General features: G+C 42.8%; 58 protein-coding genes, 1 tRNA gene, 1 other RNA gene and 2 pseudogenes (1 of these 62 running past the window's edge). 36 read left to right on the top strand and 26 right to left on the bottom strand.

Features of this window, described 5'->3' with window-relative positions:
* Together bacA and folB are read right to left on the bottom strand one after the other, a co-directional pair.
* Nucleotides 1-663 carry the 5' portion of an undecaprenyl-diphosphate phosphatase gene (gene bacA / locus ACGF49_RS10495; RefSeq protein WP_113042477.1) on the bottom strand. It extends 156 nt beyond the left edge of the window, so 663 of the gene's 819 nt are visible here — the first part of the coding sequence; it begins with the start codon at nt 661-663; its stop codon lies off the left edge, out of view.
* Nucleotides 664-839: 176 nt separating this feature from the next.
* Entirely contained in the window at nt 840-1,190 is a 351-nt protein-coding gene (gene folB / locus ACGF49_RS10490) for a bifunctional dihydroneopterin aldolase/7,8-dihydroneopterin epimerase (protein ID WP_113042414.1), read from the bottom strand.
* 106 nt (nt 1,191-1,296) lie between these two features.
* Between folB and plsY the strand changes: the two genes are divergently transcribed.
* Entirely contained in the window at nt 1,297-1,953 is a 657-nt protein-coding gene (gene plsY, locus ACGF49_RS10485) for a glycerol-3-phosphate 1-O-acyltransferase PlsY (protein WP_113042415.1), read from the top strand.
* A gap of 70 nt (nt 1,954-2,023) precedes the next feature.
* Here plsY and tsaD read toward each other — a convergent pair whose 3' ends face one another.
* Entirely contained in the window at nt 2,024-3,037 is a 1,014-nt protein-coding gene (tsaD, locus tag ACGF49_RS10480; protein ID WP_271866665.1) for a tRNA (adenosine(37)-N6)-threonylcarbamoyltransferase complex transferase subunit TsaD, read from the bottom strand.
* A 294-nt stretch (nt 3,038-3,331) separates the two neighbouring features.
* On the opposite strand from tsaD, the gene rpsU reads away from it, so the two are divergent.
* The 7 genes from rpsU (at nt 3,332) to ACGF49_RS10445 (ending at nt 9,712) form a co-directional block, all read left to right on the top strand.
* A complete protein-coding gene (rpsU, locus tag ACGF49_RS10475) occupies nt 3,332-3,547 on the top strand; it encodes a 30S ribosomal protein S21 (protein WP_001144069.1) in 216 nt (71 codons plus the stop codon).
* Between the two features lie 120 nt (nt 3,548-3,667).
* A complete protein-coding gene (gene dnaG, locus ACGF49_RS10470; protein ID WP_112895530.1) occupies nt 3,668-5,413 on the top strand; it encodes a DNA primase in 1,746 nt (581 codons plus the stop codon).
* A gap of 170 nt (nt 5,414-5,583) precedes the next feature.
* Nucleotides 5,584-7,428 carry an RNA polymerase sigma factor RpoD gene (gene rpoD, locus ACGF49_RS10465; RefSeq protein ID WP_113042419.1) on the top strand — a complete coding sequence of 615 codons (1,845 nt, stop codon included), beginning with the start codon at nt 5,584-5,586 and terminating at the stop codon, nt 7,426-7,428.
* Between the two features lie 450 nt (nt 7,429-7,878).
* A tRNA-Ile gene (locus ACGF49_RS10460) sits at nt 7,879-7,955 on the top strand.
* A 646-nt stretch (nt 7,956-8,601) separates the two neighbouring features.
* Nucleotides 8,602-8,925 (top strand): type II toxin-antitoxin system RelE/ParE family toxin, encoded by a 324-nt coding sequence (locus tag ACGF49_RS10455; RefSeq protein ID WP_113044381.1) that lies wholly within the window; start codon nt 8,602-8,604, stop codon nt 8,923-8,925.
* 47 nt (nt 8,926-8,972) lie between these two features.
* Nucleotides 8,973-9,269 (top strand): NadS family protein, encoded by a 297-nt coding sequence (nadS, locus tag ACGF49_RS10450; RefSeq protein ID WP_113044380.1) that lies wholly within the window; start codon nt 8,973-8,975, stop codon nt 9,267-9,269.
* Nucleotides 9,270-9,601: 332 nt separating this feature from the next.
* A complete protein-coding gene (locus tag ACGF49_RS10445) occupies nt 9,602-9,712 on the top strand; it encodes a helix-turn-helix domain-containing protein (protein WP_262978356.1) in 111 nt (36 codons plus the stop codon).
* A gap of 469 nt (nt 9,713-10,181) precedes the next feature.
* On the opposite strand, the gene dinQ is transcribed toward ACGF49_RS10445, so the two are convergent.
* The gene (gene dinQ, locus ACGF49_RS10440) at nt 10,182-10,253 is read right to left on the bottom strand and encodes a damage-inducible type I toxin DinQ (protein WP_387490891.1); all 72 of its coding nucleotides are present in this window, start codon (nt 10,251-10,253) and stop codon (nt 10,182-10,184) included.
* On the opposite strand from dinQ, the gene ACGF49_RS10435 reads away from it, so the two are divergent.
* The gene (locus ACGF49_RS10435) at nt 10,246-10,410 is read left to right on the top strand and encodes a hypothetical protein (protein WP_158536636.1); all 165 of its coding nucleotides are present in this window, start codon (nt 10,246-10,248) and stop codon (nt 10,408-10,410) included. The genes dinQ and ACGF49_RS10435 overlap by 8 nt on opposite strands.
* Before the next feature lie 304 nt (nt 10,411-10,714).
* Here ACGF49_RS10435 and ACGF49_RS10430 read toward each other — a convergent pair whose 3' ends face one another.
* The 3 genes and pseudogenes from ACGF49_RS10430 to idi all read right to left on the bottom strand — a co-directional run bounded on the left by ACGF49_RS10430 (nt 10,715) and on the right by idi (nt 11,797).
* Nucleotides 10,715-10,876 (bottom strand): hypothetical protein, encoded by a 162-nt coding sequence (locus ACGF49_RS10430; RefSeq protein WP_262978355.1) that lies wholly within the window; start codon nt 10,874-10,876, stop codon nt 10,715-10,717.
* Between the two features lie 52 nt (nt 10,877-10,928).
* Nucleotides 10,929-11,162: pseudogene (locus tag ACGF49_RS10425) on the bottom strand (zinc ribbon domain-containing protein); the annotation flags it as partial.
* Nucleotides 11,163-11,263: 101 nt separating this feature from the next.
* Nucleotides 11,264-11,797, bottom strand: a complete 534-nt coding sequence (gene idi / locus ACGF49_RS10420) for an isopentenyl-diphosphate Delta-isomerase (protein WP_113044379.1) — start codon at nt 11,795-11,797, stop codon at nt 11,264-11,266.
* Nucleotides 11,798-12,498: 701 nt separating this feature from the next.
* On the opposite strand from idi, the gene ACGF49_RS10415 reads away from it, so the two are divergent.
* Entirely contained in the window at nt 12,499-13,434 is a 936-nt protein-coding gene (locus ACGF49_RS10415) for a VirK/YbjX family protein (RefSeq protein WP_113044378.1), read from the top strand.
* Nucleotides 13,435-13,487: 53 nt separating this feature from the next.
* Here the strand turns inward: ACGF49_RS10415 and ACGF49_RS10410 are convergent, their stop codons facing one another.
* Nucleotides 13,488-14,087 (bottom strand): GNAT family N-acetyltransferase, encoded by a 600-nt coding sequence (locus ACGF49_RS10410; protein WP_113044377.1) that lies wholly within the window; start codon nt 14,085-14,087, stop codon nt 13,488-13,490.
* Nucleotides 14,088-14,387: 300 nt separating this feature from the next.
* Complete coding sequence (locus ACGF49_RS10405; RefSeq protein ID WP_162120488.1) at nt 14,388-14,543, bottom strand: hypothetical protein; 156 nt, start codon at nt 14,541-14,543, stop codon at nt 14,388-14,390.
* 82 nt (nt 14,544-14,625) lie between these two features.
* Between ACGF49_RS10405 and ACGF49_RS10400 the strand changes: the two genes are divergently transcribed.
* Entirely contained in the window at nt 14,626-16,647 is a 2,022-nt protein-coding gene (locus tag ACGF49_RS10400) for an FAD-dependent oxidoreductase (protein WP_113043965.1), read from the top strand.
* Between the two features lie 125 nt (nt 16,648-16,772).
* Here ACGF49_RS10400 and sstT read toward each other — a convergent pair whose 3' ends face one another.
* Complete coding sequence (gene sstT / locus ACGF49_RS10395) at nt 16,773-18,020, bottom strand: serine/threonine transporter SstT (RefSeq protein WP_262978283.1); 1,248 nt, start codon at nt 18,018-18,020, stop codon at nt 16,773-16,775.
* A 290-nt stretch (nt 18,021-18,310) separates the two neighbouring features.
* A complete protein-coding gene (locus ACGF49_RS10390; protein ID WP_387490832.1) occupies nt 18,311-19,273 on the bottom strand; it encodes a TerC family protein in 963 nt (320 codons plus the stop codon).
* A gap of 89 nt (nt 19,274-19,362) precedes the next feature.
* On the opposite strand from ACGF49_RS10390, the gene ACGF49_RS10385 reads away from it, so the two are divergent.
* The 8 genes from ACGF49_RS10385 (at nt 19,363) to ACGF49_RS10350 (ending at nt 24,324) form a co-directional block, all read left to right on the top strand.
* Nucleotides 19,363-19,569 carry a hypothetical protein gene (locus tag ACGF49_RS10385; protein WP_146748133.1) on the top strand — a complete coding sequence of 69 codons (207 nt, stop codon included), beginning with the start codon at nt 19,363-19,365 and terminating at the stop codon, nt 19,567-19,569.
* Between the two features lie 264 nt (nt 19,570-19,833).
* Nucleotides 19,834-20,505 carry a DedA family protein gene (locus ACGF49_RS10380; RefSeq protein ID WP_112878867.1) on the top strand — a complete coding sequence of 224 codons (672 nt, stop codon included), beginning with the start codon at nt 19,834-19,836 and terminating at the stop codon, nt 20,503-20,505.
* Nucleotides 20,506-20,699: 194 nt separating this feature from the next.
* The gene (locus ACGF49_RS10375; protein ID WP_112878868.1) at nt 20,700-21,005 is read left to right on the top strand and encodes a YqjD family protein; all 306 of its coding nucleotides are present in this window, start codon (nt 20,700-20,702) and stop codon (nt 21,003-21,005) included.
* Between the two features lies 1 nt (nt 21,006).
* Nucleotides 21,007-21,408 (top strand): phage holin family protein, encoded by a 402-nt coding sequence (locus ACGF49_RS10370; protein ID WP_228902200.1) that lies wholly within the window; start codon nt 21,007-21,009, stop codon nt 21,406-21,408.
* Entirely contained in the window at nt 21,401-21,661 is a 261-nt protein-coding gene (locus tag ACGF49_RS10365) for a YqjK-like family protein (protein WP_271859186.1), read from the top strand. The genes ACGF49_RS10370 and ACGF49_RS10365 overlap by 8 nt, the downstream gene beginning before the upstream one ends.
* A gap of 212 nt (nt 21,662-21,873) precedes the next feature.
* Entirely contained in the window at nt 21,874-22,269 is a 396-nt protein-coding gene (locus ACGF49_RS10360; protein WP_113043960.1) for a DoxX family protein, read from the top strand.
* An 847-nt stretch (nt 22,270-23,116) separates the two neighbouring features.
* Entirely contained in the window at nt 23,117-23,455 is a 339-nt protein-coding gene (locus ACGF49_RS10355) for a hypothetical protein (RefSeq protein WP_387490827.1), read from the top strand.
* 98 nt (nt 23,456-23,553) lie between these two features.
* Nucleotides 23,554-24,324: a hypothetical protein gene (locus tag ACGF49_RS10350; protein ID WP_113043958.1), complete on the top strand. Its 771-nt coding sequence runs from the start codon at nt 23,554-23,556 to the stop codon at nt 24,322-24,324.
* 339 nt (nt 24,325-24,663) lie between these two features.
* Here the strand turns inward: ACGF49_RS10350 and ACGF49_RS10345 are convergent, their stop codons facing one another.
* Complete coding sequence (locus tag ACGF49_RS10345) at nt 24,664-25,560, bottom strand: LysR family transcriptional regulator (protein ID WP_112895519.1); 897 nt, start codon at nt 25,558-25,560, stop codon at nt 24,664-24,666.
* 110 nt (nt 25,561-25,670) lie between these two features.
* Between ACGF49_RS10345 and ACGF49_RS10340 the strand changes: the two genes are divergently transcribed.
* Nucleotides 25,671-26,372 carry a pirin family protein gene (locus tag ACGF49_RS10340; RefSeq protein WP_113043957.1) on the top strand — a complete coding sequence of 234 codons (702 nt, stop codon included), beginning with the start codon at nt 25,671-25,673 and terminating at the stop codon, nt 26,370-26,372.
* A gap of 43 nt (nt 26,373-26,415) precedes the next feature.
* Here the strand turns inward: ACGF49_RS10340 and rnpB are convergent.
* An RNA gene (gene rnpB, locus ACGF49_RS10335) (RNase P RNA component class A) lies at nt 26,416-26,792 on the bottom strand.
* 75 nt (nt 26,793-26,867) lie between these two features.
* Complete coding sequence (rsmI, locus tag ACGF49_RS10330) at nt 26,868-27,734, bottom strand: 16S rRNA (cytidine(1402)-2'-O)-methyltransferase (protein ID WP_113043956.1); 867 nt, start codon at nt 27,732-27,734, stop codon at nt 26,868-26,870.
* Between the two features lie 63 nt (nt 27,735-27,797).
* On the opposite strand from rsmI, the gene ACGF49_RS10325 reads away from it, so the two are divergent.
* The 4 genes from ACGF49_RS10325 to dolP all read left to right on the top strand — a co-directional run bounded on the left by ACGF49_RS10325 (nt 27,798) and on the right by dolP (nt 31,192).
* The gene (locus ACGF49_RS10325) at nt 27,798-29,540 is read left to right on the top strand and encodes a penicillin-binding protein activator (RefSeq protein ID WP_113043968.1); all 1,743 of its coding nucleotides are present in this window, start codon (nt 27,798-27,800) and stop codon (nt 29,538-29,540) included.
* A gap of 70 nt (nt 29,541-29,610) precedes the next feature.
* The gene (locus ACGF49_RS10320; protein ID WP_113043967.1) at nt 29,611-29,991 is read left to right on the top strand and encodes a YraN family protein; all 381 of its coding nucleotides are present in this window, start codon (nt 29,611-29,613) and stop codon (nt 29,989-29,991) included.
* 24 nt (nt 29,992-30,015) lie between these two features.
* Entirely contained in the window at nt 30,016-30,606 is a 591-nt protein-coding gene (diaA, locus tag ACGF49_RS10315; protein WP_112878876.1) for a DnaA initiator-associating protein DiaA, read from the top strand.
* A 10-nt stretch (nt 30,607-30,616) separates the two neighbouring features.
* A complete protein-coding gene (gene dolP / locus ACGF49_RS10310) occupies nt 30,617-31,192 on the top strand; it encodes a division/outer membrane stress-associated lipid-binding lipoprotein (protein WP_113043955.1) in 576 nt (191 codons plus the stop codon).
* A 131-nt stretch (nt 31,193-31,323) separates the two neighbouring features.
* Here dolP and mtgA read toward each other — a convergent pair whose 3' ends face one another.
* The 3 genes from mtgA to arcB form a co-directional block, all read right to left on the bottom strand.
* The gene (gene mtgA / locus ACGF49_RS10305) at nt 31,324-32,049 is read right to left on the bottom strand and encodes a monofunctional biosynthetic peptidoglycan transglycosylase (RefSeq protein ID WP_113043954.1); all 726 of its coding nucleotides are present in this window, start codon (nt 32,047-32,049) and stop codon (nt 31,324-31,326) included.
* A 4-nt stretch (nt 32,050-32,053) separates the two neighbouring features.
* A complete protein-coding gene (elbB, locus tag ACGF49_RS10300) occupies nt 32,054-32,707 on the bottom strand; it encodes an isoprenoid biosynthesis glyoxalase ElbB (RefSeq protein WP_113043953.1) in 654 nt (217 codons plus the stop codon).
* A gap of 233 nt (nt 32,708-32,940) precedes the next feature.
* The gene (gene arcB, locus ACGF49_RS10295) at nt 32,941-35,286 is read right to left on the bottom strand and encodes an aerobic respiration two-component sensor histidine kinase ArcB (RefSeq protein ID WP_113043952.1); all 2,346 of its coding nucleotides are present in this window, start codon (nt 35,284-35,286) and stop codon (nt 32,941-32,943) included.
* A gap of 750 nt (nt 35,287-36,036) precedes the next feature.
* Between arcB and gltB the strand changes: the two genes are divergently transcribed.
* From gltB to ACGF49_RS10280, 3 genes are all read left to right on the top strand, one after another.
* On the top strand, nt 36,037-40,494 hold the full coding sequence (gene gltB / locus ACGF49_RS10290; RefSeq protein WP_113043951.1) for a glutamate synthase large subunit: 4,458 nt from the start codon (nt 36,037-36,039) through the stop codon (nt 40,492-40,494).
* Between the two features lie 9 nt (nt 40,495-40,503).
* Nucleotides 40,504-41,922, top strand: a complete 1,419-nt coding sequence (locus tag ACGF49_RS10285) for a glutamate synthase small subunit (protein ID WP_113043950.1) — start codon at nt 40,504-40,506, stop codon at nt 41,920-41,922.
* Nucleotides 41,923-42,160: 238 nt separating this feature from the next.
* Complete coding sequence (locus tag ACGF49_RS10280; protein ID WP_113043949.1) at nt 42,161-42,667, top strand: hypothetical protein; 507 nt, start codon at nt 42,161-42,163, stop codon at nt 42,665-42,667.
* 52 nt (nt 42,668-42,719) lie between these two features.
* On the opposite strand, the gene sspB is transcribed toward ACGF49_RS10280, so the two are convergent.
* From sspB to tnpA, 6 genes are all read right to left on the bottom strand, one after another.
* Entirely contained in the window at nt 42,720-43,235 is a 516-nt protein-coding gene (sspB, locus tag ACGF49_RS10275; RefSeq protein ID WP_113043948.1) for a ClpXP protease specificity-enhancing factor, read from the bottom strand.
* 3 nt (nt 43,236-43,238) lie between these two features.
* Nucleotides 43,239-43,880: a stringent starvation protein SspA gene (sspA, locus tag ACGF49_RS10270; RefSeq protein ID WP_058589205.1), complete on the bottom strand. Its 642-nt coding sequence runs from the start codon at nt 43,878-43,880 to the stop codon at nt 43,239-43,241.
* 330 nt (nt 43,881-44,210) lie between these two features.
* Nucleotides 44,211-44,603, bottom strand: coding sequence for a 30S ribosomal protein S9 (gene rpsI / locus ACGF49_RS10265; protein ID WP_011148146.1), 393 nt, complete (start codon nt 44,601-44,603; stop codon nt 44,211-44,213).
* A 15-nt stretch (nt 44,604-44,618) separates the two neighbouring features.
* Nucleotides 44,619-45,047 carry a 50S ribosomal protein L13 gene (gene rplM, locus ACGF49_RS10260; protein ID WP_112878885.1) on the bottom strand — a complete coding sequence of 143 codons (429 nt, stop codon included), beginning with the start codon at nt 45,045-45,047 and terminating at the stop codon, nt 44,619-44,621.
* Between the two features lie 253 nt (nt 45,048-45,300).
* Nucleotides 45,301-46,434, bottom strand: a complete 1,134-nt coding sequence (gene zapE, locus ACGF49_RS10255; protein ID WP_113043947.1) for a cell division protein ZapE — start codon at nt 46,432-46,434, stop codon at nt 45,301-45,303.
* A gap of 105 nt (nt 46,435-46,539) precedes the next feature.
* Nucleotides 46,540-46,956: an IS200/IS605 family transposase gene (gene tnpA, locus ACGF49_RS10250; RefSeq protein ID WP_113043946.1), complete on the bottom strand. Its 417-nt coding sequence runs from the start codon at nt 46,954-46,956 to the stop codon at nt 46,540-46,542.
* A 22-nt stretch (nt 46,957-46,978) separates the two neighbouring features.
* Between tnpA and ACGF49_RS10245 the strand changes: the two genes are divergently transcribed.
* From ACGF49_RS10245 to ACGF49_RS10210, 8 genes and pseudogenes are all read left to right on the top strand, one after another.
* The gene (locus tag ACGF49_RS10245; RefSeq protein ID WP_113043945.1) at nt 46,979-48,175 is read left to right on the top strand and encodes an RNA-guided endonuclease TnpB family protein; all 1,197 of its coding nucleotides are present in this window, start codon (nt 46,979-46,981) and stop codon (nt 48,173-48,175) included.
* A gap of 47 nt (nt 48,176-48,222) precedes the next feature.
* Nucleotides 48,223-48,435: a hypothetical protein gene (locus tag ACGF49_RS10240; protein WP_146748132.1), complete on the top strand. Its 213-nt coding sequence runs from the start codon at nt 48,223-48,225 to the stop codon at nt 48,433-48,435.
* 91 nt (nt 48,436-48,526) lie between these two features.
* A complete protein-coding gene (gene zapG / locus ACGF49_RS10235; protein WP_113043966.1) occupies nt 48,527-48,931 on the top strand; it encodes a Z-ring associated protein ZapG in 405 nt (134 codons plus the stop codon).
* Between the two features lie 236 nt (nt 48,932-49,167).
* A complete protein-coding gene (gene degQ / locus ACGF49_RS10230; RefSeq protein ID WP_113043944.1) occupies nt 49,168-50,544 on the top strand; it encodes a serine endoprotease DegQ in 1,377 nt (458 codons plus the stop codon).
* Nucleotides 50,545-50,612: 68 nt separating this feature from the next.
* Nucleotides 50,613-50,792, top strand: a pseudogene (locus ACGF49_RS10225) (AbrB family transcriptional regulator).
* 1,444 nt (nt 50,793-52,236) lie between these two features.
* A complete protein-coding gene (gene degS / locus ACGF49_RS10220; protein WP_262978287.1) occupies nt 52,237-53,298 on the top strand; it encodes an outer membrane-stress sensor serine endopeptidase DegS in 1,062 nt (353 codons plus the stop codon).
* Between the two features lie 592 nt (nt 53,299-53,890).
* Nucleotides 53,891-55,960 (top strand): HNH/endonuclease VII fold putative polymorphic toxin, encoded by a 2,070-nt coding sequence (locus tag ACGF49_RS10215; RefSeq protein ID WP_387490813.1) that lies wholly within the window; start codon nt 53,891-53,893, stop codon nt 55,958-55,960.
* Between the two features lie 9 nt (nt 55,961-55,969).
* The gene (locus ACGF49_RS10210; protein ID WP_387490811.1) at nt 55,970-56,362 is read left to right on the top strand and encodes an immunity 50 family protein; all 393 of its coding nucleotides are present in this window, start codon (nt 55,970-55,972) and stop codon (nt 56,360-56,362) included.
* A 48-nt stretch (nt 56,363-56,410) separates the two neighbouring features.
* Here the strand turns inward: ACGF49_RS10210 and ACGF49_RS10205 are convergent, their stop codons facing one another.
* From ACGF49_RS10205 to ACGF49_RS10195, 3 genes are all read right to left on the bottom strand, one after another.
* Nucleotides 56,411-56,608 carry a hypothetical protein gene (locus ACGF49_RS10205; protein WP_387490808.1) on the bottom strand — a complete coding sequence of 66 codons (198 nt, stop codon included), beginning with the start codon at nt 56,606-56,608 and terminating at the stop codon, nt 56,411-56,413.
* A gap of 14 nt (nt 56,609-56,622) precedes the next feature.
* A complete protein-coding gene (locus tag ACGF49_RS10200; RefSeq protein WP_387490805.1) occupies nt 56,623-56,943 on the bottom strand; it encodes a SymE family type I addiction module toxin in 321 nt (106 codons plus the stop codon).
* A gap of 73 nt (nt 56,944-57,016) precedes the next feature.
* A complete protein-coding gene (locus ACGF49_RS10195) occupies nt 57,017-57,421 on the bottom strand; it encodes a helix-turn-helix domain-containing protein (RefSeq protein WP_046973910.1) in 405 nt (134 codons plus the stop codon).
* Between the two features lie 121 nt (nt 57,422-57,542).
* Here ACGF49_RS10195 and ACGF49_RS10190 point away from each other — a divergent pair.
* The coding region (locus tag ACGF49_RS10190; RefSeq protein WP_387490887.1) for a CHC2 zinc finger domain-containing protein at nt 57,543-57,671 on the top strand (129 nt) is incomplete at its 3' end.

Here is a 57,671-nt window from a genome sequence, read left to right as displayed (position 1 = left end):
AGAAGCACTCAAAAAGTGCAGGCTCTTATATAAATCTAATCCACTTGCTCCCATCATCATCGGTACAGCCAAAATAAACGAGAATTCTGATGCAGTATAACGATTAACCCCCATCAGCATTCCACCAGAAATTGTCGCACCTGAACGGGAAAATCCCGGCCATAAAGCCAGACACTGAAAACAGCCAATCATAAAAGCCTGACGATAAGTAATATCATCCAGCCCTTCTGCTTTTGGTGTTTTAGGTTTCAAGATTTCTGCTGTGATTAGCAACCCACCACCAATAACCAAGGCGTACATCACGCTTTGTGGGTTAAACAGTGATTTGATGACATCGTGGAACACCAACCCAAGTGTCACCGCAGGTAGCATTGCCAAAATAATATGGCTCAGTTTCAGTTTGCCATTGGTTTTACCTTCATGAGGAACTTCACCAAAGTGGATGCCAATGAGTCCAAACAAGCGACGCCAAAACACGACTACCACAGCAAGGATAGATCCAAGTTGGATAATAACTTCAAATGTTTCAGCTTTATCGCCAGTAAATCCCAACAGATGGCCAACAATGATCATATGGCCGGTAGAGGAAACAGGAAGAAATTCAGTTAGCCCTTCAACAACACCAAGAACCGCTGCATGAAACAAGGTAGAAAGGTCAGTCATATAGAGAGGTCGCCCATTAATAAATACCCGAAACAAGTAGCATGGAATAACCCCAGCTACCATTATTCCCATTGTCATTAATCAATTAACATGATTATCAAGCCTGGCACTACTGCACGCCAGTCTATGTAAGAACAATGACAATAATATGGCAGCTGAATTCACTACTGATCAGATTATTTTTTTCTTTCAATAATAACACCCACTTGACAAGCCTGTGCGACAGCACCCGGTTTACTCACTTTTATCCGTACCCACGGCGAATTAAAGCGTTTTAACAGTAGATCCGCTACCTCTTCAGCCACTCTTTCAACCAGAGCAAAATTCTGATTTTCTACATGACTGATAATCGCTTCGCTAACTTTGGCATAATCCAGACAATATTCGACATTATCACTGGAAGATGCGCGTTTATTATCCCATCCCATTTCGATATCGAACACTAACTTCTGTTTAATGGTCTGTTCCCAATCGTAAACACCAATTGTGGTAACAACAACTAACTCCTCAATAAACACGATATCCATCACTTCATTTTCCTGTTTTTCAACTTGTCGGATACCACTTCCGACTAAATATGCGTATTATCCATGACTAGGCTAAGAAAACGACCACTATTATTGGGGAGACATTATGAGTGCTATCGCGCTTGGCATGATCATCTTCGCGTATCTTTGCGGTTCAATTTCCAGCGCAATACTTATTTGTCGTCTGGCTGGGCTACCTGATCCTCGTCAACATGGCTCAGGCAACCCAGGCGCGACAAATGTATTGCGAATTGGTGGCCGCAGTACTGCGGCAATAGTACTAATTTGTGATGTTCTAAAAGGGATGATCCCCGTCTGGTTGGCTTATCAATTCTATGTTCCCCCTTTCTATTTAGGAATTACAGCAATCGCTGCTTGTCTCGGCCATATTTACCCGATCTTTTTCCAATTTAAAGGCGGTAAGGGTGTCGCAACTGCTTTTGGTGCTATTGCGGCAATTGGTTGGGATCTGACAGGTTTGATGATGGGTACTTGGCTACTGACCATATTATTGAGCGGCTATTCTTCTTTAGGGGCCATTGTCAGTGCCTTGATAGCACCATTCTATGTCTGGTGGTTTAAACCCGAATTTACTTTCCCCGTAGCCATGCTCTGCTGTCTGGTGTTACTACGTCACCATGATAATATCCAGCGTCTGTGGCGCGGCCAAGAAAATCGTCTCTGGAACAAGCTAAAAAAGAAAAAAGAGATGGCCGAAAAAGAAAAAAACCGAACAGAAAAAGAACAAAGAAAAGAAGATTAACAACAAGACTGGATAAAAACCAGCAACTCATTGAGTTACTGGTCTTTTATTTTCATTATATCAAGAAGATTTATAATGGAGGTAATTCCGACAATGGCCAGCGGGCTTTGACTGTCACGCCAAGTGAGTCATTCACCTCTCCTTTTAGGCGGACCATGCCGGCAAGCGCAATCATGGCGCCGTTATCTGTACAGAATTCAGGACGCGCATAAAATACTTCGCCACCCAATTTTGCCATGACTTCTTCCATTTTAATACGCAATGCTCTGTTGGCGCTGACACCACCAGCCATCACTAGTCGCTTGAACCCGGTCTGCTCAAGCGCTCTTTTACATTTAATCGCTAATGTATCAACTACCGCGTCTTCAAAAGCGCGGGCAATATCCGCTCTAGTTTGCTCATCATCGCTGTTGCTATGAATAGTATTAAACGCAAAAGTTTTTAATCCTGAAAAACTGAAATCCAACCCAGGACGATCTGTCATTGGGCGAGGAAATACAAAACGCCCAGCTTCTCCTTTCTGAGCCATTCTGGAGAGTATCGGCCCTCCTGGATAATCCAATCCCAGTAACTTAGCTGTTTTATCAAATGCTTCACCAGCGGCATCATCTATTGATTCACCAAGTAGCTCATATTTACCGATACCCGTCACACTAATAAGCTGTGTATGACCACCAGACACCAGCAAAGCCACAAACGGGAATTCAGGGCTGTTATCTTCCAGCATTGGAGCTAGTAAATGCCCTTCCATATGATGAACAGGAATCGCAGGAACATCCCAAGCAAACGCCAGAGAACGGCCAATCGTCGCACCCACCAATAACGCACCGACCAGACCAGGACCTGCTGTATAAGCCACCGCATCAATATCTTTACACGTTAATCCTGCCTCTTTCAAAGCAGCTTGAATTAAGGGCACTGTTTTGCGGATATGGTCACGTGAAGCCAATTCAGGCACGACACCACCGTAATCGGCATGCAGTTTAATCTGACTGTATAATTGATTTGCCAATAAACCGGCTTTGTCGTCATAAATTGCGATTCCGGTTTCATCGCAGGACGTTTCTATACCTAAAACTCGCATTACACTACCTATATTCCACAGAAGAGAACCAGTTTATCATTAATAAGCTAATTTGCGCGGCTTACATGCTGACTATTTTTTCTGCTTAGTCTATAATCACTCCTCTACATAAAATCCCTGTGTGGTTATCATCAATATTACGGAACTGATTTGCAGATCACCGTCGTAGTGTTGTTGTTTCAATTTGCTGTGGCGCTTTACAAAGCCGTGTTCATTGAAGTAAAATTCCGCACCATTTTAAGATGGCTGGCATCCCACGCCAGCAAGACCGATTTCTATTGAGGTGAGAGGCACATGCCGGTAATTAAAGTACGTGAAAACGAGCCATTCGACGTAGCATTGCGTCGCTTTAAGCGTTCCTGCGAAAAAGCAGGTGTATTAGCAGAAGTTCGCCGTCGTGAATTCTATGAAAAACCAACGACTGAGCGTAAACGCGCTAAAGCTTCTGCTGTAAAACGTCACGCTAAAAAGCTGGCTCGTGAAAACGCACGCCGCACTCGTCTGTACTAATCCTTGCGGTTGATCCGCATAGTGATTGAATTTGCAGACAACAGTAGTTGCAGATAAAGGCCGTGCTTTCCGAAAGGGGGCGCGGCTTATTGTCGTTCATCAACAGGCGTAAAAGGGCTTATGGCTGGACGAATTCCGCGCGCATTTATCAATGATTTATTAGCTCGTACCGATATCATCGATCTGATCGATGTTCGTGTGCCACTTAAAAAACAGGGTAAAAATCACCACGCGTGCTGTCCATTTCATAACGAAAAGACACCCTCGTTTACTGTTAATGGCGATAAACAGTTTTATCATTGCTTTGGTTGCGGAGCTCACGGCAACGCCATCGATTTTCTGATGAATTACGATAGACTTGAGTTTGTCGAATCCATCGAAGAATTAGCTGCTATGCATGGTCTGGAAGTCCCTTATGAAGCAGGTTCCAGTAGCAGTCAGATAGAACGTCACCAAAGACAAAACCTTTATCAACTGATGGATAAGCTTAACAGCTTCTATCAAAATGTATTAAACACTCCTGCTGCACAACAAGCCCGGCAATATCTGGCTCAGCGTGGGCTTAGTGAAGAAATTATCCACCGCTTCTCAATTGGTTTCGCTCCCGCTGGTTGGGACAACACCTTGAAGCGGTTTGCTCATAACGCGGAAGATCGTCGACAGTTAAATGACGCTGGAATGCTGGTCGCAAATGATAATGGCCGTACCTATGATCGCTTCCGCGAACGAATAATGTTTCCAATCCGTGACCGTAGAGGGCGCGTAATTGCATTTGGTGGACGTGTTCTGGGAGATGCGCTCCCAAAATATCTCAACTCACCAGAGACTGAAATTTTCCATAAAGGCCGCCAGCTATATGGCCTCTATGAAGCACAACAAAATCACAGTGACCTTTCACGATTATTAGTAGTTGAAGGTTATATGGATGTGGTAGCACTGGCGCAGTTTGGTATCGATTATGCAGTTGCCTCACTAGGTACTTCGACTACATCGGAACATATTCAATTACTTTTCCGCGCTACTGATAACGTCATCTGTTGTTACGATGGTGACAGAGCCGGGCGTGATGCAGCATGGCGGGCATTGGAAACAGCGCTCCCTTATCTGAATGATGGTAGGCAGTTACGTTTTATGTTTTTGCCTGATGGTGAAGATCCTGATTCACTAATCCGTAAGGAAGGCCGGAAAGCATTTGAACAAAGAATGGAACAATCTCATACATTGTCTGAATTTCTGTTCGAATCATTACTGCCACAAGTTGATTTGAGTAATCCTGAAGGGAAAACAAAACTCAGTTCACTTTCCGTACCATTGATCAACCAGATTCCGGGGGAGGTTCTGCGTCTCTATATGAGACAAGAACTTGGCAATATGATGGGTATCCCTGATGCAGTGCAGTTGGAACGTTTATTGCCGCAGCACCTGGAAAGTGGGAATAATTATCAGATGCCGCAGCTAAAACCGACAACTATGCGTATACTTATAGGACTGTTGGTACAAAACCCACACTTAGCCGCTTTAGTTCCTCCCCTACAGGGAATTATGCAGGCCAAAATTGCAGGCTTACCATTATTCATGGAGCTTGTGGAGGTTTGTCTTACTCAGCCAGGGCTGACAACTGGACAACTGCTAGAGCAATATCGTGATAATAAATTTAGTAAACAACTTGAAAAATTAGCTACATGGAACGATATACAAGTAGAAGAAATAGCAGAAAATACATTTCGTGACGCGCTGGATCATCTTGTTGACTCAGCGTTAGAAGAACGTTTAGACATTCTTATCGCCAGAGCAAGAACTGAAGGCCTGACACCGGAAGAGCGCGAAGAAGTTCGCTTGATTAATGAATCCCGTGCCAGAAAGTAAACACTGAATTCACGGCTTAAATGCCGCATTAGGTAGGGAAATAACCCTACATTTTGCCGCTATAAGTGGGCAGCGGCAATATAACGAAAACGCCCTTAAAAGTTATTGTTGGCAGATTAGTTTCGCCGACCGACACCAACCCAAATACTCTGAAGTGTGGATACCGTCTTATGGAGCAAAACCCGCAGTCACAGCTAAAGCTACTTGTCACCCGTGGTAAGGAGCAAGGCTATCTGACCTATGCTGAGGTCAATGACCATCTGCCGGAAGATATCGTCGATTCCGATCAGATCGAAGATATCATCCAGATGATCAATGACATGGGCATTCAGGTAATGGAAGAAGCACCTGATGCCGATGATCTGATGCTAGCAGAAACCGCTAACGACACAGATGAAGACGCTGTGGAAGCTGCTGCGCAAGTACTGTCTAGTGTTGAATCTGAAATCGGTCGCACCACCGACCCGGTACGTATGTACATGCGTGAAATGGGTACCGTTGAGTTATTGACCCGGGAAGGTGAAATTGACATTGCTAAACGCATTGAAGATGGCATCAATCAGGTACAGTGTTCCGTTGCTGAATACCCTGAAGCAATCACCTACTTACTGGAGCAATATGACCGTGTGGAAGCAGGTGAGGCTCGCCTGTCAGATCTCATCACTGGTTTCGTTGACCCGAACGCAGAAGAAGAAGTTGCACCTACTGCCACCCACGTTGGTTCTGAACTTCCACAGGAAGAGCTCGATGATGATGAAGACGACGATAATGAAGACAGTGATGACGATGGTGATGATGACAACAGCATCGATCCAGAATTAGCGCGCCAGAAATTTCAAGAACTGCGACAACAGTATGACATCACCCGTCAGGAAATTAAGGAAAACGGCCGCAATCATCCAAATACTGCGGCCGAAATCTTAAAACTTTCAGAAGTTTTCAAACAGTTCCGTCTGGTGCCAAAGCAGTTTGACTATCTGGTCAACAACATGCGTTCTATGATGGATCGCGTTCGCCTTCAAGAACGCCAGATCATGAGAATGTGTGTTGAACAGTGCAAAATGCCGAAGAAGAACTTCATCACTTTGTTCTCCGGTAATGAAACCAGCAACATTTGGTTTACTGCTGCAAAAGCAATGAATAAACCGTGGTCTGAAAAACTCCTTGAGGTGGAAGAAGAAGTACAGCGTAGCTTGCAAAAACTTCGTCAAATTGAGGAAGAAACCGGTTTAACCATTGAACAGGTGAAAGACATCAACCGTCGTATGTCCATCGGTGAAGCAAAAGCCCGCCGAGCGAAAAAAGAGATGGTTGAAGCCAACTTACGTTTGGTTATTTCAATTGCCAAAAAATATACCAACCGTGGCCTGCAATTCTTGGATCTGATCCAAGAAGGCAACATTGGCTTGATGAAAGCGGTTGATAAATTTGAATATCGTCGTGGTTACAAGTTCTCAACTTACGCCACATGGTGGATCCGTCAGGCAATTACACGCTCAATTGCCGACCAAGCTCGTACCATTCGTATACCCGTTCATATGATTGAGACAATCAACAAACTCAATCGTATTTCCCGCCAAATGTTGCAGGAAATGGGGCGTGAACCAACGCCGGAAGAGCTGGCAGAACGTATGTTGATGCCGGAAGACAAGATCCGTAAGGTACTAAAAATTGCCAAAGAACCTATTTCAATGGAAACACCAATTGGTGATGATGAAGATTCACATTTAGGTGATTTCATTGAAGATACAACGCTGGAACTGCCGCTGGATTCTGCAACCTCAGAAAGCCTGCGCTCAGCAACCCACGATGTCTTGGCTGGTCTGACCGCTCGTGAAGCAAAAGTACTGCGTATGCGTTTCGGTATTGATATGAATACTGACCATACATTGGAAGAAGTCGGTAAACAGTTTGACGTTACCCGTGAACGTATTCGCCAGATCGAGGCGAAAGCACTACGTAAACTACGTCATCCAAGCCGTTCTGAGGTTCTACGTAGCTTCCTTGATGAATAATCAATTTTATTCATTCTGACTAAAAAGCGTCTGCTCCGGCAGACGCTTTTGTCTTTTATATCGGCAATACTCTAAATCCTCTGACAGCAGAAATATCATCACAGATTCCTCTGATATAACTTAATCAACATTCTCTCTAGCCGATAGATAAAAAAGTCGTTTTCCATCTAGTGATTAAGGAAGAATGAAAGGGATATGATTATCATTAAAATAATAACGTGTAAAATATATTTTTATCGGAATAATATATGACCAGATGGTACAAAATCGCTTCTGAGAAATTAATCCAGTAACGGATAAAAACGTTAAATAGACCATAAAAACAACTAATATATATCACTCCCCGTTTTCACTACTTACTAAAAACGCAATTTTGCACATAAAATGATCATACGAATTTACAAAGCTAGACCGCGAGCAAAACTGTACGTATAATCCTTCCCATTCAACGGCCCCTTAGCTCAGTTGGTCAGAGCAGGCGACTCATAATCGCTTGGTCACTGGTTCAAGTCCAGTAGGGGCCACCAGATTTTAGCTGTTAAATCAGTACATTAGGCCATTCAAACAAGAGTGGCTTTTTTGTTTCTGGTAGTCAGTGGCGACAAAATGGCGACAGAGATTTTTTCATAAAGCCATTGCCTGGATGAAAACACACTAGCCAGCTTCAATTTCTGGGCAAGAGTTAGTCTATTTATCAACCTTTTAACATTATCACCTTTTCTACCCTTATCCCTGATTCTCCTTGAAGATAATGCGAGAAACATAGATCAACTTTAAAAGCTTGTTTTGGACACCGAATAGAATCACAAATTGCTAAGACTTCAATTCTGTGTCTATGCAATTTTTCTGCACTTAGAACATTGGCTGGTTTCTGACAATAAGGGAAAATAATGAGCTGACTTAGTGAAATACTCTTCTCCCTGCCTATATAGCTACCGGTCTTTCTAATCGAAGGTAAAACTTCACTAGTACTACAGCCGTACTTACTTTTTTCAACAGAAAAGACACCCATAGAAAAGCTTAATTCATGCGGTTTCTCAGAGTTGTGAGCATCAAGGAAAATACAACTTTCTGGTATCTACGGCTGTAGTACTAGTCTCCAGTACGATTTGATCTTGACTGTCGTACCATGTACGAATATCATATTTCCATATATAGGCAAGGATGTTTTTTATGGAATATCTGGTTTTTATCGAAACTCCCGTATTTAGTAGAGAACGAGCAGAACTGTTAACCGATGATGAATTTAGGCTATTACAGGAGCACTTACTAAAGAATCACGATCAGGGTAATACCATCAGCGCTACTGGAGGATGTAAAAAGATTCGTTGGCAGCGAGAAAGGATAGGAAAACGTGGCGGAGTAAGAATTATCTACTATGCCATAACCAAAACTGGGAGGCTCTATCTCCTTTTGATTTACCCTAAAGATAAAAAAGATGACTTAACTCCAAAAGAAAAAGAGGTACTTAAAGCCATCAGTAACAAATTACAGTAATTAACACCGCGCAGATACGCGGCAATGTTCATACAACAGGAGAGACTATGGACAAAAAACTTTTTAACGATCTGGTTGAAAGCATGAATCAGATGGTAGCAATTGAAAAAGGCGAACTTTCTGTTTCTGATGAAAATATCCATTACCATCGCCTGCCTGATGTAAAAAACTTACGTGAAACCTTTGGCTTAAAACAAAGTGAATTTGCCGAAGCTGTTGGCGTTTCTGCATCTCTAATTCAAAGCTGGGAACAGCACCGCCGCATTCCTTCTGGTTCATCACTGAAACTACTTAAGATGCTTGAACGTAATCCTGCGCTTATTAATGAATTAAGCACACTTTAATACTTTCACTTTCTCCTTGTCGTAATGCAAAAGGATAAAATAATTTCAGTTCTGTATATCCTGTAAAGCCGCGCTCTATCTGATTTCTATGATAAAGCACGGCTTCCTTTCGTGATCTTCTTTTTCACGTAAAATAGAATTTTTCCTTTAATATCATTGCATTGTAATTATCTTCGTGATCCTCTTTTGATCCAAAGCGTGCAGGCGGGTGCGGTGTAGTGCCGTTTTCGCCATAAGCCCATTTATTTCGTCATTGACAAAATCCAGTGACCAAGGTTTTGCAGCCTTGCGTTCATGGACGCTGGTAAGCTGGTAAGAAGTTTGCTCAGGAAATTGGTGTCACACCTGCCGAGATATGGCCCAGTCGGTATTTTGACGAAAATAAGCAGCCTATCAAACGAACCGTCCGAAATGATTTACCAAACAATCCTGATATCACATAAGTTATTTCTATATCCGAAAAAGTAACGACAATTTTTAAACCGTCAAACTAATATAACACGCTAAATTTTCAGTTTTTTATTACACTCATTGCCCATTTTTTAATATCAGAATTGTATTCAAGCTCTATGAAAGTATAAAAAAGCCCACATGTTGCGGGCGAGATAATTGTATTTCAGATCATCAGAACACGAACCCGTAGCGTTGATTGATACCGCATTTAAAAAGGCGTCCCAATGTTATTATGTGTATGACTCGCGGTAAACTACACTAATCTGTTGGCTATCCTCCCATACTACCGGAGCAATAACCGCTTGAACACGGGTTCAAGTCCAGTCGGGATGACCAAATTTAAGCTTTTAGATCAGTATATTGAGCTACTTAAACAAGAGTGGCTTGCTTGATCAAAGGCGGTAAATGTTAAAGGCCACCGGGAGGTTACCCCGATGGCCTTAGCTACGTTTCCGTTATCTATTTCAGAAATGCACGGATCAGCTCTAAAAGCACGATTAACGCTTTGAGAACGATGATAGCAATGTCAATAAATGCTTTCACCCGTTTGCTCCAGTTAGGAGCACGACTTAACCAGCCATTGCCTTTACGCTGCCTGTCCGACTGGCCCTCATCTGTGTTAGCAGGAGAATATCGCGCTCTGACCGAGGCACTGAATCAGCACCACCTGTACTCAGCCAGGACTTAAAAAAACTTGCGTCAGAGATACACAGGTCAGAACGCTACCCCAAACTAACAGCCGTTGATTATAGGTTTATTTTCAAATGATTCAATCAATTAAAATGATGAGTAGATAAAAATAAAAAACCAACTGGTGAGGTTGGTTTTTTATTTTTACCCTTGGATAGAGCGGTTTGTCTTTGTGCTATACGAGATTGGTAGCCTCGGTTCCAGCGCGACATTCTCCTGCTAACACAATCAGTCTACACCTTAAAAAAGGTGTTATCAACCTATGTCATAGCGTAAAAAAGCTCATACAAATGGGATGATATTCACCCAATCACAGGCGAATATTTCTGTTTCAATCCATCGGATTTATAGGCCGTGTTCCTTATGACTCTGGCGTTCTCCAATGTACCCGTATTATGGTGTGTATGACTGGCTGTCAGTTCAGCCAACTCCTTTACTACAAACGTGTCTAACATCAATTGCATGACACTGATTCGCTGGATTCCCCCCAAACTACAGGTGTGTAAATGCTGCTGTGCCCTTGCGCTGGATGTTGATCGCCTCATTGATATCGCGGTCATGTTCGACATGACAAACCGGGCATTGCCAGATCCGCTTACGCAGCGGCATTTCCGGCACTTTGTGACCGCAGCAATGACAGGTTTTCGAGCTGGCGAATCACTGATCCAGTTTGACCAGATGGACCCCCGCCGCTACGGCTTTGTATCCCAGTTTCATGAGGAAGCTATTCCAGCCCGCATCCCCGATAGCCACCCTTAATTTGTCAGGATTTGCGGCGTATTGGAAAATTTCAATGAGATATTCATATCTAATTAATCCAATGCTATGGCTACCGATAAATTACATTGTTATCAAATCAGCCTTTGCCACCCCTCAATATCTTGATACGAAAGTCCATTAATAATTTTTTTGAACCAAACCGTATATACATCAGGAGCATTATTAATTAGCTCCCTCAATTTCAGAGGATTAACCCATTTATAATCGGACACTTCGTCAAAGTTAATTATCGGTTCTTTATCAAAGCGTCCAATAAAAACATGATCATACTCGTATTCAATCAAATCATTAGGAAGTATCGCGTGATAAATAAATGACGAAACCTTTTTCAATGGACAATCAAAACCCATCTCTTCGCCAAGACGCCGATGTGCAGCGGCCTCCAGAGCTTCACCAACCCTAGGGTGACCACAACAGCTATTGGTCCAAAGTCCGGCTGAATGATATTTGGTTGCCGCTCGCTTCTGTAAGAGTAAATTTCCTTTATTATCAAAAACAAAGATAGAAAAGGCCCGATGTAACATACCTTTCTGATGAATATCAGCTTTTCCCGCTGAACCAATGGGATTGTCATGTTTATCAACAAGAACAAGCATCTCATCCATTATTAATGGCCTTTCTGTGAATTGAATCATATATACCCGTCATCTTTCAAGTTGCCTCTTTGTTGGCTGCACTCACTCACCCCGGTCTCATAGTTATCTATGCTCCCGGGGATTCGCTCCCTTGCCGTCGCGATCCATCTTGAAATCCATTGGGTATAAAATCATAAATTTTAATTAATAATAAAAATATAATCCATATTCTGCAAGTACCAAATTAACTTTGCAAGAATAAGAAAATTTTTTCATAAAAATATAATATAAATCACAAAATAAAAATATTTCATCCATTCTGACATTAATGTAAAAATAAAACAAATTAATAGAATAATTATTAATGTTTTAATTAAATGGATTCAAAAAATAATATATCCAACATTAATCATTTATCGTCGATACTCACCTGCTAAATTTGTTACAGATCATGAGCTCGGGTATCACACCAAGTTATAGCCGTTTCTCTCATCTTTCTGGATGTGCTTTTACAACAAAAAACATCACAGAAAACTAAACAAATAATAAACAAACACGATAAAATCCCCTTAATAACTAAACATTCATTAAACAGCTGTTGATTTTTTATCTTAAAAAAACATAAATAAACATCTGTTGAAGTTTTGTTTAATATCAAAGGAGTATACTCACGGCTTACAAGTCTTCTTCCCTCCAGTTATTTTTTAGAACTAGATAAAGAAATGAAATAAATGAAATATATGTATCAACCTGCCAGTTCAGGAATTCGGCTGTTCACAGATTTAGTCGGAAAAAAAATTAGCCCTAGCCCTCATTGGTATTCTGCCCAGAATCGCACTAAATTTGCCTTACGTAGCGCTCTGATGCCAATATCGACACTAAAACTATTAAACCAGATAGTTAATACGCCGTTCTATCTGGATATTTTGAAGAAACAACCTTGTTTACCTTCTAAATTACATCGCCCTTATCTAAGTATTAACTTCAATAGAGGGCAGACGTTACGTGCAATAAATGAACATTACCAGCTATTATTTACTGGGTTAAATCAGTCTATTGTTAATAAAATATTTCGTTCCAATGCATATCCATTAGCGGTTATCAATGGTAAGAGTGGAACTTACACTATTTGTCTAGATTCTATGGACTGCTTTAATAAAGAAGGTGAGCTTACTCTATTTATTACAACAGAAGATAATAAAACCTTGGCAAGATGCGCTTTCACACTACTCACTATTGCTGGTAAAAAAACACTGTTCATCGGTGGACTACAAGGTTCCAAAGGCGATGCAACCCTTGAAATTATCCGCGATGCAACGAAAGATTGTTATGGATTATTTCCAAAACGCTTACTGATTGAATCCATTTGCCGTCTCGCAGCCCACTTTGAATGCCAGCAAATTCTGGCAGCTAGCAATGATACTCACATCTATAAGAGTCTACGCTATTGGCATAAAAAGAAAGACAAATTAGTCGCTGATTACGACTCTTTCTGGGAATCATTAGGTGGAGAAAAGGGAAAAAATAAGGATTTCCATCTCCCCTTATTCATTGAAAGAAAACCGCTTGAAGATATAGCCAGTAAGAAGCGGGCAGAATATCGCCGCCGCTATCAATTACTAGATGAACTGGATAATGGAATGCAGCATTCTCTGCCTTCAAATTAAATCAGAATCAGGCCGCAACCTTTCACAGGACGGCCTAATTTTTGAGATGATTCTTATCTCGGTTTAACCATCAGCCATTCAAGATGTATTTTAACCGCAGGCCATTCACCACTGATAATGCTGTAAACACAAGTATCCCTGATACTGCCATCTTTAGATACAGCATGACTACGCAGAATCCCATCAAGTTTTGCGCCCAGTCGCTCTATCGCCTTCCGACTCTGATGATTAAAAAAATGAGTGCGAAACTCCACTGCGATACATCCCAATTCTTCAAAAGCGTATTTCAATAAGAGATATTTTGCTTCCGTATTAATATGTGTCCGCTGAACAGAACGAGCATACCAGGTATAACCAATTTCCAACCGGCGGGCATTAGAATCAATATTCATATACGTGGTCATTCCAACCGCTTTACCTGTTCGATGATCAACAATCGCAAAAGGCAGCATAGTACCTTTTTCATGTAGCAATAAATGGCGTTCAATCTCGTTACCTAGCTCAGCTGGCGAAGGGACACTGGTGTACCACAATTTATGCAGTTCACCCTCTTCAATTGCCTGTAAAAACTCATCATGCCGTTGGTGTGTCAGAGGTTCTAAAGTCACCCCTTTTCCCGCCAAAGTTACCCATTCAATCATCTGTTTTTTCATAATAACCACCGAGTTATAAATTAAGTCAGAATAGAAGAGTTCACTCTATTCCGGAGTCAAAACCGGAATTAAGTTAATATATGGAAAATCAATTCCCTATTAAAGCAAAACCCGCACTTTTAACATCTCAGATGACTCTCACATCATTCAGAAAAAAATACTAAAACTGGGTAAATAAATCGCCTGACTGAATTAGTCTATTTTCTCTCTATGTAAGAATACAAAACCATGCTACGGACTATCTGGGAAAGTGAACGACTGAAATCGATTATGGCCCATAGTGTGATCTATTTAACCTTTCTAGAACCAATCAACAAAGAGTACATCAACAACTTTTGCATTCAGATTATTTTCACTAACTCTATGATAGAACCTGATTTCATGACCTTCATCACATTCATTTAACATTTTTTTTCCAATTAACCTTATTCCATCTAAATTTGAACCATTACTCATCCGACCACTTTGCGTTTTGTTCCGTGGTTTAAAACACAATAATAATCTGGTTATGATTGACAAACACCCGATGGAGATTGCAATGAGCCATTATCCTCACCTGTTCGCCCCTCTAGACCTGGGGTTTACCACACTAAAAAACCGCATTTTGATGGGATCAATGCACACTGGGCTAGAGGAACATCCTGATCGCGCCCAGAGGCTTGCCCGCTTTTACGCTGAACGGGCAGCCGGAGGCGTGGCATTGATTGTCACAGGCGGCATTTCGCCAAATAAACAAGGTGTTATAGGGAAAGGCACTGCATTCCTAGTAGATGAAAAAGATCTTATCCACCATAAAGTTATTACAGACGCAGTTCATCAGGCTGGTGGAAAAATTGCAATGCAAATCCTACATACCGGCCGTTATAGCTATCAACCACACCTTGTCGCCCCTACCGCTATTCAAGCACCAATTAATCCATTCATGCCTCGTGAAATGACAGAAGAAGACATTCAGCAAACCATTGCTGACTTCGCTCATTGTGCTCAACTGGCACAGCTAGCAGGTTATGATGGCGTAGAAATCATGGGTTCTGAGGGTTATCTGATTAACCAGTTTCTGACTACCCGTACCAATCGCCGCCAGGATAAATGGGGCGGAAGTTTCGAAAATCGAATGCGTTTTGCTGTGGAAGTTGTTAAAGCAGTCCGTCAAGCAACAGGGAGAGAATTTATTCTAATCTACCGGCTTTCGATGTTGGATTTAGTCGAAGATGGTTCTAATTGGCAGGAAATCGAGCAACTCGCAGTTGCTATTGAGCAAGCGGGAGCATCTATCATCAATACCGGTATCGGCTGGCATGAAGCTCGAATCCCAACGATTGCTACTATGGTTCCCCGCGCCGGATTCAGTTGGGTAACGCAAAAGCTGATGGGGAAAGTTTCTATTCCACTGATCACAACAAACAGAATTAATGATCCCAACATTGCAGAGCAAGTGCTAGCACAGGGTTGTGCCGATATGGTTTCTATGGCACGACCTTTTCTGGCTGATGCTGAATTTGTTATGAAAGCCCAGCAAGGACGAGCCGATGAGATTAACACTTGTATTGGCTGTAATCAGGCATGTCTGGATCAGATTTTTGTCGGTGAAATAGCCTCTTGTTTAGTTAATCCCCGAGCCTGCCACGAAACAGAAATGGCCGCCGAACCGGCTATCACACCGAAAAAACTGGCGGTTGTCGGTGCCGGACCTGCCGGATTGTCATTCGCAGTGACCGCTGCCAGTCGTGGTCATCATGTCACTCTGTTTGAACGTGACGGACAGATTGGCGGACAATTTAATATTGCTAAACAGATCCCCGGTAAAGAAGAATTTCATGAAACACTGCGTTATTTTCAGCGTCAGTTAGCAATCCATCATGTTGATGTACGGTTGAACCAGACTGCCACAACAGAAACACTCTCTGATTTCGATGAAGTGATTATCGCCAGCGGCATTGTACCTCGCCAACTCACGATCGATGGTATCCATCACGAAAAGGTATTGAGCTACTTAGATGTATTAAGAGATAAGAAAAATGTCGGTCAACGTGTCGCTATCATTGGCGCAGGTGGCATCGGTTTTGATACCGCAGAATATCTGAGTCAACCAGGAAAAAGTACTAGCCTTGATAGCGCCGCTTTCAGTGAAGAATGGGGTATCGACCATAATTTGACACATCGTGGTGGTTTATCCCCTCAAGGCCCCAAGCCAGAATCTTCTCCCCGGACAATTTATTTATTACAACGTAAACCGACAAAAGTTGGTGAAGGATTAGGTAAAACAACAGGTTGGGTACACAGAACCAATCTACACCTGCGTGGTGTGAAAATGCTCAACAATATGCAATATTTGAAAATAGATGATCAAGGATTACATATTAGCAGCAATGGGGAACAGCGCTGTCTTGCCGTAGATAATATCGTTATTTGTGCCGGACAAGAGCCACTGAGAGAATTATATCAGCCGTTACAGCAAGCGGGAAAAACAGTGCATCTTATTGGTGGGGCAGATGTTGCAACGGAATTGGATGCCCGACGGGCTATCGATCAAGGTACTCGGTTGGGCCTTAAAATTTGATGATAAATAATGACGGTCATAGACAGGCCGTAAAAACAGAGTAAATTCTCAAACCGCGCCTTCCTGGCGCGGATATTTTACTCTTTCTTACCTAATCTTTTTTTAAACCAGAATACTTTAATCAATTAATTACGTTGAGTTAGCTGATCCGACGCCAGACGGTCATCCTCAGCCTGACAAACAGCGGCAGTGAACAATACATCGGTAGAAGAGTTCAGGCTGGTTTCCGCGGAATCCTGTAATACACCAATAATCAAACCGACTGCCACAACCTGCATAGCCATCTCATTGGAAATCCCAAACATGCTACACGCTAAGGGGATCAACAATAACGATCCCCCGGCCACACCCGAAGCACCACAGGCACAAATTGCAGCAACCACACTCAGTAGAAATGCTGTAGGCAAATCAACCGATATACCTAGCGTATTGACCGCAGCCAGAGTCAATACCGTAATAGTCACCGCAGCGCCTTCCATATTGATAGTTGCGCCTAATGGAATAGAAACTGAATAAGTATCTTCATGCAGATTCATACGGCGGCACATCGCCATATTCACTGGAATATTTGCAGCCGAACTGCGAGTGAAAAATGCAGTTACACCGCTTTCACGCAGACAAGCAAATACCAGCGGATAAGGATTACGACGAATTTTCCAGTAAACAATCAATGGATTTACAATGAATGCCATAACCAACATACAACCCAGTAATACAACCAGCAATTGGACATATCCCAGTAAGGCACCAAATCCCGTTTCTGCAATGGTTGCAGACACCAGACCGAAAATACCAATCGGTGCAAGACGAATGACCACCCGAACAACCTGAGTAACCGCCTCAGACATGTCATGAATTAGAGACTTAGTTGAATCCGTCGCATGACGCAGGGCGATACCCAAACTAATAGCCCAGGCAAGAATACCGATATAGTTACCGTTCAGTAACGCGTTTACTGGATTAGCGACAACATTAACCAGTAACCCTTTAATCACCTCCATAATGTTTTCAGGCGGAGACATCTGAGCATCATTGACAGCTAGCACCAGTTGTAACGGGAACATAAAGCTACCGACTACGGCAACCAGAGCAGCAAAAAATGTACCCAAGATATAGAGGATAAGGATTGGACGAATATTGGTTTTTTGGCCTTTTTTATGGTTAGCAATAGAAGACATAACCAGAACCCATACCAATACCGGGGCTACTGCTTTCAAGGCGCCAACAAACAACGTCCCAAGTAAACTGACTGATTTGGCAACCGAAGGCGTCAACCACGCTAACAGTATCCCTGCAATTAAACCTACCAAAATTTGTTTAACCAGGCTCCCTTGTACAAGGTAATGCACGAAGCCACGTTTTTGTTTTTCCATAGCTGATCCATTTTATTAACAGTTCTGTTAAGCCTATATTTTTTGTGTTTATTTCCTCAGTATAGGGAAACCAAGAGTAGTGAAAAGCTACGATAGTTAAAATATACAACCTCGCCAGCACTTATTAACAATACATTCACATTTGTGTGATCAAAACGGCAATTTACACATTTACAAAACACAATTATTTGTTTTTATGTTTAACCATTTCACAGCAATTTAAGACAATAAGAAACCATATCTCCCCATTCAAGAAAGATATGGTTATCTGTTAAAAAATAGTTATCTAATTACTGTATCTCTTTAGTTTTGTATTTATTTACCCAAACATTAATAATAATTGTTATTGTCAAAATACTTGCTACAGTTCCCAGAGAAATCCCCATAGGAATATGATAAAAATCCATTATTAGCATTTTAATACCGATAAATACCAGAATGACTGATAAACCATATTTCAGCATTGTAAATTTCTCTGCCACCCCTGCCAGCAGAAAATACATCGCACGTAATCCTAAGATAGCGAAAAGATTAGAGGTCAAAACAATAAAAGGATCTGTAGTCACAGCAAAAATAGCAGGAATACTGTCTACCGCAAAAATAACGTCACTAATTTCAACTAAAATCAGAACCAGGATTAGTGGAGTCGCATATAACAACTCCTTTTCTTTCACAAAGAAACGTTCTCCGTGAAGATTATCAGTGATGCGAATATGCGCTTTTAGCCAACGAACAAAAGGTTTATCGCCTATCGGGGAATCATCCTCTTTCGCCAACGCCATCTTAACGCCGGTAACCAGCAAAAAGAGGCCAAACAGATAGAGTATCCAACTGAATTGAGAAACCAACCAGCTCCCTGCAAAGATCATCACGGTACGCAACACAATTGCGCCTAAGACACCGTAAATGAGCACCCGACGTTGCAAATTTGCCGGAATAGCAAAATAGCTAAATAACATCAGCCAAACAAACACATTATCAACAGCAAGTGCTTTCTCAAGTAAATACCCGGTAAGGAAAGCCATTGTCTGACTATTGGCAACCGCTTCCCCTGCGGTTTCTCTGCAATACCACCATAATCCTAATGCAAATAAGAGCGATAAACTTATCCAGATCACACTCCAGACAGCAGCTTGACGAAATGACATTGCCTGCTCTTTCTTACGCCCCTGTAAGGATAGATCCAGCAACAACATAATCGTAATTAAGACAGCAAAACTTCCCCATAAAAGAGGGCTACCCACAGAGTTCATTTTCTCTCTCTCACAAACAAAAACGGCTGAAGTCTCAGAAGACGCCAGCCGCTGCTATATTTCTTCCCCACATCGTGGAGATGGATGTATTGCAAGCAACCCTCGCCTTCTGGCAAGGTCTCACTTACAACACAGAAAATGCACCATCAGGTATAAGTTCAGGGTTGCCCGGCTACCGGATGCTGTTGCACCGTAATGACGATAAACCGGCAAGGAAGTTACTCCCCTTTGCTGTGGTGAAAAATAAATCAAATTCAGACAAGAATCAATCTACCACTGAAAAAATAAAAAAATGACAATAAAAACAGTGGGAACAAACGCAATTCATCCAACCTCATAGACCCATTTCTTATCCTATTTTAATGAACGTTCAATTGATCACCAAAATTTTCTGTTTAGTCACCCCTGATTTTGTTACAGTGGCGCAGGCTGCGTCATTTGCTTTTTTCAACGGTGAAAAGGCATAAAAACCAACCAAATAACGTAAAATAGGATGTAATTTAATCGGTTTAGCCTCATGCTTTCAGGATGAACGAACAAAGGCATTTTAGGAACACCTGATGGAAATAGTAAAAGAACTTATATATGCACTTTGGTACCAGGATTATGAAACTCTGGCCAACCCATCCCTATTATGGGCCATTTACATCATGCTATTCTTGATTCTCTTCCTTGAAAATGGCCTCCTTCCTGCTGCATTTTTACCAGGAGACAGCCTGCTTATACTAGTTGGCGTATTGATTGCCAAAGGTGCAATGAGTTTCCCTCTAACGATTGTAGTATTAACTGCCGGAGCAAGCTTAGGTTGTTGGATTGGTTATCTCCAAGGAAAATGGTTAGGAAATACCAAGACAGTACAAGGCTGGCTCTCTCACCTTCCAGCTTATTATCACCAAAGAGCTTACAATCTTTTTCACCGCCACGGCCTATCAGCTTTACTTCTTGGCCGCTTCCTCGCATTTGTCAGAACCCTCTTACCAACACTTGCAGGACTGACAGGTCTACAAAACAGTCGTTTCCAGTTTTTTAACTGGCTCAGTGGCTTCCTGTGGGTCATTATCCTTACCTCTTTGGGTTATGCATTTGGTAAGACCCCCATTTTCCGTCAATATGAAGACTTGGTAATGAATTTCCTGATATTACTGCCACTTGCCTTACTTATTATTGGTTTTAGCGGCAGTTTGTTAGTTGTATGGCGTAAAAAAACTTGCCAACCCCCTCAAAAAAAGTAATTAATTCCAATAAAATCCAATATCCCTCCCTGCTGTAGATGAAAGTATCGTTTGCAGCAGAATAGTGAAATAACGCTAATGTTTTTTATTCACCTTCCAAAATATAAGCTATATTTAGTGATAGTCTTTTCCGGCATTAGGAAAAGCAACTGACTAAGTCAAATACACACACCTTACATTGAGGAGTAATCTACATGTCAAAGATCAAAACTACTGAAGATCTACACGTTGAATTAAAATCACTCGCAGATACACTGGAAGAAGTGATCAAAAGCTCTGGTGATAAATCCAAAGTCGAGCTGGAAGAACTTCGCGGCAAAGTAGAGGAAGTCATCAAAGATACTCGTTTTAAACTCAGTAATGCCAGTGATATGGTTGTTAAGAAAACAAAAGATATGGCGGGTCGTGCTGATGTCTACGTTCACGATAAGCCCTGGGTAAGCATCGGTATTGGTACTGTTGTCGGTGCCATATTAGGTGTAGTGTTAGCTAAACGCTAATATGATCAACTCATCCAAATCTCAAGGCCCCGCTAAAGGGGTCCTTGACATTCTCCAACGCATTGCCGCTGTTGTTATCGAGATAGTAGAAACTCGTTTGCAATTGATCGTTCTGGAGTTGGAAAAAGAAAAAGCCACTTTAATACAGCTAATAGTCATAGCCAGTCTGACACTACTGCTTACCGCTTTCGGCCTCATGTGTCTGCTTGTTATGATTTTTTGGGCTATCGATCCTAGCTGGCGCTTTATTGTATTAGCTAGTACCACTAGCACACTACTCATTCTGGCGCTTATCGGCCTTATATGGACCATCAGGAAAGCGCGAAATTCAACATTACTTAGTGCAACACGCGAGCAATTAAAGATAGATAGAGAAATGTTGGAGGATCACAGTAATGAGTAAACAACGTCAGAAAAAAAAGCTAAAAAAACAGCAACTACTCAGAAATATCCAGCTACAGCGACTTGAACTTTCCAACAATACACAGCTCTGGAAGAGCTTTACTGAACCTTATGACAAAAGCTGGCAAAAGCTTTTGTCATTAAAACCCTATCTGCGACCCGCAATCCACGCTATCTCTTTATATAGCCTGCGTCATCCTATGAAATTTTATCGTTTGTCGCGCCACATCATTCGAATATTGAAATGGAAATAATTCTTCATAATATATCTCATTGATGATAACTTTAGTTACCTACATTCAAAAACTTTGTATAAAATTGTTAATAATCCTTGCTTACAACTAAGCTCACCTACCTTTAGGATACATTCCATCCGTTAATGATTAGCAAATCGTGCTATTTCGAGTTAGTACAAGTTAATCATCAAAAAAACTATTATTATTTCTCTGCGTTTTAGGAGTTGTTAATGAAAAAATTTGAAGATAGTGCCCTGCTACTGGCTCGCATTTTGATGCCGATTCTGTTTATCGTTGCAGGTTATGGAAAATTAGGTGATTCCTACGCGGGTACTCAACAATATATGAATGCTATGGGCGTCCCTGGCTTTCTATTACCACTGACAATCTTACTTGAATTAGGTGGTGGCCTGGCAGTTCTGTTTGGTTTGTTAACCCGTACCACCGCGTTATTTACCTTTGGTTTCTGTGTCCTGACTGCCGTGCTCTTCCACAGCAATTTTGCTGAAGGGATGAACCAGACTATGTTTCTTAAGAACCTGACTATCGGAGGAGGTTATCTGTTACTGTCTATCACAGGTCCAGGTAAATTCAGTATTGATCGTCTGATGAAGAGAAACTGGTAATATCCTGCTGTGACTGTTATGAATCTGAAAAATAATAGTTTTCAGGTAAAAGGCGAAACGATCAAAATCCCACTCTCGCTCAAGGATTTTATCAGCCAAATATCCAATATTCAGTCTAAAGGTAAATAGCAAGCTGAAAGATCTCGAAGATCTTTCGGCTCACTTTAATCAATAGGACAAACTTCTATTGAATCACAATGACTCTGGTAAAATAGTTATTTTATCAAAATAAATAACCATCTCCCTTCTCGGCAGGAAATAATTAAATTATTTCATAATAAATCATTGCTATTATAATATCGAATTATTATTTATATAGAGATTTAAATTAAAATTCACACATTTTTATTATTCAATTTCACGATTAATATATTTTCTTCACATAATTATCACTCATTATATTCCAGACAATAAAATAATAAAAAATTAACATTATCACATTAAATTAAAATCCTTTTCAATAATAGCTATACTTATTATATTACAACCACTTTTCCACAAAATAATATTAAGACAATCGGCTTTTAAAAAAACCAGTTGTTTTTTAAATTGCAGTTTGAAATTAAAAAACCCTATAACCATTAAATAAAAAAAATAAAAAGACGTGTTTAAAGAGATAAATCAAGAATATTATCAATTGACACAAAAACTGAAAAAAAACAACTTGACACATAACTATATACATTAGAAAATCATTTAAGCAATAGGAGACCCACTAAAAATATTGATAGTCACTCAGACTAATAGTTAGTATTTAAATTTAAATAATTATGTTTTAATTTCAACAAAATACCTGTACCAGATAATTCACAGAATCCTTCATACAATAAACGAATAGGGAAGACAAATGAAATATAGCTCAATTGCTTATACCATTATTTGTTTAATGCCTTTTTATGCTACCGGAGCAGGAAAATTAAAGGATGTTTGCGACGGTAAATTAATTGCTAATACATCTATAAGCAGTATAAATATTACAAGCAACCAAAATGGAAATGGACCTGCCATGAATGTATTAGTAGAAGGGGAATGGTATGACACATATCTAACCCCCGGTATTACAGAGGGTAACGGTGTTTATGGGCTCTATGATATGAGTCATAATGCTTATCTCAATGCATTAGAAGTTAACATTTGCGTAAGACTTGGCAATTTAAGAGGCATTGAATTAATTTATAGACCATAAAATTCTAAGCTAGAAAAATAGAGCTCAAATTAATCAATGTACCTATAATGCATTGTTAAATCAACATTTAATTCCCATAAAATAATAACGGAGAGTTTATGACTATCTATGGTAAAAAAATAAATGTGAGATTAAGAAAAGACACACCAGACCAACTATCCACAAGTGACTTAAAGGCACAATTAACTGCTCTTGGATTAACATGTGATCTTACGGATGAAAGTTTACTCTCAGAATATATTGAGGATGTAAGAAAACAACTAATTACAGGAAGTACACAGTCATTTGCAATTGGGGAGTATATTGCTGACAATTTCGTACATACATCCAAAGCTAACTGGTCACCAGAGGATGATGCCCTCGGATACAAAACAAAACTAATTTATATTGGTGTACCGGAACATTTTAAATGGCTAGGGGAAAATTGCAGTACATTTACGGGAAATGAGGATGATCCTCCAGCATCAATCAATAAATATGATAACGTAGAGGCAGTGAAAAATGCTTTTATCCAAATTGCCAGGGGATCTTCTGAGACTCTAGTAGAACCTCTGGACAAAACAGATATGGAATCTGCGCTAACAAATCTCCTAAGCTCAATTAACGATGACAATATCAAAGACTATGATTCCGGGTGGAGAATAAAATTCCTCTTACTAATAGATAATTTCGATAAAAAAAAATACACAAGCGATGGAATTGGGGTATTAGGAATACGTTGGAGACTACAAATAAAAGATTATAAACAAAAGAACAAAGACAGTGTTAAACATAACACAACAATTAACCTAAGTAGCTGGTCTGTCACATACGATAATACCGATGATCTTCTCAAACAATATCATATGGCAAAAAATCATTTTGGCTAAAAATAATAAATGGAGACGGATTCGGCTAATAAGTACAATTTTTCAGAAAGTCAGGCAGTTGCTATAGCAGCATCTTTCTTGCCAAAGAAAAATGCACTATGGCCTGTCCTATTTGTTGCCATCCCCCAAAATTTTGGTTCAGAAAAAATTTACACCTACTAATGATGCCAGCTCTGCTCAAAAAGATCAGCACAGCCAACCAGACAGTCTGCTGTACTAGCTGGCGCCATTTACGAATGTCACATTCGTTGTGCCACAATTTCATATTTTGTTAAACAATCATCGAATCATGTTTTTTTACATCCTAACTCCTAATTTGATTGTTCACATCGCTTCTACTTACCGACTAACAAATAATTTAGGGATTTCCCGCAAACACCAAGACTTAGCTTCCCCCATGCTGTCTCGTCGCCATGCCATAATGACATTTGTGTCATGGCTGTATTCAGAACTAATCACCCGCAAACGACCCTCTGCAATATCTTGTTCCACCATAGGATAAGGCATGGTAGCAACGCCCAGCCCAGCTAAGAGAGCACGGCGTTTATCTTCCAGAGAACTGACCGTCAAACGCTGCTGCTTATCTAACAATTGAACCGTCAATACCGGGCGCTCCCTCGCTGTATCTGCTACAGCAATACCACGGTACTTCACCCTCGTGACATCGGACAGAGGCTCCGGCTCTTGATGTATAGGATGATCAGGGCTAGCGACATAGACATTGGTAATGCTGTAAAGCTGACGTGAATTAATTTCTGCCGATGCACGAAAATGCATATCTGGTGCAATAACAATATCCGCCCGACCAGTTTCCAACCTCTCCCATGCACCCGCCAAAACCTCAGTCAATAAAGAGAGCTGAGTATTCGATTTTTGAGCAAGCTTACCTACTAACGGGAATAATGAAGAAGCCGGAACCAATGCTTCACAAACAATTGTCAGGTGAGTTTCCCAACCTCGCGCTAATGCTTCTGCATCAGCCGTTAATTTATCAGCAGCTTCAAGCAATTGACGTCCACGCTCAAGCAACATACGGCCAACATTGGTGAATTTAGTTCTGTGACCCGAACGGTCAAACAGCACTACATCCAACTCCTCTTCTAATTTTTGCATCGTATAGCTAAGTGCAGAAGGAACACGACCAAGCTCATCAGCGGCCGCAGCAAAACTTCCCCGCCGATCAATCGCATCCATGACCCGGAGAGATTCCAGTGTAAGCGCTCGTTCTTTGCTCATATTTTTCTCAATCAGGAAATTTGAATATGCTGACCAGATTAACTGGCTAACATTTCGCCGTCCAGATAATTACTATTCTTAGTGTGTGTTTTTTTAAGGTAACCACCATCATGATTATAAATAGAACAGCAAAACAATGTGGGAAAGCTGACTATGGTTGGCTACAGGCTCGTTATACATTTTCATTTGGTCACTATTTTGATCCAAAGTTTTTAGGTTATGGTGCGCTACGTGTACTCAATCAGGAAGTCATCGCCCCCAAAGCCGCTTTCCAACCTAGATCCTATCCACATGTGGATATATTGAATATTATTCTACAAGGTGAAGCAGAATACCGTGACAGCGAAGGCAACTACATCAAAGCCGGTAAAGGAGAATGTTTACTATTTTCTACCCGTCAAGGCATCAGCTACAGTGAACATAATGCCAGTATTAATAAGCCACTAACACGCTTACAGCTTTGGCTGAATGCCTTTCCTCAGCAGGAAAGCTTACCATTGCAACGAATGGAATTACCGGAACAGCCATTGGCTATGCTAGCTTCTCCAACCGCGGAAGATGGCAGTATGCAATTACGTCAGCAAGTGTGGGTAAATCATATTTTCCTTAATAAAAATCAATCTCATCATCTGCAATTAAAGGGAAAAAATGCCTATCTGCAATCCCTAAACGGAAATATAAAAATAAGAGGCAATTCTAAGGATAGCAATTTAATTAAATGCGGAGATGGCGCTTTTATTCATGAAGAAAGTCGTCTGGTTTTAAAAGCAGATACGGAATTCCAGGGGCTGTTAATTGATCTGGCTGCTTAAAAAAGTGAAAGCCCCGTCAGATTTCAATCTAACGGGGCTAAATTTGTGAAGTTGACCGATAAGCCGGGTTCTGTCGTGGACAGTCATTCATCTAGGCCAGCACTTACGCACTGGCTCAAGCAGCCTACCCGGGTTCGATACGGGCCGTACCTAATGAACCCCTATTTGGCCTTGCTCCGGGTGGAGTTTACCGTGCCACGAACTGTCACCAGCCGCGCGGTGCGCTCTTACCGCACCCTTTCACCCTTACCTGATCCTACATTAAGTAAGCCATCGGCGGTTTGCTCTCTGTTGCACTGGTCGTGGGCTTTCACCCCCCAGACGTTATCTGGCACCCTGCCCTGTGGAGCCCGGACTTTCCTCTCCTCCATCTATCATCCAAAGGATTAATGATAAAGCAGCGACTGTCTAGTCAACTCCGCGGCGGATTATAAAAGGTTTGTCCAACGATGTATAGGCATTTACCGACTATCTGCCCTAATTCAGCAATTGCTATTATTCTTCATTCTGACCCAACCCATGGCGATAAAGTGCATTTTTCTTCACACCATGAATCTCTGCTGCCAATGCCGCTGCTTTTTTCAATGGCAGCTCTTGTTGAAGAAGCGCCAGCGTTCTTAATGCCTCTGGAGGCAAAACATCGTCATCCGGTTTTTTATAGCCTTCAACGATCAATACCATTTCACCACGACGACGGGTTTCATCTTCCTTCACCCATGCCAAAAGTTCACCCACTGGCATCCCTTGAATAGATTCCCAAGTTTTTGTTAATTCCCTTGCCAAAACGATGTAACGTTCAGTTCCCCACACCTCAACCATATCTTCTAAACTTTCGATCAGACGATGAGTGGATTCATAAAAAATTAATGAGCGTGGTTCCTGTTGCAAAGCCCGTAAAGTATCTGTCCGACTTTTACGCTTTGCGGGCAGAAATCCTTCGTAACAGAAACGATCTGATGGCAGACCAGCAGCAGACAAGGCGGTTATCGCCGCACAAGGCCCTGGAAGTGGGACAACATGAATACCAGCTTCACGGCAACGGCGAACCACATGATAACCAGGATCATTAATCAGAGGCGTTCCTGCATCAGAGACTAATGCAATACTTTTCCCTTGTTGGAGTTTTGTAATTAATTGATCTGCTTTCTGCTGTTCATTATGATCATGAAGTGCGAACATGCGTGCATTAATGGCAAAATGTTGAAGCAACAAGCCAGTATGTCGCGTATCTTCGGCTGCAATCAGATCGACATGCTCAAGAACTTCAAGCGCACGCTGAGTGATATCACCCAAGTTTCCAATGGGGGTTGGTACAACATATAGCGTGGATGTCGTAACCACTGCTCGATTAGGTTGATTCATTGTTTCATCCGAATGGCCGATTTAAAATTGAGCATCTTTGAAAAAAACATCGCTGGATACAGTATGCTTTCCTCAATTTTTGTGCGTATCAAAACTGGTTTAGTCTGTTCAGCTATGCTGGCAGTCATGATCATCGCAGGATGTACCGTACCTGATCAACAGGGGCAACAACCTTTGCAAACTCAGGACAAAATCAGTGCAGAAATCGCCCGTTATCAATCCATCATTGATGCCGCCCATGGCGAACCTTCTCTTGATGTTATCCGTGCTTATATCGCTCAGGAACCACTTGTGAAAGAGAGTGCGGCTCGTCAAAAAAATATTGATGATACCTGGCAAATGCTGACCCGTCTTTCACCACAAGAGCGCCGTGGATTGGTCATCAACGCTGATGAAAATGTTCTGCAAGGCTGGCTGGACTTACTCAGTGCCTATCAGGATAACAAACAGGACTCCGACAAACTACAGGCAGCTATCCGTGACTGGAAAATTCGTTATCCACAAAACCCTGCCGCACAGTCACTCCCAGTTCAATTACAACAGACAGCCATCCAACAGCAAAATACGAATATCCGTATTGCTCTGTTCCTGCCATTAAGTGGTCAAGCAAAAGTATTCGGTGAAGCCATTCGCCAAGGTTTTCTTGATGCTCAGGCCGGTTTACCCAGTCCATCATTGCCAACAGAAAACCCGGAAAATTTATCTATAGCAGACAACGATAGCGCGTCAGATAGCGTGGTTTCTACCGATATGTCCCCTAGTGAAGGGGCGATCATAGACTCAACAATACCAACCACTCAAACAACACCTGTCATAGCCAATGCACCGGTTAACACACAACAGGTCAAAATCTATGACACAGCCAGCCAGCCATTGGAAAACTTATTCATTCAGGCTAAGCAGGATGGTGTGAATTTAGTTGTCGGGCCGTTACTTAAGCCAGATGTGGTTAAACTCGTTCAGATAAATACTGCATTAAACATGCTAGTACTAAACGAGTTAGACAATGCTCAACCACACTCTAATATCTGCTATTTTTCTTTGTCACCAGAAGATGAAGCGAAAAATGCTGCGGAACATATTTGGCAGCAACAGAAACAGAATCCTCTGATTTTGGTCCCCAGAGGGACTTTTGGTGATCGCATTGCCAAAGCCTTTGCACAGGAATGGCAAAAACAAGGGGGACATGCTGTTCTGCAACAAACTTTTAGCTCTTCCGCCGAACTGAAACAATTAATTAATAGAGGTACCGGTATTCGCTTGACCGGAACAGCCGTCAATGTCACAAGCAATCAACCTACATCAATCGCTATTGGTGATCTGGAAATCCCCCAGATAAACACCGATGTCGTTCCTACTTCTACTGGCGGCTCAGTGGATGCCGTTTATATTGTTTCTACCCTGGATGAACTGACGCTAATTAAGACAATGATTGATATGGCAATCAGCTCCCGCGATAAGCCCGCCCTTTACGCAAGTTCCCGCAGTAATCAGGCGGGCGTTGGTCCCGATTTCCGCCTGGAGATGGAGGGAATGCAATTCAGTGACATTCCCTTAATCGCCGGTGCTAACTTGTCACTGATGCAGCAAGCAGCCAGTAAATTTACACATGATTACTCTTTGATGCGCCTTTATGCTATGGGTATTGATGCCTGGTCATTAGCAAATCAATTCAGTCAAGTTCAGCTTCAAAGTGATTTCCAACTCAATGGTGCTTCCGGGGTGCTGTCTGTTCAAGAAAACTGCACCATTTTCCGACAACTCTCATGGATGCAATATCATCAAGGCCAAATCACGGCTATTTAGTTACTTGCCGCTTGCTACCAAGCGGCCTTTCAATTCAAATGACTCATTTCAGAATGAAATAAAAAGCAGGATAAAAATGAAGAAGCTGACAAGTTATCTGCTGGGACGCAACTATGAAGCGCAGGCAAAGTTGTTTTTACAAAAACAAGGATTATCTTTTATCGCCGCAAATGTGAAAGTTCACGGTGGTGAAATTGACCTGATTATGAAAGACAAGCAAACTTGGGTCTTTATTGAAGTCCGTTTTCGCAAATCAGGACAATATGGAGATGCATTGGTGACAATCACCCGTAGCAAGCGTAAAAAATTATTACACACTGCCGCAGTATGGCTGTTTCAACGAGGTGAATGTTTTGAAACCTCTTCTTGTCGCTTTGATATTTGTGCTATTACTGGTCAACAATTTGAATGGTTGCAAAATGCCTTCAATCAAAATGAGTTTACTCGTTAAAATGATACTGAGTAGGTTATAAACGTGCTGGATAGAATTAAAGTCTGTTTTACAGAAAGTATTCAAACTCAGATTGCAGCCGCAGAAGCATTACCTGATGCTATCTCGCGAGCGGCAATGATGATGGTTCAGTCATTACTGAATGGTAACAAAATCCTTTGCTGTGGTAATGGAGGCTCAGCAGCGACTGCCCAACGGTTTGCTGCCAATATGATTAACCGGTTTGAAACTGAGCGCCCAAGCCTGCCCGCATTGTCACTTAATGCAGACAATGTGGTCATCACTGCGATTTCAAGCAATAAACAGCATGATGAAATTTATGCTAAACAAGTACGGGCATTAGGTCAGCCAGGCGATGTGTTATTAGCGATTTCTACACATGGTAATAGCCGTGATATTGTCAAAGCCGTTGAAGCCGCCGTAACCCGCGATATGACAATTGTCGCCCTTACTGGCTATGATGGTGGTGAGCTTGCCGGCTTACTCGGTCCACAAGACGTAGAGATTCGTATTCCATCTCATCGCAGTACCAGAATTCAAGAAGTTCATATGCTAACAGTTAACTGCTTATGTGACTTAATCGATAATACACTCTTTCCCCATCAGGATGACTAAGGAGCCAATAATGCGATTTTTCTCCCTATTAGCTACGATTTGTGCTGCTGTAATGTTACAAGGATGTATTGGGGCAGTCGTGGTCAGTTCTGCTGCCGTAGCGACTAAAACCGCAACCGATCCCCGCACTATTGGTCAACAGGTTGACGATAGTACTCTCGAAGCCCGTGTCAGTAATGCGCTTAACAAAGATAAGCAGCTCAAAGAGCAAACCCGTATTATTACCACTGCCTATCAAGGAAAAGTTTTACTGACAGGTCAAACCCCAGACTCAAGCCTTTCAGACCGTGCTAAACAGATAGCATCGCGTGTTGATGGAGCACACACCGTTTACAATGAAATTCGTCAGGGGAAACCTGTTGAATTAGGTACTGCTTCTAAGGATACCTGGGTTACAACTAAAGTACGCTCAAAAATCCTGGCTAGTGACTCGGTTAAGTCTTCTAACATAAAAGTCGTTACGGAAAACGGCGAAGTCTTTTTACTGGGCATTCTGACCAAACAAGAGGGTAACGCCGCAGCGAAAATTGCCAGCGAAACTAACGGTGTTAAGCGGGTAACAACCGCATTTACTTATTTGAATTAAATATATTGATTGAAAGTGATGACACGATAAATCTGTCAAACATTCAGGTATCAGGCCGCGTCATTTTTTGGCGCTGGCGTTTTACCCTTTTCATCATCCCACGTCAAACTGAATAACCTCTCATTCTTCCTTCAATCATTTTTCATTAACCCATTTTTCTCAAGATAACTCACCCCACCCAACAACCGCATTTGCCGCAAAATCCATTGCTGACGCTGTAAGACATAAGCCGAAGGTGAGTTAACTTTATAGCGGTGTGGATTAGGCAATACAGCAGCAAGTAAAGCGGCTTCTGATGCCGTCAATTTACTGGCTGATTTATGAAAATAGCGTTTAGATGCCTCTTCAACACCAAAAATGCCATCGCCAAATTCTGCTACGTTAAGGTAAACAGTCAGAATTCTACTTTTTGACCATCCCAGTTCAATAGCAAAGGTCATCCCGGCTTCCAACCCTTTTCTTACCCAGCTACGTCCGTCCCACAAAAATAAATTTTTGGCCGTTTGCTGAGAAATCGTTGAAGCCCCCCTGAGCCTTCCAGAATTATTCTTATTACGCTCAAGTACACTTTCGATAGCATCAAAGTCAAATCCCCAATGCTGTGGGAATTTTTGATCTTCCGCAGCAATAACAGCCAATGCGATATTTGGCGATATTTGTCCTTGCCCTACCCAACTAGAACAAGATACATAATAAAAATTAACTGATAACCAAGCGCTAATCTGGCGCTCAACCATAACCATAGAAAACGGCACTGGCAAAAATGAAAATGCAACAACAGAAACTATCCATAAGATAATAACTGAGATTACGATTTTTTTAAGCCAGTACCATAAAAATTGAAAAGGATTTCGCATCCAGTTACTCAGTCATTTCCAATACTTTTCTGACAAGTTTATCAATTCCCTCTTCTGCCTGAGAAATAGATTCAGCAAGCATGTAGGCTGGTGTCGTCACAATTTTATTTTCTAAATCAACAACAACATCATTTACCTTGCAAATGATATGGACTCCTCCCATTGCCTCTACTTGAGCAACCGTTTCAGGATCATTGCCGACAGTTAGTTTCACCGGTTTATTAAGTAATTTTGGCAACATAACAGGCGCAATACACATAAATCCCATTGGTTTATGTTGCTTATGCATAGCCCTCACAAAACTTAATAATTCCTTATTTATTTCGCAATCAACTGTCTTAACGGCAAAGTCACATAAATTCTTTGCAACACCAAATCCCCCAGGAATTATCAGGGCATCAAATTCATCGGCATTTGCTTGTGATAAAGGCTTAATTTTTCCCCTTGAAATACGAGCAGATTCCTGTAGGACGTTACGTTCTTCGCCAGTTTCTCCACCGTTAATATGATTAATAACATGAAGTTGTCGTTCGTCAGGCGCAAAAAAGCTCGTTTTAACACCTAAACGGTCTAAAGAAAGCAGAGTTAATACTGACTCATGAATTTCGCTACCATCGAATACACCACATCCACTTAAGACAACCGCAACTGATTTCATACCTCACTCCATTTGTAGTAGATTATTGCTTAACCCTTTAGGGGGTTAAACACCAATCTTCATCACAGATTTTAATGAATCTTGTAACAAAAAATCTTATCTTTGCTATGTTGGTACTTGTATGATGTACGGAGAATTCCTCATTTACTCGCCGCAACCAAATATTAGATAGGCGTGTAAACAGTTTTCCCTGGTGTTGGCGCAGTATTCGCGCACCCCAACCTCGGTTGGGGTTATTTTTTTTCAGCGTCCGTCAACCATTCTCCCAAAATTTCCGTATCGTTTCTCCATTCTTGCTTTAACTCATCAACCCATTCCTGAACATTATCCCACCATGCAGGTAAATCAGGTGATTGAATCTGCTGGGCCAGTTGCTGTAAATGACGCAATCCAACTGATCCCGCAGCACCTTTTATCTTATGCGCTTCCTCCGTAATGCCTTTCTGGTCTTTAGCTGTCATGTTTGAGTCCAGAACAGATAAGTAACCCGGCATCATCTTTTCAAACACACTCAGACTATTGCGAATCAATTGAGGCCCAACGAGCTCGATGTATTGGTTAAGCATTTCTGTATCAAGTAAATCTTCACCTTTTTTCATCAATCCTGACTCCTCTTCTTCCGGCTGCATATGATGCACAGACTGTTCCCCCCAATATTGTTCAATAATGGCGGTTAACGCATTCACAGAAAGCGGCTTACTCAACACACCATTCATACCTGCATCCAGATACTCTTTTTTGTCTTTTAAGACATTTGCTGTCAGTGCAATCAGCGGAGGCAGATCCTTTTTGGCATATCGCTGACTTAATTCCCGGGAGATATCTAACCCGGTCATATCGGGTAGCTGAATATCAAGCAGTACCAAATCGAACTCTCCTGGCTTAAACACGTCTAGCGCATCTTTACCATTCATAGCGACTTCCACGCTGTTACCCAATTTCTCCAATACAGAGCGAGCAACAATCACATTCAGCTCAATATCTTCCACCAATAAGATATGCAACGCTGGAAGTGGATAATCATCTGTATCTTCTTTGCATAAAAGATTCTCCTCCATAGCCGGTGCAATGATAGACAGTGTAAATCGAGAACCTTGTCCCGGCTCACTTTCCACCACAATATCCCCTCCCATACTTTGAGCCAAACGTTTGGATACCGCCAATCCAATACCGGTTCCCGTTGCTGGACAACCACCATGACTGCCTCTCACTTGATAATACATCGCAAAAATCTTCTCCAGCTCATCATGTGGGATACCAATCCCCGTATCTGTGACTTCAAACAGCAAACGTTCTTCCTCTTCGTACCAGATTCGAACAGTAATCTCACCTTTTTGCGTAAATTTCACCGCATTGCCAATCAAGTTCCACAGAATTTGGCGCAAGCGAGTACCATCTGTCATGATTCTGGCAGGCAGTGGCAGTTCTGGGTTCATGACAAATTTAATATCTTTCGGTTGCACCAGCAGCCCAGAGAGGTTTTCCAGATCGGACATAAAACCGGTAAAATCAATTGGCTGATTATCAATTTGCACTTTACGCCGTTCAATTTTATCCATTTCAATAATGTCATTGAAAATATTACCCAGCGTGATGGCACTGACATGAATCGTTTTCAGATAGTCATTTTGCTCAGATGTCAACTCAGTATCGAGCAGAATACGGCTCAAACCAACAATGCCATTTAAAGGCGTACGAAGCTCATGGCTAATCGTTGAGATAAAAGTGGTCTTATCCCTACTTGCATTCTCCAAAGCGTCCTGATAACGCTTACGTTCCGTTATATCGCGCCCAAATCCCATAAGCCCATGTCTTTTTCCTACCCGATCATAAAAAGGGACTTTCCGAAGCTCAAAACAGGCTTTTCGACCATCGGGATAAACTAGCCATTGCTCATAAGTGAGTGCAACATTATGACGGAACACTTTTTCATCGGTTTTCATTACCTTGCGAGCAACCTCTTTGTCATAAACATCGTTTGGTGTCAGCCCGACAAGTTGTTTCTGGCTTTTACCCGTCAGCAATTCCATCGCCCGGTTACAACCAGAAAATTCATTATTTTCATTACGGTAATAGACCAAATCAGGAGAAGCATCGAGAAAAGATTTCAACAATACAGATTGTTGTTCCAACTCAATCTGCGTCTGCTCACGGTGTTTCATCTCTTCTTTGAGTTTATCCAACAATATCAGATGCGCCTGCTCAGCTTTTTCTCTTTCCGAGATCTCCTGATTAAGCTTAATAATGTTGTCTTTTAATTGCTGATTAAGTTCCCGATCACGCTGACGCATAACTTCCAACTTTTCAACTAATTTAGATAATCGCTGACGGGACTCTTCAAGCTGTTCAACAACAACCGAAAGAAAATAGACAGCCCAAGGTGTAATCAACAAACCAAAAAAGATTGAGCGAACTAAATCAATACTTTGCACTCCTCCCTGAAGCAGAAAAGTGACTACCATCTGTACACACATAGCAAGAACGACCAGTGCAGATGCAAGCAGTAATGAGAAGCGCACTAACCCCAATTTCATCATTAAATCAACATAATATTGGGCCAGGCCCCTGAGCAGCTTCATTTCATAAAAACTCCCGTTAAATATGACCATTCCGGATCATACCGTAAAAAACCGGCCACTTCGTTGAAGGAATAACAGAAATTGTTGACCTGGTAAAACAATAGTATTATTTAATAGTTTTAATGATGACTTCCCAAACATTATTCTGGCTTTTTACTCCTGCCGGTCTTTTCGCACAATCCAAGCATGAATAAATAATCAAATACATTGATAAAATAAGCATAAAATTCTTTTTTACTCTGTTAATACCCCAAAAAGATAAAACTTTATTCTTATAAATAAACAAAAATATAAATTAATTCCGTAAAGTTAACATTAGTCAGATTTTAAATCTAATAAATAAAAGTTTAACAGCATATACAAAACAAATATTACACGAATATTAGTGATATAAATCACATTAAAATCCTAACATGATCTATATCACACAACACTAATGTTAATTTTTCCACTTATAAATCATAGCATTAACTTTACTTGTCACCTGTCCTTATCTTATCCCGGTGATATTTGACCTGATTTATATTTCTAGTTAACTTGGAAAGTCGTCACTGGAAATCATCTGTCAGATTCTCATCTGAACCATAATTATGCAGTGACACAATATCATTTAAGTCACCACCTGTTTATCACAAATAAACAAGTGGTGGTTGATTGAGGGCGCAATTCAGACGCCAGTAAAAAATATTAATCTCACAAATGTCTGTGAGTTTCTGTGAGAGTCGGACAGAACCTCGGGAGGTTCACACTATGCTATATAACAAATCTCAAGAAAAGGATAACTGTGGCTTTGGACTGATAGCCCATATTGAAGGGGAGCCAAGCCACAAAGTAGTACGTACCGCTATCCATGCCTTGGCCAGAATGCAACATCGTGGGGCAATCCTGGCAGATGGCAAAACCGGTGACGGTTGTGGTTTATTGTTGCAAAAACCTGACCGCTTTTTTCGGATGGTCGCACAGGAGCAAGAGTGGCATTTAGCCCGCAATTACGCCGTCGGTATGCTATTTCTCAGCCAAGATCCTCAGATTGCACAAAACTGCCGGGCAATCATCGAACAAGAGCTACAAAATGAAACCCTGTCAGTCGTTGGCTGGCGTGCAGTCCCCATCAACAGTGATATTCTGGGCGAAATAGCCCTTTCAAGCCTCCCTCATATTGAACAGATTTTTGTTAATGCTCCGGCTGGCTGGCGTGCACGTGATTTAGAACGCCGCTTGTTCGTTGCTCGCCGACGAATAGAAAAACGCATCAATGACAGCGACTTTTATGTTTGCAGTTTGTCTAATCTAGTGACTATCTATAAAGGGCTGTGCATGGCGGCAGATTTGCCCCGTTTCTATCCCGATCTGGCTGATTTACGTTTGGAATCGGCAATTTGCCTATTCCATCAACGCTTTTCAACCAATACCGTCCCGCGCTGGCCATTGGCACAACCTTTCCGCTATCTTGCCCATAACGGTGAAATAAACACCATCACCGGTAACCGCCAGTGGGCACGAGCAAGATCCTATAAATTCAAGACACCGCTTATTCCCGATCTGCACACTGCCGCCCCTTTTGTCAATGAAACAGGGTCAGATTCCAGCTCGCTGGATAATATGCTGGAACTGTTTCTCAACGGCGGAATGGATTTAATCCGTGCTATGCGATTGCTGGTTCCTCCCGCATGGCAAAACAATCCTGATATGGATGAAGATCTGCGGGCTTTTTTTGATTTCAACTCTATGCACATGGAACCGTGGGATGGCCCCGCGGGTATCGTTATGTCAGATGGACGCTACGCTGCCTGTAATCTGGATCGTAATGGCTTGCGCCCAGCCCGTTATGTTATCACCAAAGATAAGTTGATCACCTGTGCTTCCGAAGTCGGTATCTGGGATTATCAACCAGATGAAGTGGTGGAAAAAGGGCGAGTTGGTCCCGGTGAACTTATCGTGATTGATACCCGCCAAGGCCGCATCCTGCATGCAGAAGAAACAGACAATGACTTGAAAAGCCGCCATCCCTATAAAGAATGGATGGATAAAAACGTCAAGCGTCTGACCCCATTCGAAGAATTACTGGAAGATCAAACTGGTCATCGGGATCTGAACGATCAATCCTTAGCGGTCTATCACAAACAATTTGCCTACAGCAACGAAGAGCTAGATCAAATCATCCGAGTCCTGGGAGAGAATGGTCAGGAAGCAACCGGTTCAATGGGAGATGATACGCCGTTTGCCGTCCTTTCCAGCCGCCCACGGATTATTTATGACTATTTCCGCCAGCAATTTGCTCAAGTCACTAATCCGCCAATCGACCCACTACGCGAAGCACATGTTATGTCTCTCACCACCTGCATCGGGCGGGAGATGAACGTATTTTGTGAAGCAGAGGGACAGGCACACCGATTAAGTTTTAAATCTCCTATTCTGCTCTACTCTGACTTTCACCAATTAATAACGCAGCAAAGTCCACACTATCGCGCAGAACAATTAGACTTAACTTTCAATCCACAAGAAACCAATCTGCAAAATGCCCTGTTTGCATTGTGTGATCAGGCTGAACAACTCGCCAGAGATGGTGCGGTATTGTTGGTATTATCTGACCGCAACATTACGTCGGAGAAGTTACCTATACCAGCGCCTATGGCCGTTGGCGCTATTCAACACCGTTTGGTAGAAAAAAGCCTACGCTGTGATACCAACTTGATAGTAGAAACAGCGAGTGCCCGTGATCCACACCATTTCACTGTACTACTGGGATTTGGTGCAACAGCGATTTATCCCTACCTGGCTTATGAATCCCTCGCCAAAATGGTCGATAATGGCACAATTAATAAACCTTATGCTGATGTCATGCTTAACTACCGCAATGGTATTAATAAAGGGTTATATAAAATCATGTCGAAAATGGGCATCTCGACTATCGCCTCCTATCGCTGCTCTAAACTATTTGAAGCTGTCGGCTTACATTCCGAATTAACTGAATTCTGCTTCAATGGCGTCGTCAGCCGAATTGGCGGTGCTAATTTCAGCGATTTCGAGCAGGATCTGCAAAACTTATCTAAACGTACATGGCTTGCTCGTCAACCACTCGATCAGGGCGGATTGCTGAAATATGTTCATAACGGCGAATATCACGCTTATAACCCAGATGTGATAAGCACTTTACAGTCTGCGGTTCATAGTGGCGAATATCACGATTACTTGAAATATTCTCGTTTGGTTAATCAGCGTCCAATTACCACAATCCGTGATTTGCTGGCGATAAAAACAAAAGGTGAACCTCTACCTATTGAAGAAGTAGAACCTGCCGAAGAGCTGTTTAAACGCTTTGATACCGCAGCGATGTCGATTGGAGCATTAAGCCCGGAAGCACACGAAGCTCTGGCTGAAGCTATGAATACGTTAGGTGGTTTTTCCAACTCCGGCGAAGGTGGAGAAGATCCCGCACGTTATGGAACAAAAAAGGTTTCCCGTATCAAACAAGTTGCTTCCGGTCGGTTTGGTGTGACACCGGCTTATCTGGTCAACGCTGATGTGATTCAGATTAAAGTCGCACAAGGCGCTAAACCCGGAGAAGGTGGGCAATTACCGGGTGATAAGGTAACACCGTACATTGCAAAACTACGTTATTCCGTCCCCGGCGTAACACTTATTTCTCCACCACCACATCACGATATTTACTCTATTGAAGATTTAGCTCAGTTGATTTTCGATCTAAAACAGATCAACCCCAATGCGCTGATCTCAGTAAAACTGGTTTCAGAACCCGGTGTTGGTACTGTTGCCACTGGCGTTGCCAAAGCTTATGCCGATTTAATTACTATCGCAGGCTATGACGGCGGTACCGGTGCCAGTCCATTGTCATCGGTGAAATATGCAGGATGCCCGTGGGAATTGGGGCTGGTGGAAACCCAACAAGCGCTAGTTGCTAACGGATTACGTCATAAGATCCGCTTACAAGTTGACGGCGGGTTGAAAACAGGCGTAGATATTATTAAAGCGGCCATTCTTGGCGCTGAAAGTTTCGGTTTCGGTACTGGGCCAATGGTTGCCCTTGGATGCAAATATCTGCGTATTTGCCATCTTAATAATTGTGCAACCGGGGTTGCCACTCAGGATGAGAAATTACGTCGCGACCACTACCACGGATTACCTGAACGGGTAATGAATTATTTCCGCTTTATCGCCCGTGAAACCAGAGAAATCATGGCTACATTGGGTGTCAAAAATCTAACTGATTTAATAGGCCGAACTGACCTGTTGGAAGTACTGGAAGGTATTTCAGCAAAACAGAGCAAACTCAATCTTGATCCGCTCTTGGCAACCGCAGAACCCCATCAGGGCAAAGCCTTATATTGCACTGAAAACAATCCACCATTCGATAATGGGGTCCTGAATAAGAATTTACTGGCTCAAGCCGCTAGCTATATTGAAAACCAACAAAGTAAAACTTTCTATTTCGATATCCGTAATACGGATCGTTCAGTGGGCGCTTCCCTTTCCGGTTTTATCGCTGCTCGATATGGTAATCAGGGGATCGCCGCAACGCCCATAAAAATTCATTTCAATGGTACTGCCGGTCAAAGTTTTGGCGTCTGGAATGCCGGCGGTCTGGAGCTGACGCTTATCGGTGATGCCAATGATTATGTCGGCAAAGGTATGGCTGGCGGCCGCATTGTCATACACCCTCCTGTAGGTTCTGCCTTCAAAAGCCATCAGGCAACCCTCATTGGCAACACATGTCTCTACGGTGCAACCGGAGGCAAGCTGTTTGCAGCCGGGCGAGCAGGAGAACGCTTCGCCGTTCGTAATTCAGGTGCTATCACGGTTGTGGAAGGTATCGGAGATAACGGCTGTGAATATATGACAGGAGGTATCGTCTGTATTCTCGGACGCACTGGAATAAATTTTGGTGCAGGAATGACCGGCGGCTTTGCTTATGTCCTGGATGAAAATGATGATTTCCGCAAACGGGTTAACCCAGAGTTGGTTGAAGTACTGGCAGTAGATGCCTTAGCTATCCACGAAGAGCACTTGAGAGGGCTTATCACTGAACACGTCCACCTGACAGGCTCCCAGCGCGGTGAAGATATTCTTGCTAACTGGCAACAGTGGCTGAGCAAATTTGCGCTTGTGAAGCCAAAATCCAGTGATGTGAAAGCCCTATTGGGACATCGCAGTCGTTCTTCCGCAGAGTTGCGAATTCAAGCGCAATAAGGAGCCAAGATGAGCCAGAATGTATATCAATTTATCGACTTACAACGCGTCGATCCGCCTAAAAAGCCGTTGAAAATCCGTAAAATAGAATTTGTGGAAATCTATGAGCCATTTTCAGCCATTCAGGCACAGACACAGGCTGATCGCTGCCTTTCTTGCGGTAACCCTTATTGCGAATGGAAATGTCCCGTTCATAACTACATTCCCAATTGGCTTAAACTTGCCAATGAAGGACGTATTATGGAAGCGGCTGATTTATCCCATCAAACAAACAGCCTGCCGGAAGTTTGTGGTCGTGTTTGTCCACAGGATCGCCTTTGTGAAGGCGCTTGCACTCTGAATGATGAGTTCGGTGCAGTAACCATTGGTAATATTGAACGCTACATCAATGATAAAGCGATTGCTATGGGCTGGAAGCCCGATATGTCACAAGTTCAGCCAACGGGCAAACAGGTTGCGATTATTGGTGCAGGCCCTGCTGGGTTAGCTTGTGCTGATGTATTGACTCGTAATGGCGTACAAGCCGTTGTTTTTGATCGTCACCCGGAAATCGGTGGATTACTCACCTTTGGCATACCGGCGTTTAAACTGGAAAAAGAGGTCATGATACGCCGCCGTGAAATTTTCTCTGAGATGGGAATTGAATTCCGGCTCAATACTGAAATAGGCAAAGATATTGCCTTATCTGAACTGACTGAGCAGTTTGATGCGGTATTTCTTGGTGTAGGAACCTATCAGTCAATGCGTGGGGGGCTGACAAATGAAGATGCTGATGGTGTTTATGATGCGCTGCCATTTCTGACTGCCAATACCCGACATTTGATGGGTTATCCCGCCCTACAATCGCAACCTTTCATCAATATGCAAGGTAAGCGGGTCGTGGTGCTTGGTGGCGGTGATACTGCAATGGATTGTGTCAGAACGGCTATTCGCCAAAAAGCAGCTTCAGTTACCTGTGCTTATCGTCGTGACGAAATCAACATGCCAGGCTCTCAGCGTGAAGTCAAAAATTCCAAGGAAGAAGGTGTGGAATTTCTGTTTAATCTGCAACCGGTCAGGATTGAAATCAACCATTCAGGTCAAGTTTGTGGCATAAAAATGGTACGGACTCAATTAGGTCAACCTGATGAAAATGGACGCCGCCAAGCTGAAATTATCGCAGGATCGGAACACCTGCTTAAGGCCGATGCAGTGATCATGGCATTCGGCTTTAAACCACATACCATGAACTGGCTAAGTGATCACCAAGTAACCTTGGATAAACAAGGACGTATTGTCGCACCAGAGTACTCAGACACTCCCTTTCAAACTAGCAATCCGCAGATATTTGCTGGTGGAGATGCTGTTCGTGGCTCAGATCTCGTTGTAACCGCAATTGCCGAGGGGCGTAAAGCCGCGCAAGGCATTCTTGATTATCTCAACATCTAATCAACCAAGGGAGCTTTTCAGCTCCCAACTCTTTCTATCATCAGTTCGATAACTTATATTAATTGGATTACCCTTACACAAAAAAGTAAGTGAATTTAATGAACATTCCACACTTATTACTGTCGTACATAATATTTTGGAATATTCATTCTCATTAGTGTGGGTCTTAAATAAAACATTCCAATTAACCGACACAAATATCACGATGCTTATTCAACTATAAATACTGGAAATATTAATGAAGCTAATAAAAACCTTAACTTTATTATCTCCAATGCTGTTTATCAGTCATACAGCACTTGCTTTATCACAGCCCTTAACATCTGAAAATATTAATAAAGAAATTATGAATAGAGGTACCAATTCTGTAGTGGCAGAATTAGGTGAAATAGGAGCCAAACAAGAAATCACTCACAACATTTCTACTGGTGATAGTAAATGGATAAAACTGGCTTTTAAATTAACGCAAAGCATACACCTAGGTTTTGCCAAAGAAGTTCACTACGCATTATCCTTAGCATTAATTAATAATCCTGCTGAAGTCCTTGCTAACGTAGATAAAGAAAACAATATATCATTGGCCGATATCTGCACAATCCCACCAGAACTGGGGACCAGAGAGAATAAAATAGAATTTGTAAATAAGGTTAAAAGGAGCTTAAGCGCTATCACAGATTTCAAAGCTAAAAATAGAGCTGAAGATTGTTTTTGGGAATTAGAAAAAGCCTACAATACAGAATTCTAATCAATGAATTTGAAAAAAAATAAGGAGGCAAACCGCCCCCTCTTTTTAACGCTTATTTTACTACCCGTAAAGCAGGGCGCCCTCTCGTCGGTTTTGGTGGCTCATCATCAGGTGAAGCTCCATTATCATCTCCAGCACCGGGCAATGCATCCGTAACTAATACCAGATTATCTGTCGCGGATGCAGAGGTATCAGCCTTATCCTGATCTGAAGCGGATTTAAAAAGATATTCATCTTTATAAGCTGCTTCAGGCTCAAACATCATTCCCGCCCCATTTTCACGGCCATAAATCGCAATAACTGCCGCCATCGGTACATTAACCCGACGGGGAACGCCACCAAAACGGGCATTGAAGCGTACTTCATCATTGGTTAACTCAAGATTACCAACAGCTCTCGGCGCTATATTCAGCACAATTTGCCCATCACGGGCATATTCCATTGGTACATTAACTCCACGTAAAGTCACGTCTATAACCAGATGCGGAGTCATATCATTATCGAGTAACCACTCGTAGTGAGCACGCAACAAATAAGGACGACGGGGAGACATTTGAGACAGCTCCATAAATCAGCTCCTGGATTGCAAGCGCATTTCACGTTCAGCTTCGGTTAATGAAGCCAAGAATGCATCACGCTCGAAGACACGCTGCATGTAAATTTGTAAATCTTTAGTACCAGAACTCGGTAATTCTATACCCAATACCGGCAAACGCCACAGTAAAGGAGCAAGATAACAATCAACCAAACTGAATTCTTCGCTCATAAAGAATGGCATCTCTTTAAATATTGGCGCCACTGCTAGCAACTCTTCTGCTAATCGTTTACGGGCAGTATTGGCCTCTTGAGAATTGCCTTCCTCAATAGTATGCATCAGGGAATACCAGTCTTTTTCGATGCGGTGCATCATCAAACGGCTGGAACCACGGGCAACTGGATACACAGGCATTAATGGTGGATGAGGAAAGCGTTCATCCAGATATTCCATAATGATGCGGGAATCATATAGCGTCAGCTCACGATCAACCAAAGTCGGAACTGTCTGATAAGGGTTCAGATCGATAAGGTCCTGTGGCAGGTTACCTGCCTCAACCTGCTCAACTTCAACACTGACACCTTTTTCCGCCAATACAATTCGCACTTGATGGCTAAAAATGTCGGCCGGGCCTGAAAACAGAGTCATTACCGAACGTTTGTTGGCAGCGACAGCCATGAAAACCTCCAAGTTTATCTAAAAAGGGAATGAATAGCCCCACACGACCACGACTATTCTTACTCATTCATTCTCATCCTTTATGTTTCTACGTCACAACGGTGAATACGGAATGCGCTACTCAACACAATGACTCTCGTTTCAACGCAGTCATTACCGTTTCAACGTAATTACTACCGTTCAAATAGTAGGCAGACAAATGGATGAGGCAAAAATTGGCACTAGTTTACCAGATTTTGTACATTTTGGGGGAAGTGTGTGGATAATTAAGTAAAAAACCCGCCACAAAGACGGGTTTGCACATTAAATAATTGCCATAAAGACAAAAAATTAACGTTTGGAGAACTGTGGACGACGACGTGCTTTACGCAGACCAACCTTCTTACGTTCAACTTCACGAGCATCGCGGGTAACGAAGCCAGCTTTACGAAGATCAGAACGCAGAGTTTCGTCATACGCCATCAGTGCGCGGGTGATACCGTGACGGATTGCACCTGCTTGACCAGAAATACCACCACCTTTAACAGTGATGTACAGATCCAGTTTACCCAACATATCAACCAACTCCAGCGGCTGACGAACAACCATGCGCGCTGTTTCACGGCCGAAGTAAACTTCAAGACTGCGTTTGTTGATGACGATATTACCGCTACCTGGCTTAATAAAGACACGTGCGGAAGAGCTTTTGCGGCGACCAGTGCCGTAGTATTGATTTTCAGCCATTGCCTATAATCCCGATTAAATGTCCAGAACTTGCGGTTGCTGTGCCGCATGGTTGTGCTCGCTACCTGCATAAACTTTCAGTTTACGGTACATTGCACGGCCCAGCGGCCCTTTTGGCAGCATGCCTTTAACCGCGATTTCAATTACACGCTCAGGGCGGCGGGCAATCATCTCTTCAAAGGTCGCTTGCTTAATACCACCGATATGACCGGTGTGGTGATAGTAGATTTTATCAGAACGCTTGTTGCCGGTGACTGCAACTTTTTCTGCATTAACGATGATGATGTAATCACCGGTATCAACATGCGGAGTGTATTCCGCTTTATGCTTGCCGCGCAGACGACTAGCCACTTCAGTTGCAAGACGGCCTAAAGTTTTGCCATCTGCGTCAACAACATACCAGTCGCGTTTTACGGTCTCTGGTTTAGCTGTAAAAGTTTTCATTAAAGCTTACCCAATAATAAGTTACACGTTGGTGAACACTCAAGGTTCAGAAACTTGCTGAGGTTCACACGACTCTTGTCCAGCAAACCTACCCCTTCGAATAGCCTATGCCGGCACTATTGCAAGTTTTTGGGAAAAAAACATTGCCGTAACGTGGGGTCGCAAGATTATAGAGAAGTCAAAAATAAAAATCGACCCCAATTTGAATATTTAAAATCAGTTTTGAGTCTGAAATATACGGGTAAACACAAAATTAAGGTAAATGAGGTAATTTCAGATACTCTTCACTTTGCATCTCTTGCAAACGGGATAAGCAACGCTGGTATTCGAAAACCAACAACACCCCTTGGTAAATTTGCTCCATCGGCACCGCCGCATTAATTATCAATTTTACCCGGCGTTCGTAAAATTCATCAACCAGCGCCAGGAAACGGCGAGCGGCATTTTCATTACCCGGCATTATCGCCGGAACCTGATATAACAAAACCGTGTGATAAAGTTTTGATAAAACAATGTAATCCATCTGACTACGCGCATCTTCACACAAAACTTTAAATCCAATTGCCAATACACCATCAGCATGACGAATCGCGGGCATCTGCCGGTGGTTAATTTCCAATACAGAGGCTTGTTCTCTACTATTATTACCGGTCAAAAGAATAAACATTTGATCCATCGCGCGTTCATTATCTTCATTCAGCGGTGTGAAATAGAGATGAGCTTGAGTCAACGTGCGCAACCGATAGTCAATACCCGAATCCACATTCATCACGTCACAATATTTTTTGATCTGCTCAATAGCAGGCAAAAAGCGAGCTCTCTGTAAACCATTACGATAGAGTTCATCAGGAGGAATATTTGACGTTGCAATCAAGGTAATCCCCCTGACAAACAGCGCTTCCAACAATGTACCAAGAATCATCGCATCAGTAATATCGGAGACAAAAAATTCATCAAAGCAAAGTACATCTGTTTCCGTTTTAAAACCATCAGCCACAATATCCAGCGGATTTTCATGCCCTTGCAATACCTTTAATTCTTCATGTACCCGCAGCATAAAACGATGGAAATGCAAGCGTAGTTTTCTTTCACCGGGTAAACTCTGGTAAAACATATCCATTAACCAAGTTTTCCCTCTACCCACGCCCCCCCACATATAAAGCCCTTGAACAGGCGCACAGCTCATTGAAGCCTGCTTTCCTAACAGTTTACTCAGACGCCTTTTCAAGCTTTGTCGCCTCACGGGATTACTGGGAGAAGCATTAATCAGAGTATTGTGAATGGTATCCAATTGCGCTACAACTTGGCGCTGAACATCATCTGGTTGGTATTTACCCTCAGAAAGGGCTTGTTGATAATATGATGAAGGGGTAGTCAATGATGGCATAACAATAACAATCCTTAAAATAATCGCCCGTTTTTTATCGTTTTTATCCGATGCGCCGTAAAACCCCGGTCCTTCAGGGCGGTGATATAAGGCGCGGTATTCAGACTAACTCGGTGTTTGCTGTTGCTCAATGTATTGGCGAATGATTGATATTGGCGCCCCGCCACAACTACCCGCAAAATAACTCGGTGTCCAAAGAACACCTTTGTAGTAATAGCGCTGTGCAATATCAGGACGATCTCGGCGAAGCAATCGACTCGATACCCCTTTGAGGCTGTTAACCAGATTAGATACTGCCAATTTAGGGGGGTAATTAATTAGCAGGTGAACATGATCTTGTTCGCCATCCATTTCAACCAGTTCAACAGCAAAATCGGCACAGACACGGGCAAAATAGCCTCGTAGCTTTTCAATCGCATCCTGATCAAATATTTTTCGCCTGTATTTTGTGACAAATACCAAGTGGACGTGCATCAGGAAAATACAGTGTCTTCCACGGCGAATATCCGTTTCATTTTTCATAGACCAAAGTATAATGGCGGGGATGAAACGATTACAAGCCTTCAAATTCCAGTTAAGACCCAATGGTCAGCAGGAGCGTGATATGCGACGCTTCGCTGGAGCTTGTCGTTTTGTTTTCAATCGGGCTTTGGCTCACCAAAATGAAAACTCTGAATCGGGAAATAAGTACATTCCCTATCCAAAAATGGCATCATGGCTCATTGCATGGAAATCTGACACCGAGACACCATGGCTTAAAGACGCCCCATCACAGCCCTTGCAGCAGTCTCTTAAAGATCTGGAGCGAGCCTACAAAAACTGCTTTCAAAAGCGAGCCGCGTTTCCCCGTTTCAAAAAGCGGGGATGTCACGATGCTTTCCGCTATCCACAGGGTGTCAAACTGGATCAGGCCAACAGCCGTATTTTTCTTCCCAGGCTGGGCTGGCTACGCTATCACAGCAGCCGTGAAGTCATCAGTGAAGTGAAGAACGTCACCGTCAGCCAGTCATGCGGCAGATGGTACGCCAGCCTCCAGACAGAGTATGAGACGACAGAGCCCCGGCATGAATCCTCATCAATGGTGGGGCTTGATGCGGGGGTAGCAAAACTGGCCACCCTTTCAGATGGCACGGTATACGAGCCTGTAAACAGTTTTAAAACCAGCCTGCATAAGCTGGCGAGACTCCAGCGTCAGTTAAGCCGAAAAGTGAAGTTCAGCGCTAACTGGCAGAAACAGAAACGAAAAATTCAGAAACTGCACGCCCATATAGCCAACATACGCAAGGACTATCTTCATAAAGTCACCACGACAATCAGCAAAAACCACGCAATGATAGTCATGGAGGACTTGAAGGTCAGAAACCTGTCAAAATCGGCGAAAGGAACGACAGAACAGCCTGGACGCAATGTACGAGCAAAATCAGGCTTAAACCGCGCGATACTGGATCAGGGCTGGTATGAAATGCGCCGTCAGCTTGAGTATAAGCAGCTCTGGCGCGGAGGTCAGGTATTAGCCATAGCGCCAGCCTATACCAGTCAACAATGTGCTTGCTGTGGTCATACCGCAAAAGAAAACCGCCAGTCACAGAATAAATTCGAGTGTCAGGCATGTGGCTATACCGCAAACGCCGATATCAACGGAACGCGCAATATTTTAGCGGCAGGGCATGCCGTGCTTGCCTGTGGAGGGAGGGTGCAGTCAGACCGCCCGTTGAAGCAGGAACCCACCGAAATGATTTAGACTTCGGTCTGAACATAGTAGGAATCCTCGTCCTTTGGGCGGGGAGGATGTCAAGATTCAGATTGACCTTATTATCGGATCAATTGTCTACAATTAAGGTCCACAATAAGATCTATACCCTATGGATTTCAAGATGCATCGCGACGGCAAGGGAGCGAATCCCCGAGAGCATAGAGAACGATGAGACCGGGGTGAGTGAGCGCAGCCAACAAAGAGGCAACTTGAAAGATGACGGGTATACAAGCAAATGTAAATCATGATCAATATTCCACTCTAACTAGATTAACGGTTATAGTGACGATAATTAAGTGAAACATTCTGCGGAACAACGATGTCGATGAAGGAGTAGCTATGACTTGGGAGTATGCACTGATTGGATTGGTGGTTGGTTTTGCTATCGGAGCGCTAGTTATGCGTTTTGGTAACACTAAGCTGCGCCAGCAGAAAGCCTTACAAACTGAATTGGAGAATAATAAATCAGAACTGGAAGAGTACCGTAAAGAATTAGTTGGTCATTTTGCCCGTAGCGCAGAATTACTCGACAATATGGCTCGCGATTATCGTCAGTTATATCAACATATGGCTAAAAGCTCTCATGAACTGATGCCAAATATGCCAGCACAAGAAAATCCATTTAATTATCGATTGACTGAGTCAGAAGCGGATAATGATCAATCTCCGGTTAAAATGCCACCAAGAGATTATTCCGATAGCGCTTCCGGCCTGTTTCGTCCGATGAATGAAAAAAACCAGTAAATACCCTGCTGTGGCACATCGTGTGCCACAGCATTAATTCAAATGTAAAAGCTATTATCTACCTACAAGTTTTGTTTTTTTGTTTTTCAATCATGTAAATACCTGTAAAGAATCATGCTAAATCTGTTTGCCCGATGAACTTTATTTAATAATTAACAGTCATAGAGTAATCATGGCAGCTTGCCAGAATTAACTCAGTTAGCCTTCGGCTTAGGTATACAAGAGAACAAAATTAGATGAAAAGAAAACACTTATTCCTTAGTGCATTAGCAATCAGTATCGGATTGTCTACAATTTCTGTCCCTACGATTAGCCAGGCTGCTTTGCCTGCTGCTATCGCCGGTCAGGCGTTGCCAAGCCTCGCACCGATGCTTGAAAAAGTCCTGCCAGCCGTTGTCAGCGTGCATGTCTCTGGTACGCAGGTACAACAGGAACAGAGTATACCTGAAGAATTCAGATTCTTCTTTGGTCCAAATCTACCCATGGGCCGTGAAAGTACCCGCCCATTCCAAGGGCTTGGTTCAGGTGTCATCATTGACGCTGCCAAAGGTTATATATTAACCAACAATCACGTTATTGAAAATGCAGATAAAATCCGTGTGCAATTGAATGATGGCCGCGAATATGAAGCCAAATTATTAGGCCGCGATCCTCAGACCGATATTGCCTTACTGCAACTGAAAGATGCTAAGAATTTAACTGCAATTACTATGGCCGATTCTGATAAGCTCCGAGTTGGTGATTTCGCTGTTGCAGTTGGTAATCCATTTGGCCTTGGTCAAACTGCAACTTCCGGCATTATCTCTGCGTTAGGGCGTAGCGGTTTGAATCTGGAAGGATTGGAAAACTTCATCCAAACAGATGCCTCTATTAACCGTGGCAACTCCGGTGGCGCACTGGTTAATTTGAATGGTGAATTAATCGGTATCAATACCGCTATTCTAGCCCCAGGTGGTGGTAACATCGGTATCGGCTTTGCTATCCCAAGTAATATGGCAAAAACCCTGAGCGAGCAGCTTATCGCGCATGGTGAAGTAAAACGCGGTATTCTCGGTATTAAAGGCACTGAAATGAATTCCGATATCGCTAAGGCATTCAATATTGACGCCCAGCGCGGAGCATTTGTCAGTGAAGTATTACCAAAATCCGCAGCAGCGAAAGCAGGTATTAAATCCGGCGATATTCTTATTTCCGTTGACGGTAAGAAGATTAGTAGCTTTGCTGAACTGAAAGCCAAAATCGGCACAACGATACCAGGTAAAGAAATTAAAATTGGTTTATTGCGTAAAGGTAAGCCAATGGAGGTTTCTGTTACGCTGGAAAACAGTGAAGGTCAAACAACCAAAGCCGGAAATCTAACTCTTGCCCTGCAAGGTGCAACCCTAAGCAATGGTGAAGTGAAAGGGACTTACGGTGTGAAAATCGATAGTGTTGCTCAAAACTCACCGGCGGCGTTATCTGGCTTACAGAAAAATGACCTGATTGTTGGGATCAATAATGAACGGGTACAGAATATTAATGAACTGCGCAAAGTTATTGATTCTAAACCACCCGTCATAGCGCTGAACATCCTTCGCGGAGAAGAGAGTATCTATCTGTTACTGAGAAATTAATACTTTTAGTAAAAATCGATCTCATTCCATTTAAGACACAGCATAAAGCTGTGTCTTAAGTCGCTGATATCCCTCGCGACCTCGATTTCGAGGGAGTAAACGAATTGGAGATTATTCGTGAAGACGATATCATTATTCTGCGGCCGGTTAAATCCTGTTGGAATTCCTTTTTGTAACAAGAAAAAGCTAACTCTGGCTTTTTAACCGAACGGCTGGATATTATGGAAGAAGGACGCGTTAAGTTATGAAAAAATATATACCCGTCATCTTTCAAGTTGCCTCTTTCTGTTAATGGTTAATAGCATTTGATTAAATGTAATTAACTGTTCTTATAAAAAATGCATCATTGAGTTAAATCCGCCTTTTACTTTCACATAAAACCTTTAATTTCTCTGCATTCTCACTTTTAAATGTTCATAGTAAAGAATAGAGCATATTTATTTACTCTGCACTTTTTAAAAAGTTGGCATTAATGGGATACCTACTTTTTAAATCCTCAGATGAGTTAATTACCGATAAAAAATGCTTGCATTCACTAATAACTGGAAATACAAGTAAAAAGAGAAAGTTAACCATGTTAAAAAAGATGGCATCTGTAAAACAATTATCATTCCTGGGGTTTTCCTATTTTTTAAAGCAAAAATGCATCCAATAGATGGTTTTGATTAAGCAGTTTTTATAAACCTAATGATTTTTCGTTTCCTGATACGTATTTAACTTTCCCACTTTCATTAAACTGATGTTTAGGTTTTCTCTTTTCCCGTATTTAACTCTTCAACTTTAAAACCAGAGCAGATATGCTAATAGTATTTAAGCTCAATATTTAATACTGCTAATCTAGTCAACCTAAAGGTTTATCGATTTTCTTTAATGATTGACTCTGTTTTTCATAAACGCCTTACAACCCATACAAAACCACTTATTTAAGCACATTAGCTTAATTTGGTTAATCCTGTTAAATAAGATTTCAAAATAGTGCTACATCTTATACCACTCATAATTCTATGTATAACAATGGGTTGAAGAAGGCTATGTGTAGCATAATTACGAAACGTTATTTAAATATTTTTATTCTTATTATTGGATTAACGCTGTCACTTTATTAATCAATTCAAGACCGGTTTTTCCTGATGTTTTCTCTTACAATGCCAGTATAACGTCGAATTTTTTACCCATTTTAAAAAAGCCTTAATCACTTATTTTCACCTTTAATGATTAAAGTTTTTACCTGTTTTTTCATAATACGCTTACTATTTTTTCCAGATTTTAAAACTACACTGATAGACCATAAACGGTTTTTTAACGACTGTTTTATCATATGCAGATAAAGCGTACCTTATCTTACCTGAATGAGTGAAAATTTCTGTCACGCCTTGCTTTCAAACGATATGAAAAACGACACCTCACATGATTTAATCTGAGTGAATCTCAACATGACGAAGTAAATAAAAAGCGCTAAAACGAAAAGTTAAAGATAGTGAAAACAGCGTTAAAACCCCTCCGGTTGTAGCAAAATGCGATAAAAAAAGTTTAATACCCTCGTAAACTGTCAGTACAAATTTTTTCGTTTTATGATTAATGAAAACTCAATAGTGATAATCGAAGCGCTAAAAGTAGATACAGCATAATGCGGTGTCTGTTAATTTCTATGTTATCCTGCCATGACTCATCAACTCACACTGAATAATACCCATGATTGCCAAGTTGCTGCGCTCTGCTTTTTTAGGATTACTTGTAGCTGTAATTTTGCTAATTACCATTCCATCGCTGCGCCCTAGCGGGCTGATATCTGCAATTACCAGCAACAGTAATGACGAAATTCCATTCAGCTTTAATAAAGGTGTCCGCAGGGCGGCGCCCGCCGTGGTTAACGTCTACAGCAGCAACATGGGGAGTTTTTCTCATCAAGGTCGGGAAAACCATACCCTTGGTTCCGGCGTCATCATGAGCGATAAGGGCTACATCCTTACCAATAAACACGTCATTAATAATGCAGGACAAATTATTGTTGCACTGCAAGACGGTCATTTTTATGAAGCTCTGGTCATAGGTTCTGATAGCTTAACGGATCTTGCTGTCCTGAAAATTAATGCCGAGAACCTGCCTGTCATAACGATTAATCCAAATAGAGTCGCGCATGTGGGAGATGTCGTTCTAGCCATTGGTAACCCTTACAACTTGGGGCAAACCATTACTCAAGGGATTATTAGCGCTACCGGTCGCGTTGGATTAAGCCCTACCCGCCGCCAAAACTTTCTCCAAACTGATGCTTCCATTAATCAAGGTAACTCCGGCGGAGCGCTGATTAACACCCTTGGTGAGCTGGTGGGTATCAATACATTATCATTCGATAAAAGTGAAAATGGTGAAACGCCAGAAGGACTGGGGTTTGCTATTCCGACTGAACTCGCCACTAAAATTATGCAAAAACTTATCCGTGACGGACGGGTTATCCGGGGTTTTATCGGCATAACGTCACAAGAGCTGCCACATATTCGCTCTTCTAACGGCAATATTAACCAGATTCAGGGATTACGAGTATTTCAGGTGACTGCAAACGGGCCAGCGCAAAAAGCCAGTATTAAAGTGGGTGATATCATTACCAGTGTCAATAACAAACCCGCTATTTCTGCGGTTGAAACAATGGATCAAGTCGCTGAAATACGCCCCGGCAGCGTTGTTCCTGTCACTTTATTGCGCAATGGGAAATTGTTATCGCTGCAAGTGACCATTGAAGAATTTGATGAATATTAATTAATCTGAGCTTCACTTAAATCGGATTTTTGATTAACGCTGCTGGTTTAGTTTAAAAAAACTTTTGCGACACACATCACATTTATTAATGTTAATCAAATGTTCATCACCCAAACAGACGGGACAACATGAATTTTTTATTATATGTTCTTGATTGGATATTAAACAAATAAAACGACTTATTAGTTATCTTAACTGTACTCTTAAGCAGCAATGGAATATCCCCGATGTTGCCTGTTCAATACAGGTTATCAATAAGACCATCAACAACAGACTGCTAGCGCCTTTATAGTTCTGACGTAACTTGCCCGAGGTTCTTTAACCCTTGGGTAGCTTATAACTATGCGCCGCATGCCGGGCAACTGTGCTGTGCGTTGTAAACCTCAAAAATGATAAGGGAAGCGTGATGTCATTCCAAAAAAACCAATGCAGGCGATTTAGCGCCGAACAAATCTCTGACCGCCTGAGTGCTCAAAGCGCTGGCGGTCTAACATGCAACAAGCCCTCAATCCAGCTAAAACAGCGGCTCACTATCATGACCTCGTTTCAGCCCCGCCGGGATGATAACCCACAATAGTGTCCGGGAGGGGTCATGAGTGTATTGATGATGGCCTGGCTGGGGGCCGGCGCCGCGCAGCGCGCAACCAGACCAGAGACGACCGCCGCGGGAAATGCTCCGCCACCGACCGAAGGCAGCGCTTCGGCCGATACGGCGCTGAATTATCTGGAAAGTGAGGATTTTCAGCGTCATTCGCTGGCGGCGGCGATAACGTATACCGTTGCGGTGGGCGGCGCTCCCGCCGCCCTCCCGCTGGTCGCCGGGGTGGCCGCCGGGAAACTGGGGGCGCAGATAGGCAATGATATCGGCGAAAGCCTCACCCATGGCGTGATGGGTTTTTTTGGCCAGAGTACCGTCGCCACCGAAGGCCAGGCCCCGGCCCGCCTGGGGGATGCGATTGCCCACCAGAATAAAAGCGCCGGATTATGGGGCGCGCTGGGCGGCGTGGTGCTCGGCGCGCTGGCGGCGGTGGCCGTCGGCGGGTTAATTGTGGCGACCGGCGGCCTGGCGATGGCCGTGGTGGCCGGGGCGGCGGCCGGGCTGGCAGGCGGTTTTGTCGGCGGACTGGTCTCGGCCGTGGGCGCGGCACTCGGGCAATATGGGGCGAATAAGGGCCAAATTGTCGAAGGCTCGCCGGACGTCTTTTTTGAAGGTCAGCCGGTGGCCCGTCAGGGGGACAAAATTATGTGCAGCGACCACCCCGGCCCGGTGGTGATTGCCGAAGGCGCGAAAACGGTGTTTGCCAATGGCAAGCCCATTGCCCGGCTGGGCCACCGCACCACCTGTGACGCCAATATCAACAGCGCTGCCGCCTCAATTGCCATCACCCCGCAAACCGGTGATGCCCTGACTATCCTGACCGCCAACAACAAAGACCTGCGCTGGCTGGTCGCCATTGCCGGCCTGCTCCCGCTGCCGCTTGGCCGGAAAGGCAACGGCGGCAAAGCCAAATCCGGGGCGGAACCCACCCCGTCGGTGAAAAAAACCGGCTGTAACCGTCAGCTCTGTAGCAAAGCCGGCGAGCCGGTAGACGTGGCGACCGGCGACTTCCTACAGGTCTGGCCGGTGCTGGCCCTGCCGGGGGTATTGCCGCTGACCCTGAACCGGACTTACCGCTCCACCGCCGCCCTGGCCGGGCTGTTCGGCCCCAAATGGGCCGATGACTGGTCGCAGCACCTGCGCCGCGACGGCGAGGAGACTCATTTCACCGACGGCGAAGGGGTGATTTACACCTTCCATACCCCGGCGGAAAACGTCTTCTCGGTCAACCTGCATGCCGGCCATTACCTGCTGTACGGGCAACGCGACGGCGAGCTGCGCCTGTTCAACCGCCGCGCCCAGCAGATACTGAGTTTTGCCGAGGTCCAGGGGGATAAACGCCGCCTGTCCCTGATAGAGGACCGCAACGGCAACCAGACCGTCTTTCATTACGATGAACACCACCGCCTGACCCGCCTGGTCCATGCCGACACCACGACCCTGGCGCTGCACTACGAACACCAGCAGCTCACGGCCATTGACTGGCTGCACGCCGCACAGCGCCAGCGGCTGGTGACCTGCCGCTATGATAACCCAGGGTATCTGGCGGAATGTGACACCTTTCAGTTTCACCACCTGTGGCATGAATACACGCCGCAGGGGAACATGACCCGCTGGCATGACCCGATAGGATTAGCAGGGGGTCTGAACCTGTATGCGTACGTGCCTAATCCGGTGTCGTGGATAGATCCGCTGGGTCTTGCTGGGTGTAATGCCCAATTTAATTCCAGAAAAGCAGCGCTTAGAGCAGCAAAAAGAGATGCGGGAATACCAATGAATCAACACCCTAATGCCACTAAAAAAGTTCCGTTAACCGATAGAAGTGATCGTCAAATAATGGATGCTAATCACAATCCTCTTTCGTCAAGAGAATATCATTTTACTCGTCCAGATGGCTCCAAAATAGTAATACAGGAACATTCAGCAGGGCATATATATGGCCCACCAGGGACTCCTGGAAATCAGGGGCCTCATTTTAATCCTAGAGAATATAATCCTGCGTCTGGAGATGGATTTAGAAACAAAAGTGTCGATGGATTACCAGAACATTATAATTTTCCTTGAGGCAAATAAATGTGGTTTGATCATGCTATTTTTAAAGAAAAAATTAAGTTCATGTTTAATAATGAACTATCGATGGAACATGTTGAATTTGAACAATTTTTATATTATGACACATCTAGATTAAAACTTTTTTTCTGTAGCAGAAATATACCAAAAGTTATTCCAGAGAAATGGAAGAGGAAAAAGTTTAATTGTTTTATGATCACATTGACATGTATTGATGTTTCTGTATTGGAAATTAATGGGGGAGGAGTTGCATTTGAGTGTGCCCCCATTATTGAATCAACGAGGGAAAAAACAGAAATTACAATAAAAAATAATGACTTTTACCTCCATTGTTCTACCAGAACAATGGTAATAGAGGATATTACACCGCATTGGGATGTACGATGGACTAAATAATATAAATAGCCGGAAAGATCCTTCGAGATCTTCCGGCCTTTTCATGATCTACCGTGGTGCATACCCACGGTAAGCCAGAGCAGATTGAAGCTTACCGATGGCATCTTTAATCTGATACGCTTCCTCATCATTCACCGCGCACGCCCGTATCTCAGACCAGTTCAGCCGCTTAACCAGTTGGGCTAAGGCCAGCGCTTCAATGTGGGTTAACTGAATGTCCTGCAAATGTTCAATGGCTATCGTCATCTCATGCTCTCCCCTTAACCCGCAAAACCGATTATCAACGCCTGCACCTGCTGTTTAATCTCCCGCAGTTGGGCCTGTTGCCGCTGGTACTGCTGATGCTGTTGTTGTGTAGCTTCACTGTCAGGAATGAGCACCAAACAGCCATCCATCACCTTCACCGTAATCTGGCCGCCAGTATTAAACCCCGCCTGTCTCAGCCACTGCCCCTTCAGATGTATCGCCGGTGTGGCGTTGTTGACTCTGTTCCCGTTCGGCACATAGCCCACAGTGTAATAACGTTCTGTTTTCACAGCTTTATTTATCGCTGCTTCTGCTTTAGAATGCTCCTTAGCCATAGTAACTACCTCTTTTAGTTGCTTGTGGTGAGCGGCGTTGGTGTGGTCTCAACACATCAGCGCCGCGCTATTTTTATCCCTCCGGTTCATCAACGGGCAGCAATGCAGACTCCATACGTTGCTTGGCAATCATGGCATCAATGATCTTGATAACTGTTTCCTGATCTTCCTGTGCCAGTTGCTCCAGAACCTGAAAACGCCTAAATAATCGAGAGTTAGCCAACGGTGAATCTTCAACAGGATTGCCTGTCAGCAGATAATCCACCGTGACCCCTAACACATCAGCCAGCTTAACCATCATCTCAGCGGGAGGTATGTTAAGTCCGCTCTCGTACTTGTTCAGTTGTTGAAAACGGATCTCAACTTTCCCAGCCAGTTCTTTCTGAGGCCATCCCTTCTGCTTACGTAGCGCCTTGAGACGTACCCCAAACTCTTTGCGGAGTTCAGCATTTTGCATAATCAAAAACTCTGTTTGCATAGTGACTCCGTTAGTGTAAGGGCTTGTCTGAATTAGGGGTTGCAAGTAACTCCTAAAAGGATTATAAATAAATCCAATTAAGAGTCAATTTAAATCTTGACAGGATTTAGGAGTCAACAACATGGCACGGATACCCGACGCAGAATTACAGCACCTGAAAGCCGCCGTCTCCTTAGTCGCCGTGGTGGAGCAACAGGGGCGACAGCTCTTTAAACGCGGCAAAGATTATGTACTGCTGTGCCCGTTCCAT

The organism is Photorhabdus sp. RM96S, from assembly GCF_042879335.1.
Lineage (GTDB): Bacteria > Pseudomonadota > Gammaproteobacteria > Enterobacterales > Enterobacteriaceae > Photorhabdus > Photorhabdus kayaii.
This window is presented reverse-complemented; position numbering and strand designations above follow the sequence as displayed.

Bases quoted from the DNA above. Each gene is read 5' to 3' on its own strand.
- ACGF49_RS10415 (WP_113044378.1), top strand. From the start codon at position 12,499: ATGAAATATATGTATCAACCTGCCAGTTCAGGAATTCGGCTGTTCACA.
- ACGF49_RS10455 (WP_113044381.1), top strand. From the start codon at position 8,602: ATGGAATATCTGGTTTTTATCGAAACTCCCGTATTTAGTAGAGAACGA.
- ACGF49_RS10350 (WP_113043958.1), top strand. From the start codon at position 23,554: ATGACTATCTATGGTAAAAAAATAAATGTGAGATTAAGAAAAGACACA.
- sspA (WP_058589205.1), bottom strand. From the start codon at position 43,880: ATGGCTGTCGCTGCCAACAAACGTTCGGTAATGACTCTGTTTTCAGGC.
- idi (WP_113044379.1), bottom strand. From the start codon at position 11,797: ATGGATGAGATGCTTGTTCTTGTTGATAAACATGACAATCCCATTGGT.
- ACGF49_RS10205 (WP_387490808.1), bottom strand. From the start codon at position 56,608: ATGACGATAGCCATTGAACATTTGCAGGACATTCAGTTAACCCACATT.
- ACGF49_RS10435 (WP_158536636.1), top strand. From the start codon at position 10,246: ATGTCAATAAATGCTTTCACCCGTTTGCTCCAGTTAGGAGCACGACTT.
- sstT (WP_262978283.1), bottom strand. From the start codon at position 18,020: ATGGAAAAACAAAAACGTGGCTTCGTGCATTACCTTGTACAAGGGAGC.
- zapE (WP_113043947.1), bottom strand. From the start codon at position 46,434: ATGCCATCATTGACTACCCCTTCATCATATTATCAACAAGCCCTTTCT.
- rsmI (WP_113043956.1), bottom strand. From the start codon at position 27,734: ATGAATCAACCTAATCGAGCAGTGGTTACGACATCCACGCTATATGTT.
- ACGF49_RS10285 (WP_113043950.1), top strand. From the start codon at position 40,504: ATGAGCCAGAATGTATATCAATTTATCGACTTACAACGCGTCGATCCG.
- ACGF49_RS10380 (WP_112878867.1), top strand. From the start codon at position 19,834: ATGGAAATAGTAAAAGAACTTATATATGCACTTTGGTACCAGGATTAT.
- elbB (WP_113043953.1), bottom strand. From the start codon at position 32,707: ATGAAATCAGTTGCGGTTGTCTTAAGTGGATGTGGTGTATTCGATGGT.
- ACGF49_RS10215 (WP_387490813.1), top strand. From the start codon at position 53,891: ATGAGTGTATTGATGATGGCCTGGCTGGGGGCCGGCGCCGCGCAGCGC.
- folB (WP_113042414.1), bottom strand. From the start codon at position 1,190: ATGGATATCGTGTTTATTGAGGAGTTAGTTGTTGTTACCACAATTGGT.
- dolP (WP_113043955.1), top strand. From the start codon at position 30,617: ATGCGATTTTTCTCCCTATTAGCTACGATTTGTGCTGCTGTAATGTTA.
- degQ (WP_113043944.1), top strand. From the start codon at position 49,168: ATGAAAAGAAAACACTTATTCCTTAGTGCATTAGCAATCAGTATCGGA.
- rplM (WP_112878885.1), bottom strand. From the start codon at position 45,047: ATGAAAACTTTTACAGCTAAACCAGAGACCGTAAAACGCGACTGGTAT.
- plsY (WP_113042415.1), top strand. From the start codon at position 1,297: ATGAGTGCTATCGCGCTTGGCATGATCATCTTCGCGTATCTTTGCGGT.
- ACGF49_RS10365 (WP_271859186.1), top strand. From the start codon at position 21,401: ATGAGTAAACAACGTCAGAAAAAAAAGCTAAAAAAACAGCAACTACTC.
- ACGF49_RS10325 (WP_113043968.1), top strand. From the start codon at position 27,798: ATGCTTTCCTCAATTTTTGTGCGTATCAAAACTGGTTTAGTCTGTTCA.
- ACGF49_RS10345 (WP_112895519.1), bottom strand. From the start codon at position 25,560: ATGAGCAAAGAACGAGCGCTTACACTGGAATCTCTCCGGGTCATGGAT.
- ACGF49_RS10240 (WP_146748132.1), top strand. From the start codon at position 48,223: ATGTCAAGATTCAGATTGACCTTATTATCGGATCAATTGTCTACAATT.
- rpoD (WP_113042419.1), top strand. From the start codon at position 5,584: ATGGAGCAAAACCCGCAGTCACAGCTAAAGCTACTTGTCACCCGTGGT.
- rpsI (WP_011148146.1), bottom strand. From the start codon at position 44,603: ATGGCTGAAAATCAATACTACGGCACTGGTCGCCGCAAAAGCTCTTCC.
- ACGF49_RS10370 (WP_228902200.1), top strand. From the start codon at position 21,007: ATGATCAACTCATCCAAATCTCAAGGCCCCGCTAAAGGGGTCCTTGAC.
- tnpA (WP_113043946.1), bottom strand. From the start codon at position 46,956: ATGAAAAATGAAACGGATATTCGCCGTGGAAGACACTGTATTTTCCTG.
- ACGF49_RS10245 (WP_113043945.1), top strand. From the start codon at position 46,979: ATGAAACGATTACAAGCCTTCAAATTCCAGTTAAGACCCAATGGTCAG.
- degS (WP_262978287.1), top strand. From the start codon at position 52,237: ATGATTGCCAAGTTGCTGCGCTCTGCTTTTTTAGGATTACTTGTAGCT.
- ACGF49_RS10405 (WP_162120488.1), bottom strand. From the start codon at position 14,543: ATGAGTAATGGTTCAAATTTAGATGGAATAAGGTTAATTGGAAAAAAA.
- ACGF49_RS10400 (WP_113043965.1), top strand. From the start codon at position 14,626: ATGAGCCATTATCCTCACCTGTTCGCCCCTCTAGACCTGGGGTTTACC.
- zapG (WP_113043966.1), top strand. From the start codon at position 48,527: ATGACTTGGGAGTATGCACTGATTGGATTGGTGGTTGGTTTTGCTATC.
- ACGF49_RS10200 (WP_387490805.1), bottom strand. From the start codon at position 56,943: ATGGCTAAGGAGCATTCTAAAGCAGAAGCAGCGATAAATAAAGCTGTG.
- ACGF49_RS10360 (WP_113043960.1), top strand. From the start codon at position 21,874: ATGAAAAAATTTGAAGATAGTGCCCTGCTACTGGCTCGCATTTTGATG.
- mtgA (WP_113043954.1), bottom strand. From the start codon at position 32,049: ATGCGAAATCCTTTTCAATTTTTATGGTACTGGCTTAAAAAAATCGTA.
- ACGF49_RS10355 (WP_387490827.1), top strand. From the start codon at position 23,117: ATGAAATATAGCTCAATTGCTTATACCATTATTTGTTTAATGCCTTTT.
- gltB (WP_113043951.1), top strand. From the start codon at position 36,037: ATGCTATATAACAAATCTCAAGAAAAGGATAACTGTGGCTTTGGACTG.
- ACGF49_RS10430 (WP_262978355.1), bottom strand. From the start codon at position 10,876: ATGCAATTGATGTTAGACACGTTTGTAGTAAAGGAGTTGGCTGAACTG.
- tsaD (WP_271866665.1), bottom strand. From the start codon at position 3,037: ATGCGAGTTTTAGGTATAGAAACGTCCTGCGATGAAACCGGAATCGCA.
- ACGF49_RS10280 (WP_113043949.1), top strand. From the start codon at position 42,161: ATGAAGCTAATAAAAACCTTAACTTTATTATCTCCAATGCTGTTTATC.
- rpsU (WP_001144069.1), top strand. From the start codon at position 3,332: ATGCCGGTAATTAAAGTACGTGAAAACGAGCCATTCGACGTAGCATTG.
- sspB (WP_113043948.1), bottom strand. From the start codon at position 43,235: ATGGAGCTGTCTCAAATGTCTCCCCGTCGTCCTTATTTGTTGCGTGCT.
- nadS (WP_113044380.1), top strand. From the start codon at position 8,973: ATGGACAAAAAACTTTTTAACGATCTGGTTGAAAGCATGAATCAGATG.
- ACGF49_RS10375 (WP_112878868.1), top strand. From the start codon at position 20,700: ATGTCAAAGATCAAAACTACTGAAGATCTACACGTTGAATTAAAATCA.
- ACGF49_RS10210 (WP_387490811.1), top strand. From the start codon at position 55,970: ATGTGGTTTGATCATGCTATTTTTAAAGAAAAAATTAAGTTCATGTTT.
- ACGF49_RS10390 (WP_387490832.1), bottom strand. From the start codon at position 19,273: ATGAACTCTGTGGGTAGCCCTCTTTTATGGGGAAGTTTTGCTGTCTTA.
- ACGF49_RS10340 (WP_113043957.1), top strand. From the start codon at position 25,671: ATGATTATAAATAGAACAGCAAAACAATGTGGGAAAGCTGACTATGGT.
- ACGF49_RS10195 (WP_046973910.1), bottom strand. From the start codon at position 57,421: ATGCAAACAGAGTTTTTGATTATGCAAAATGCTGAACTCCGCAAAGAG.
- arcB (WP_113043952.1), bottom strand. From the start codon at position 35,286: ATGAAGCTGCTCAGGGGCCTGGCCCAATATTATGTTGATTTAATGATG.
- ACGF49_RS10410 (WP_113044377.1), bottom strand. From the start codon at position 14,087: ATGAAAAAACAGATGATTGAATGGGTAACTTTGGCGGGAAAAGGGGTG.
- dnaG (WP_112895530.1), top strand. From the start codon at position 3,668: ATGGCTGGACGAATTCCGCGCGCATTTATCAATGATTTATTAGCTCGT.